This is a genomic window from Paenibacillus taichungensis (assembly GCF_013359905.1).
Classification (GTDB): Bacteria; Bacillota; Bacilli; order Paenibacillales; family Paenibacillaceae; genus Paenibacillus; species Paenibacillus taichungensis.
This window is the reverse complement of the sequence record NZ_JABMCC010000098.1, coordinates 115,343-173,013: the sequence shown is the minus strand read 5'-3', so window position 1 is coordinate 173,013 and position 57,671 is coordinate 115,343. Positions and strand designations below refer to the sequence as shown.

Genomic DNA, 57,671 nt, shown 5'->3' with positions numbered 1-57,671 from the left:
ATACTGGTAGTCGGCAGCATCGCCTTCAAAATCCTCCTCATATAGCTGGATTTCCGGCTCTGGTTCGGGTTCGGAAATATCCGGGTCGATGACCAGCGAAGAAATGCTCAGCTCCATGTCTTTGACCGCACCAGCAACGAGTCCGGCAATTTTCTTCGCACCATAGCTGCTGAAATGGGTATTATCGTTGATCCCATTCGGATATTTTGGATATTCACCCGGATTAGCATAAAGGAACACTTTCTCCGTAGCTGTATTACCAATTTTGTCATAGTACGCAATACTTAACTTGCTCAGATCAATAAGTGGCACGTCAAGCTCCTCCGCCACTTCTTTGGCAGCCTGCACGTATGCCGGGAAGCTGACGTTGAATTCCTGAGTCACCGTATTGAAATCTCTGCGTCCAACCGGAGTGAGTAATACCGGTGTAGCGCCGCGCTGTTTGGCACCGTTTACATAACGAGCCAAGTAAATCTTATAGTCCTCCGGTGATGCATACCGATCCGGTATCCCTACACTCGCGTCGTTATGACCAAAGGAAATGAAGAAGAAGTCCCCCGGTTTGATTCGCTGCAGGATCGTGTCCAGACGGCCGTCTACCATAAACGATTTGCTGCTTCGGCCACCGATTGCATCATTCACGATGACTGCCCCATTCGAGAAATAACGTCCGAACTGCTGGCCCCACCCTTCTTGAGGAGCCTGCATTTCACTGTAAGATTGCATGGTTGAATCACCGGCCATATAGATCGTTGTTGCCGCACCGGCCACTTTCTCTGGATATTTCTCAATGAGGATATCCTGGATGTCTATGGCTGTACCGGTGAAGAGGAAATCGAGCTGCCCATCCACCAATGCAACATCATAGGAATACTCCAGCGGTGCTCCGGCTGCCACATTCGTTACGGCGAGCTTTTGCACAAATTCGGATTTGACCCCGACGTTTGAGTCATGCGTATCGTTGCCCAAACGTAGTGTAACCTTATAGTTGGCATTTGGCAGGTCAACAGCAAATGTCGTACCTGTCGCAACCGAAACCTCATTTGCTCCTACGGTAACACCGGTTGTATCCACGAACCCGTATCCTGGATTTTGCGCGTAGAGCGTATCCTGTATGTTCGTACTTCCCGATGCAGTCTCTGTTCCGAAATTAAAGCGATAGACCGGCTCTGGCATTTCTGCATCGCGAGTCAGCGTCAGATCGGCTTTAGGGAATGAGGTAGCTTCCGCTCCAAGATAAAAGCCGGTATGAGGCGGCTGGTTGTAGGCTACATTTTGCCAGGCTACGCCAAGTCGATACACAGGGTCCTGCATCAGCGTAGGAATGCGATAGTCTGTAGGAATGGTCGTTGTATAGAGACGATACTCCGAACTATCTTCGCTTCGCAGCAGAATTTCCTCACGCCAGTCGCCCAGAATGTCCGCCTGAAGCGCCGGATTTCCTTTGGTATGGTTGTTCGTTAACGTACCGGTCGCTCGGAAGATTTCATTTAGCTTTTTGTTTTCGTAATCCCATTTATAAATGAGCGGGATACCTTTGGCTGTACTGTTATCCCACTCATGGTCAAACAGCTCACGCTGAAGATCTCCGTCCCACCAGATGGCGAAATTGGCGGTTTCGGGCCCTTCGTCCACCGTGTAGATAGCCTCTCCGGCAGCCGAATAGGTATTGGTTACGGGAACGCTCTGCCCGTTGGTAATGGTTGTGGCCCATGATTCGTATCCCGGATAGTTCGGATCAATATCCGCCGACATCCCGCGACCGGTGTCAAAACCTGTTTTCTCCCCCCAGAGGATTTCACCTGTTGCCGCATCGCGCATCTCCAGTCCGTATGCAGCATCTGAATGCTCATGCACGCTTACCATCTGATAGCCCTCTCGGTTTGGATCGAGCTGACCGGCGTGCATGGCATCGCCGTGGCCGAGTCCGGTGCTGTACAGCAAGCTGCCGTCATCGTCTATGGCTAGAGCGCCAAACATGATTTCGTCCTTGCCGTCATTGTCGACATCCAGCACACTTAGATTATGATTGCCCTGTCCTTCATATTGTTTTCCTGCTTCGTTTGTGTCGAACGTCCAGCGCTTGACGAGTTCCCCACCAACATAATCATAAGCAACAAGCACAGTGCGGGTATAATAACCCCGGCTCATCACAACACTTGGCTTCGTGCCATCCAGATAAGCGATGGCACCAAGGAACCGATCTACACGGTTGCCATAGCCGTCACCCCAATCACTGACGTTGCCTCTTGGCGGATCATAATTGACGGTGGATACGGCCGCGCCGGTCTCACCGTCAAACAGTGTGAGATACTCAGGCCCTGACAGTATGTATCCACTCTCGTTACGGTAATCTTTCGTGCCGTCACCAATGACCGTGCCTTGGCCGTCCTTCGTGCCGTCCGCCGTCTTGACCACAACTTCGGCCTTTCCGTTGCCATCAAGGTCATACACCATTAATTGCGTGTAGTGCGCTCCGGCACGGATGTTAACTCCCAGGTCAATCCTCCACAGCTTTGTACCGTCCATTTTGATGGCATCGATATACACATTGCCGGTATAACCTGCCTGCGAATTGTCCTTGGAATTGCTCGGACTCCACAGAAAGACGATTTCATATTCGCCGTCGCCGTCCAAGTCAGCTACAGATGCGTCACCTGCATAATACGTATAGGTTCCACCGTCTTTGGTCCGACCGTCAGCCGGTTTATCCAGCGGAATAGGCAAATAATCATTATGCCAGACCGATACAACCTCCGGTAGCATTTGCTCCTTTCCCGCAACGATAGTGGATATTTGGTACTGCGAGCTGTCGAAACCAGTGGTGTCCACATAGTTCGTCACGTCGCTTATGGGCGATGCGTTCACTTTGGTTCCGTTTTTATATATATTGAAAGAGATATCATCAGGATCATTATTTAAATACCTCCAGCTTAAAAAAACACCATTGTCTACAAGAACCGCAACCAGACCCCGGTTAAGATATTCTCCTTGGCGACCCGGTAGGCTACTGCTACTTGGTGACTCTGCACGCACCGGCGCCGGGGGTATGACCAGTGAGATAACCATAAGGAGCGCTAATAAAGATACAAATATCGATTTCTGGATGAAAACAGTTCTTCGGTTCATCGGATTAAGTCCTCCTTATCGAAAAAATCATTTTAGAATCACAAGTTCGATCTGCTCTTCTGGTTGTCAAATGAACACAAACTACAGTCACCCCCTTTTATATGTTACCGCTTACATTTATCTTACAGCTCTAAAAAAAGACAGACAATCTAAAAAATGTGACGTATTATATAATATAATTGACTTTTTTAGGCAGGGGATGAAAGTATGGTTCATACGGTCTCTTATGCTTTTCGTAATGACGATACATCAATCATGACACTTGACTCTATTGGATGGCAGATCGTCTCAAGCGAGGAATATCGTTGTCCAAGTGACAATAGACCGGACCCGGGGCATGTTGTTTTTCAATACACGCTTAATGGTCAGGGTTATCTGGATATTGAAAATCAAACGATTCCTTTACCGAAGGGACATGCACTACTTGTTAAAATCTCCGGAGAACATTGCTATTACTATAAACAAGAGAACAACGAACCATGGGAGTTTATATGGATAAACATTCGAGGGGATGAAGCCAACCGAATTTGGGATATGATCCACGAAAATGAGGGACATGTCATTCGACGAAACGCGGACTCCCCTTTGATTCAAGAGTTATGGCAAATTATCCATTTGATTCATCAAGAGAAAGTTACGGACAAGTATCGCTTGTCCGAGCAAATCTATCGGTTGTTGCTTATCCTAGTGCAGACAAGTCGGGATGCGGAGAAGGATATCGGGGCCCTTTCAATAACAACGATCGAGAAATGTAAAAAATTCATCCGAGAGAATTATGCAGCTCCATTGACGCTGGATCTGCTGGCCAGCCACTGCGATATCAATAAACACTATTTGTGCAGATTATTCCAGAAATCTGAGAAAACATCACCGCTAGCCTATCTCAAGGACAGACGCATTGAGGTTGCAATCCGACTACTCCGTACAACGGAACTCCCGATTTCCCAAATTGGCCAACAATGCGGTTTTGAGAGTCCCAGCTATTTCGGCAAAGTTTTTCGGCAATATATGTCCATGTCGCCTAAAGAGTATCGCATGAATAAGTTAGAGTTTCCTTACGAGGCCATTTATTATGAATAGCCAAATCCGCTATTTGCGAGGAAGCTTTCAAGCTCTTCACGTTTAATCTTCGGCCTCAAATTGCCAACATGTTCTTATCATTGGATTTAGACATGCGGTTTTCAGTTGTACCGATAATGTAAAAAAAAGCCGCTAAAATAGCGACTTTCAATGTAATAATGTTTTTGTACCTCGACATTAAAGATTCAATTTTAAACAAGTTTATCAACCGACTTTTGCAGCTTTATTTTCTCTTCATCTGGGTTGATCATAACGAACATTTCGATTTTCTGAGATTAAGAGAAATCACGGATTAAATTGCTTCTTTATTACGTTCATCATGAAGCGCAATTCCATTGAGATACCGACTGGTTCTCCACTCTGCCTGTAACGGCAAGTTTAAGGCCGTGTTCGTATCACACGAATTCAATTAACTTCCTATCTATTTCTGCGATATCACCAATCTCTGATATACCATCCCAAAGGATAATTGAAGAAGCTTCATCGTTTTCAACAAAATCATCAAGTTGGTACAGTTCACCCACAAACAGAGCTCCATACTCTGTCCGTTCAGGTCCATGAAAACTGGGCTGAAGTCTAAATTTCATTAAACCTTTGAATTCAACCGTATCAATATTTTGATTGGTTTCCTCAAATAATTCTCTAATTGCACATTGTTGAGCATTCTCTCCAGCTTCAATAATACCTCCCGGCAGCTCCCAATTCTTTCTCCACTTATTATGCATGAAGAGATACTTTCCTTGGAACTTCGCCACGATTAGAGCATGTGTTAGTGAAGCATCCAGTGTAATTGTTGTGACCTTATCATACTCAATATTAATAAATTCCAAAAAAATATTACCTCTTGAATCTGTCATGATTGCCATTTTTACTCCTCCATTTCTTTTGTACCAAAAATAAAAAACGCGCTAGACCTAAGTCCTGCGCGTTACATATCGCAGGATGGTAAGCGCGAATAGCGTTAACCCATCCCCAATTTTTAAAAGGATGGATTAACGCTTTCCATGATGGTGTGATTGTTTTAATTCTAAAGTTAACATCGTCTATTCTCCTAATCATCAATGTATGGAAATAATACCCACTATAATGCACTAGAGTCAAGTATATATTTTGCTTCATTCACTATAACGTACCCGCCTGATAGCTTATTGAGGATTATCTCCCGTTAGCGTAACAGGCATTAACTTTTAATATCTTTATTAGGCTTTATGTTTTGTCTGTATCGAATTATGGCTAGAGGTAGATTAACTATTCCACAGATAAAAGAAGAGACAATAGATATCCATTGAGGTATTGTAGGATAATTCGGTTTCCCGTCTCCGACAGGTCCTATTTTGGGTTGGTGGCTATCCCACAAACCATATAAGAGACCAACAGCAGGTGTCAATATACAAATTACACTTGCAACGATATGTAACACATACTTGTTCAATCTAGCCCCTCCATTGAATGTATTCATGTCTAGAATCCTGTTTAAATTATACGTTATCTAAAAGTTGAAAGTTACACTAACCTGCCTTTAATTAAATGAAAGCAGCCAATCATCGTTAGCTCGGGACACGAACTTGTACCGATAAAATAAAAAAAAGCCGCTAAAATAGCGACTTTCAATGGGACAATGTTCTTGTAATCATTTCAATCAGAGAGCTGTAATTAAAGCAACTTAATCAGCCCTTCAAGCTCATCAACCAAAACTTTGGCAAGTTCAAAATTAGTATCTTTTAAAGCCAATTCGATTTTCATCTCAACAGACTTTTTCTTTTGTTCATTTTCTAGATAGTCTTCATCAAAATGACTCGCATAAATCATCTCTCTAAATTCTTGTATACTCATTTTGCTAATCGTCTTGTCCTCAATAATTAAAACATAATCCATACCATTTACAACAGAATAGAAATCATGAGAAATCATGAGAATCGCACCTTTGTAGTCTTCAATGGCTTTCTCCAATGCGATTTGTGTATATATGTCCAAATGGCTTGTCGGTTCATCTAGGAGCAATACGCTGGCTTGACTGGCAGAAACTTTAGCCAATTGAAGCATGTTTTTTTCTCCGCCAGATAACGATTCAATCTTTTGATCAAGGATTTCTCCTTCAAAGCCATAGTTTGGAAGATACGATCTAATCTCATCATACGTTTGAAACCCAGCATCTATGAATTCATTTAGTATGGTATTCGAATCTTTTAGCATTTCGCCTTGAACCTGAGATAAATAAGCCACGTTAACATCAGCATTGATTTCAATGGAATCCTGATTGTTTTTAAAGATTTCTCGGAGTAAAGTCGTTTTCCCGGTTCCATTTGAACCAATCAGGGCTACTTTATCTGTCGATTTGATCTCAAAGTTCACATTTTCCAAAAGCAGCTCATCAAAGGAAACGCTATAATTATTGACTTTAACCACAACAGCTTCTTCCATTTCCTTATCGATACCAAAACTGATATTCGGCTGTTTGATATCGACAAAGGGCTCTTTTATTCGACGTGCTTCCAATCTCTCTTGAAACTTGACTCTGGCTTTTAACGCTCTGCCTCTGGAGGCTTCCGAATTATACGTGGCGATCTCTCTAAGATTGTCGATGATGTGATCGTATCTCTCAATTTCTTCAGCTTCAGCAACCGCGATTTCTTGCAGCTCGATCTTAGTCTGAAGCAGCGAGAAGTTATAATCGATAAATCGCCCGTCAAACTCCTGAATCTCTGTGTTTTCAAGGTGTATGATTTTGTTGAAACAATGATTCAACAGATACCGGTTGTGCGTAACGACCAGCAGCATTCCCTTGTGGGAGTTAATCAATTTTTTAAGTGCGTTCAGATTTTCAAAGTCTAAAAATACATCGGGTTCGTCCATAATCATTAAGTCTGGACGATTCAGCATTTCCTTCATCACTTGAATAAGTTTGAATTCCCCGCCGCTTATGGCGGATATACTAAGATCTTTGAGCTTCATGAGGTTGGCAAGGTTTAACTGTTTATTGATGTTTTTTTCGAAATTATCCCCATCCATCGCCTCGAAGGCATCCAAAGCCAATTGAACCTTTTCCATCAGGGAATCCATATCCGATGTGGTGGCCATCTCCGCATAAATCGCTGTAATTTCATCTTGTATCTTGATGAATTCTTCTGCGATATATTCAAAAACGGTCATTTCTTTCGTTTTGTCTACTTGTAAAAACTGACTCACATACCCGATTCTGCAATCGGGGTCTATCTCTAACTTGCCCTCGAACAAATATCGTTCCGGATCCATCAGGATATCGATCAGTGTACTTTTCCCACTGCCGCTTGTTCCGATAAAAGCACAATGTTGTGCCTCTTCAAACGTAAATGAAATGTTTTTATATAGTTCCTTTTGTGGAAATGAGAAGGATAAGTTTTCAACTTTTATCATAGTGTTACCTTTCTTTATAACTAAATTGGTGGCTAGTATTGAATATATTGTCGAACACAGACTTTTAGAGTAACACTGTTTACCACCAAGTACAATCGATTTTTAGCCCTTACCCTCACTTCGAAGTTCTAATACTTTCTATAGAATGATGACTTGTTGGACGATTTTCAGAATCAATCAGTACAAGTTCTTATCCCTCGCCACTAATTCCCAAGTAAAAAAGCCCTAATTTAGGGCTTTTCATTGAGTCACACTTTTCAACATATACTCCTACATTTCTATAATACAGGGGATGTACCACCATCTATGTTCACGGCAGTTCCTGTTACATAGGAGGCTGCACCCGATACAAGAAAAGCAATCACTTTTGCCGCCTCTTCTGTTTGACCTATTCTCTTGAGTGGGATGCCATGAATGGGGTTGGAAGCGAACTCCTCCCAACTCTGCTCAGGTGCTACAGCCTTCCACTTCCGCTCAATCTGATCGCTACGAATTAGACCAATGCACACGGCGTTAACACGAATATTGTCCTTGGCAAGGTCTTTGCTCATGGCCTTCGTTAGTGCAAGTCCTGCCGCCCGACTGACTGATGTTGGCAAAGAAGATGCAGATGGTGCCTTCCCTACAATCGCCGTCACATTAAGGATGGAACCGCCACCTCTTTGACGCATATGAGGAACTGCTGCCTTAGAACTATGGACTGCTCCTAACACTTTCAAATCCAGATCTGAATACCAGCTTTCGCTGCCAACCTCTTCAAACGGATTAGCCGCAGACGTTCCAGCATTGTTAATCAAAATATCCAATCCACCGAAATGCTGTACAGTCTGCTCCACCACACCTCGTACCTCTGCCTCTACTGAAATATCTGCAGAAATGACTAGTGCATCTGTTCCTGTAGTTTGCTTAATACGTTTCGCCGCAGCTTGAAGAGCCTCTTCGTTGCGTGCGACGATTGCCACCTTTGCACCTTCCGATGCTAGAACAATTGCTGTCTCCAGCCCGATCCCTTTGCTGCCACCTGTAATTAGTGCTATTTTATCCTTTAATCCTAAATCCATTTGTGTTTCCTCCCTTTTTGTGTCCACTAATTGAATTAGACGGTTTATATTCAGCTAACGTTCCAGTTAGTTAAATGCCTCAATAGAATTAAATGCAAACATAATTTCTGCTTCACAAACTAATTCATTGTTTACCCTTGCAATACCTATTCCTTTAACAATCTGTCCCTTGGTTCGGGTTACTTCGAATTCAAGATGGAGTTGATCCCCTGGTTTTACTTGCTTTTTGAAGCGACAATTATTAATCCCGGTCAGTAAACCTATCTTATGGTTATTGCTCACTACGTTGGACATAACGGTACCACCTACCTGTGCCAGTGCTTCTACAATCAAGACTCCAGGCATGACAGGATAATCGGGAAAGTGACCAAGGAAATAGGGTTCATTGAAAGTCACATTTTTGATTCCAACGGCTTTCTTCCCCTCAATAATTTCTAAGATTTTATCAACCAAAAGAAAGGGGAATCTATGGGGAACAAGCTCTTTAATTTGATTAATATCAAGCATGGATTTCCTCCTCTAATATTGGCTTATAACGATTCTAACTCCATTTGGATAATTAATCCATTATTATACTATATCCTGCCCGTTAGCTTAATGGAACAGATATCGTATTACAATTAGATGGACTTATCTTGCCTAACGAAGGGATATTTCCAAAATTGCCACTTTCAAAGTTGAACTGTTTCTTCAACTGCATAATACCTTTCATATTCTGTAGTCAGCGTGTAGCGCTCGACACCTTTGGAGGCATTCATCGCTTCAGAGGCGTGCTGGATAGCCAATTCGCGACGGCCAGCTTTGCTTTCTATTTCAGCAAGAAGCGCAGATCGCATCCACTGTCTTCTAATCAATTTCAGATGCTCCCTTGCTTGCTCACTCTTCTCTTCCTCCAAAAGCAAAAACGTCTCATAATATGTACGGAAATCTGATCTGCGCATCTGGAGTACCGCTTGCCGAACGACAGTCAAGTCCTTGCGATAAGCACCGTAAGCAGCCTGATATATCGCTTGCCTCGATTTTTTCGTCGTCTGATTTCTAAGTTTCTCCATCGTGATATCGACTTCATCATCAAGTCTGTTGGCAATCACATAATAAATATAAATATAGGGCGTATGATGATTTTTGCGTAAAAAAACTTCCACACGGTCCATCCGGGTTTCCCAAGCCATTGGGTACAAAATGTGAATCGTAAACGCAATAAGTGTGGCGACCATCACCGTTCCCACTATAAGGAAAACAGATTGTTCTTTCCACAACATCACCAGCACAAATACAAATACAACGGAATAAAACGCAACATTCCATCTACTCATTCTCATCTACCATTCCCTTCAGCATCTAAATCATGAAGTATCTATTATATCAGAATTATAACTATCCATTGTATAAATTTAGGAAATAGATATTGATATCACCAATAAAATATAATTTCAACATATATGGTTAAAACGATACTTCTCTAATAGAAAGTGAAAGAATAGCTTAAACATTCATAGTAGCTCGTAATTTCTACTTCACTATATTCATCTGGGCAGATGTAGTCGATTGCCTGAATGATGTGATCATAATTATAATCCTCGGCTTTTAATTCAAATATGACCCTATCTTCATGTGAAAACTCACGAAACATGGTTATCTCCTACCCCAATCATCATTTTTTGGTGAACGTTGCTACCTTGATGTAACTAAATAATTATCGTAAACGACTGTCTCAAACACCTCGCAGTCCAGACCACCGCCTCCATAGAAATCGCCGAATTCATAACAATGAATATATCTTACATATTTTATCATCGTATGATAAAATTTCATTGTTTTTTCATTCCACATAATTAGAGGCTTGTTATAACATGTAGCAAAACAATTCAGTAAGGGTACAACATTTAGGGAAAGAGGAATGCCGACCAGCCTATATGTATATACAAATTTAGGATTGGTCTTCATTTCCCTCTTCCATTTTACGATAAATAGTATGGGGTTATACGAATAATCCTATTGCTTTACTACTTCCAAGGGGGAACAGAACGTGAGACAGACTCGCAAGAAAAAGATGGATTTAAGGTTCAAACTGTATTTGATCATTCTAGTTCCGCTACTGGCCATGGGCGGTCTAATTATGTGGACCACCATCGACTCTAGTGAAAATGCATCATTAATGACCATGCAGCACAACAATCAGCAGCTGGCAGTGAATACCGCCTCTCAACTAGGCCAGGAATCGGAATTAATCAAGACATTATCCTCTACTGCTTCGGAGGAGAGCAACGAATACAAAAGTCTTAGAGACGAACTCATTAAAGTTAGGCTTCAATCGGGAGCCGTATACGTTTATATGTATAACAAGACTTCAAACGGGTGGATCTACACCGTGGATGGAGCGGATTGGGATGATAAGGAATACAGTCCTTACGGGACTGCAATGGAATTCAACCCCCAGATTCAGGAACGCTTGTTAAGTGGTGAAGTCGTCACAACGGGCATTGTAGATGATCCAACCTGGGGGCAGCTATTGTCCTCCTTTACACCAATTAAGGATTCGCAAGGTACTGTTATTGGCTATCTGGGCATTGATATTTCTGCTGAAGCAGTGAATCAAGTCTCCGCGACATCCTTGAATAATGCTTATCGGACCATTATCCCGATTTTTGTGGTTGTACTGATTCTATCTTTGGTTATGATGCTATTCGTAGTAAGAGGCATTCTCGGACAAGTACGCGATATTAAGTCAAGCCTCGAACAGGTTGCTGATGGGAATCTCAAAGTCGTATCCAAACATATGACAAACGATCAACTCGGTGACATCAGTGATTTGATTAATGTCATGGTTGCCCAATTGACGAACATTCTGATGGGAATACAGCAAGGATCCAATACCTTGCAGCAGTCCTCGAAAAATATTGCGGAAACGGCTCAAACGAACCTGCGTCAGACCGAAGAACTTTCCAGAGCGATCGAAGAAATTGCCATAGGATCTACGAAACAGGCCGAAGAGACAGAACAATCTGTCCAGCACTCAGAGAGTCTAGGCAAAATAATGGATGAAGTAGGTTCATATGTGCAACAGTTTACCCATACTTCAGAGCAGTTATCTGCCGTGCAAATACAAGTTACACGTGAACATGAGGTTCTGCTTGAAAAGAGCCGAGAGAATGCGAAGCGCGTCGAGCATCAGCAGGAAATTTCCAGTTCACTGACGACTCAATCGGAACTCGCTTCCTCCATTAGCGGACAAATACACAACATTTTAAAACAAACTCAAATTCTATCGCTGAATGCTTCAATCGAGGCAGCCCGCGCTGGCGAAGCGGGAAGAGGCTTTGCGGTCGTTGCTGGTGAAATGGGACAGCTCGCTCAGCAATCCGAACGTTCGATCCAGGAGATTGATGAGATCCTGAGTTCATTTGTTCAAGAGATACATCGTATGGGCAGTCATTTTGATGCGAATATGGTGGCGGTCAAGGAACAGGAAGAACAGATCGCTGATTGCCTCCAGACGTTCAGACAGGTTAGCCGCTTATCGAACGAAGTGCATGAGCTGGCTCAACGTTTGGAAATCCGTACATTGGATATGCACTCTATTCGTCAGGAAGTAGAACAGCACTTGAGCTATATTGCTTCCGCAACCGAGGAAACTTCAGCCATGGCCGAAGAAGTCACGGCAAGTGCTGAGGAGCAGCAACGGTCGGCGAACGAATTGTCGAACATCTCTGGACAGCTCTCCAGCCTTGCAGGGAACCTCAAATCATATTCTGATCAATTTCAGATCGAACTCTGTAAATCAGATTCATAATAATGAACTCCCCGTTCCTGTCGACTCAGACAGCGGGGTTTTTGCTTTATCAAATTACTTTTAGACATCCCCAAACGATCATATCATTGTGATTAATTCCAAAATTCTGGTGGCTCCGGAATGAGTACCGTTTTATTAAGAAGTTCTCTTCAAAAAGCCAAATAGTCGCGTTATGGGAATAGGTATCGCAAAACATTTGGTCTTAGAAGAAGAGCTAGTTGTACGTAATAGCATATATTAAAATCGATAGTCTGTTCCGTTATTTATAATAGCGAGGTTGCGAACTTCACCTCCGGAAAGCGGCTATCCGGTCCTTTTATTAAGTCTCCGCCTTGATTTTTCAGATACATATCGAAGAAATCCAGCATATAAGCATTGATAACGGAGTTCGCTCTTTCTGGCGCAATCTTTCCTGTAATGCCCAGCATATTGAAAACCGGAGAAATGAACTGTACGTCGGTAAAATTCAAATGCTCTGTATTTTCGATATACAGGATTTGTCCTCCTGCGTCGGCCGTTTCGCGCATCCGTTCAAGCTCCAACTTTTTATCTTCCGTTACTTGATCCATCCACTCTCTTGTTGATCCCATCCGGTCAAGCTCTGCATCTGTGTAGACCCGATTATTGATCACCCTGTTTAATTCTTCGAAATAGCTTTCAGAGTTGATGAACAAAAACGGCTTTCTCAGATCCTCCCTTTCACGCAGTCGATACAGTCCTCCATCCAAGTCTATTCCGACCGTGATTCGTGGATCGTAAGAAGCGTCGTAGGCCGTCGCTCCGCCGATAGAATGACCGAACACCCCGACATGACCGAGATCAATCCTCCCTTTTAAAGGACTTGAAATCTGTCCCGATTGGATGAGCTCGAATTGGTCCAGCGTAAACGCCACATCACTGGTTAACACTTTTCCCAACTTGTCGCGATTTTCTCTTGCCGTTCGGTAATCATCGTCGGGAGAGAATAAGTCGTTGGTTCTGCTGGTCGTGATTCGACCGCCCGGAAACTCGGTTGCAAATGTATTGTAGGTATGATCGATCACTGCCACGATATATCCGTGACTCGCGAGATTTTCAGCTTGCGACGTATGGAGGAACCTGGACGAGCCGAAGCCGGGATTCGCAAGGATCAGCGGATATGAAGTCTGTGCCGAGGAGACTTCGGCTCCCGAATAAGCATGACTGGACACGTACTTCAAGTGCTGAAGAGTAAACTCAGGAAGGCCATAGTTCGCGGCCATGTAACGTAAAATTGGAGTATCGGGAATAAAGGGTGCGTACTTGCCGGTGCCAACTTTAACCGGATACCATACCTGAACCATCAACTCTCTCTTACCTTCTCTGGCTTTGTCGAAAATCTCTTCCCTATTTGTATCCACGAGATGAAAAGTTTGCGTTCCTACCTTAAATTCGCCTGTCGGTTCAGGTAGATTAAATACTGGAAAAGCATACATAAGACCCGCTGTTACGACCAACATTATCGCTATAGCGGTATAAGCTGAACCCAACAAGAATCGCGGGATTTTTTTGGGGCCATTTTTTCTAAAATAGCTATAAGCTGAAATGGCTAAAAAAATGATTGTTATGCAATATGGGAAAAATAGCTGAACTCTGTATCCTTCCACCGTCCATTGAATGACCAGTAAAAGTGTGGTGATTCCGCTTGCAATGAACACCGTACGCCGTCCTTTTTTTAATAAGAATGTTAATGCAAACAAACCGATGTTTGACAAAAAAAGCAACAGTTCAAACAGCCTCATCTCGATTCTCCTTTTAAAAAATTTCTATTTTTATTTGTTCCAATATTATCCTGGCAGGTTGGCCTGAGCTATCGATTCAACTTACATCTACCTTACAAATTTGTAATTCTACCTTGTAACTGTGCTCATCTTTGGATAGGAACTTAGTTTCTTAAATCAAAAAAGCCGCTATAATTAGCGACTTTGAATATAATAATGTTCTTGTCCTCCGACAAGCAGACACAGGAAAGTGCATGCCTTTTTCTCTTCAGTGTACTTATACACAATTCGGAAATTTCCAACAAACAATCCATCCCATTAAAATGTATGAATTATTGCTACAAAATCGCTTTTACGAGCTTTAATAGTGGAGGAGAACTATCAAAATCTATCCGAAGTATTGAAGAATTAACTGGTATATTGCTACGGAAAGCCCTAAAATACTGGCTTTCATTTTAGATGGATGATATCTTGTGCTGCGAAACAAGTACAGAAAGATCACTATAAATCCTAAGGGAATCCACAGCTGAAAGACACCTTCTGTTGTATAACGAGAAAAAATTGGAATAATGGAAGTACTGATCAAAAAGTAAAAGAAAACTGTAAAACGTCTTGTTTCTAATTGCTTGCTCCACCTTACTAATAAGAAAAAAATAATGATTCCGATAATTGTAATGTATAAAGGGGGGAGAAGAATAGAAACGTCCCCAAATTTGAATTCCATTTTACATTGCCCTCCTCTTTTTAATCATCACCACTGGAACCTTCAATGTCCTAGAAGATAAAAAAACTCTTTTGTAATCGATGATGCACTTTTTCACCAAGCCGATGTTCGTTTTCACGATGCAAATACATTCTTTATCCAAGAACGCAACTTATCAGCATAGAAAGCGCGTTCATCTGGATCGGATGGAGAACCCTTTGACAGATAAAGTTGATCATTCACATATCTAGGGTAAACATGGAGATGATAATGCCACACGTCTTGATTGCCGGCGGGCTCATTATGTTGTCGCGTAGAAATCCCTTCACATCCATATGTACTTTTCATTGCAAATGCAGTAAGCTGAGCCGCGCGGTGAATTTCACCAGCGTAATCCGCTGGGAGATCAAAGATGTTCTCGAAATGTTGATTCGGAACAACAAGAACATGTCCTTTATTGTTTGGCCACCATTTGCTCGCTATAAATGCCGTTACCTTTTCATTCTGATAGATGATATCCCTTTCTTTTGTTCCCTGATTAGGTCGCTCGATACCCCAAACACAACAAAATGGACATACGTATCCTTCGGGCTTATGTGAAATTGATGCTGTCATCTTTCTCATTCCACTCCTTTCATATTTTTCCAACTAGCTATTAGACGCAGGCAACTTTTGTTCGTTGCGTTATCCTCAACATTGATAATCAATCTGAGCTCGTTTTTATTCCGGTATGCACGGCTCTCTTGATCACTACTTCGGAATATATCCACCTTATCAAGTCTTGCCAGTAAGTTGGCAAGGCTTTTTGTCTTGAACATACCGTAGTAACGCTTTGCTTATGTAATCTTTAGATTTTCTTCAGAATTATGCTTATTAATTCCTTAGTTTTTTTCATTATGATTTCTATATCGACAAGAGAGGAGGCAAAACAATGATCAGTAATACGATCTTAGAGCTACTTCATCAGTATGGATATCTGATTTTTTATTTTGCCTTTTCGTTAGGCCCTTTCGGGATTCCAATTCCAAATGAGATCACGATTATCAGTGGTGCCATTTTAAGTCACACAGGTGTTATCAATTCATGTATCACATACTTCTGCATTCTAACAGGACTATTAACCGCCATTACCTTTGCTTATTTTGCAGGGAAGTTATTTGGACCCAAGATAAAACACAAATTTCAACATAATAAACACTTCGTTAAGGCTGAACTGATTCTGAATAAGAGTGGCAATTGGGCGATGTGCATCGGTTTATTCATTCCAATCGTGCGATATGTTCTCCCTCTGGTCATTGGACTGAGCGGCGTTCAGTATCAAAAATTTGCTCTCATTTCATATTCCAGTGCTTTGCTTTGGACCATAACGTATTTTACAGCGGGAATCTACTTCGGCACTCCCATTCTATCAATACTTCATTTATTACAATTCTAATCGATTTTGATAACATACCATCACATATACGGAGGAACCACAAACATGAATTCCAATGAACCTATTTTATTTCTGAAAAGCTTTCTTCAAAGCCCCAAACATGTTGGCAGCATCATACCCAGTTCCCGGTTTCTCGCTAACAAAATGGTGACCCAAGCGCTTTGGCTAGACGTAAAAGCAGTCGCCGAACTCGGATCGGGCACAGGTGCCATCACTCGTTATATTCATCAACAGGCACAAGATTCAACCCAAGTGTTATTGTTTGAGATGAACGAGACGATGAGGAATAATCTGAAGACTGAATACCCTGCTTTCCCCTGTTATCCAGACGCCTCTCGATTAGTGGAATCCATGAAGCAAGAGGGCGTTGAGCAACTGGACTGTGTATTTAGCGGGTTGCCTTTCTTCAACTTTGAGTCTGAATTAAGGAATACGTTGGTAGACCAGATCCATAAGGCACTCAAACCAGAGGGGTTATTCATCGCTTTTCAATATTCACTTCAAATGAAAAAGACACTATCCGAAAAGTTTATCATCGAAAAGATAGAATTAGTGCCCTTGAATGTCCCTCCTGCCTTCGTTTATGTCTGCCGCAAAAAGGAAACAATTTAAACAACTCAAGCTATGGTTTACACTGATATTATCCTCTTTATAAGGATTTAAAATCTTATTTAAAACAGTCATAAAAGGAGTGTTGGATTGTGAGTACCGTTCTCATTGTAGATGATGAACCCGACATCCGTGATGTCATTCATGTCTATTTACGTAACGAAGGATATCAGGTCATTGAAGCAGCCAATGGTGAAGAAGCACTAAATATTATCAAAACTACATCGGTCCAGCTCGTTATACTGGATGTCATGATGCCCATTATGGACGGGATCAAAGCCTGCTTCAAAATAAGAGAAGTATCAACCTCCCCCATTATTATGCTATCCGCCAAGGAAGAGGACATTGATAAAATTACAGGCCTGGCTACCGGTGCTGACGATTACATGGTCAAACCGTTTAATCCGTTAGAATTACTAGCTCGCGTTAAGGCTCAGCTACGACGTCAAACACTGATTGGCAAAGCAGAATTCAATTCACTTATCCTGATCAAGGACCTTGTCATTGACACAAGTAAACATTCCGTGAAGTTAAAGGAGAATGACATTCCACTAACTCCACTGGAGTTTTCCATTCTGGTGCTGCTTGCCAGCCATCCTGGACAAGTATTTAGCTCCGAGAAGATCTACGAAACCGTATGGAAAGAACCTTACGGGTATTCGGATAATACGGTTATGGTCCATATTCGCAATCTGCGAGAGAAACTGGAAGTGAATCCACGAGAACCTCAGTATATTAAAACGGTATGGGGAGTGGGTTATAAACTTGATTAGACGATTGCCACAGTTTAAAAAAAAGATACAGATTAACATCCTATATCGAATGTTGATCAGTTTATTGATTTCGTTTGTTGGCTCTGTAGGTGTAAATAATATGTTGATCATAGGTGCCGCAAAAATTAGTGAAAGATTTGGATGGCCCTCGCTTCTCTACATTTTTCCTTATGTCCTAACACCAATCTTCATCGTAATTTTCACGTTAATTTTTTTGTTTTCTACACGAAAAATTGTGCGAGATCTCATTACCTTGGAGCAAGGATTGCAATTCATTTCAGAAGGAAATCTGGACTACCGGGTGCCCGTTAATCGACAAGATGAACTTGGGAGAGTCGCTTCCAACATTAATCACATGACTGAACAGTTGCAGCTGCAGATCGTTAAGGAGCGTGAGCTGGAGAAATCCAAGATGGACATGATCACAGGCATTTCACATGACCTGCGCACACCGCTTACCAGCATCATCGGCTATATTGAGCTTCTAAGAACAGAATCATTTCAAGACAAAGCAGAGTATGACCGCTTCATTCAGAACACCCATAACAAAGCAACACATTTAAAGAAGCTGCTCGATGACTTATTTGAATACACACGTCTAACCTCAGTGGATACCCAATTGGATTTGAAAAAGGTTGACCTATACCAGCTATTGGATCAGTTGCTGTTTGAATTTGAACCTTTAGCTCAGGAGAATGGTATTCATATCGAGAAAGAGATTGGCGATGCCCCATTTATGGCCTGTGTGGATAGTGATAAGATTGCTCGAGCCATCGATAATCTTCTTATGAACGCCCTGAAGTATTCTGTGAAACCTAGTACGATTTACATTCGAATGAGTATACGCCATGAGCTCATTACCATTAAAGTCGAAAATAAAGGTGCGCCGCTCACAATAGAGCAAAAAGATAAGCTGTTTGACCGCTTTTATAAGGTAGATTATTCAAGAAGCAGCGAAGGTATTCAAACAGGGTCTGGTTTGGGTCTTTCGATTGCAAGAAATATTGCGGAGTTACATCAGGGTACCTTAACGCTTCAACATACGCATAACGTATTTACATTCGAGTTAAACTTGCCTTTCAACATCAAGTGATACATCAATGAATTCAACTATGGAGGATACCGCGATGAAAACATCCGAACCACTTCTTTTCCTGCAAGGATTTCTGAGGAACCCCAAACGAGTAGGCAGTCTCCTGCCCAGTTCCAAATTTCTAGCCCATAAAATCGTCCAGTCTGTACAATGGGATGAAGTTAAAACGATTGCAGAGCTGGGGCCAGGAACAGGTGTCATCACACGTCTTATGAGAGCAGAATTACCGAAATCTGCAACTGTGTTTTTATTTGAGAGAGACCCAAAAATGAGAAGTAATCTGAAGAAAATATACCCTGAATTCATGTTCCATTCGAATGCATCCTATCTTTTGAAAAAGATCAATCAAGAACATGTACATCAGTTGGATAGTATCATTTGCGGACTTCCATTTTTTAATTTTTCCAGAGAAATGAAACAAAACATCCTTTCACAGATGCATACAGCGCTTCGACCTGGAGGAATGTTAGTGTTATACCAGTACTCACTTCATATGAAGAAACGATTGGCTGACTTATTCTATATTGAGAAAATTAAATTTGTGCCCCTCAGCTTCCCTCCTGTTTTTGTGTATACTTGTCGCAAAAAGAAAGATGAAGGACACAGTGAAACGAGAGAAGCAGTATACTAATCGTACGAAGTGTTAAAGAAAAAAACCATCTATAAAAGATGGTTTTTAAAGGAAGTAAGATTACCGTGCCTTCTCAACACGTTCAATAAGTTCTTGAATCACCTCGTCAGGCGACCGATCAATCATCCAATTTTGCCCAAACATCTGGAACAATTTCACTACAGGAAAGTCCTCCCAGAATCCAACAAATTCTTCGTTTAGATACACCTTGTCCGTGACGTGCTCGTTCATTTCATCCAGGCACTCTTCTAACACTTTTTTTGCCGTGGAATCGCTCAACCATTCGCTGAGCAGGCTGAACTTATGGAACGTGACTTCTTCCTTTCCGAAGTTGCAATGCAAACGTTCGGTGATCCGAATGTCTCTGGATGAGCTACCGAGTGCGATTTGGAAAAATCCACTCTCTGCAACCCAACGGTTGTACTTGGTGTTATAGTATGAGAAGTCTCTCTCTTCAAGCTCGAAGACGATTCTGCGTTTTTCGCCCGGCTCAAGCTTGATTTTGGCAAAAGCTTTTAATTCCTTCTCCGGACGGGTCCAATTGCATTCCTCATCATGCACGTATAATTGAACAACTTCCTTCCCTTTTCGCTTGCCCGTATTTTTCAGTTGAAAGGACACCGTAACCCCTTTCTCCACTTGAGCTACTTCGAGGTCCGTATAGGAAAACGAAGTGTAGGACAAACCATGACCGAACGGGAATTGTGGTGCAAGTTCTTTACGGTCGTAATATCGATAGCCTACAAACAGACCTTCGCGATAATACAGTTTGCCGTTTTCTCCCCGAATCCGCATATGGGACGGGTTATCCGACAACTTCACTGGGAAGGTCTCGGATAATTTGCCTGACGGGTTCTCCTGTCCAAACAATACTTCTGCGATCGCTCTACCCATCCCTTGGCCAGACAACCAAGAATGAACAACACCAGGCACAAGCTGCACCCATGGGCGCATGACAAGAGCAGAGCCACTGCTTGTCACCACGATGCACTTAGGCTGAACTGCTGCAACCGCCTGAATCAACTTCACTTGATGCTCCGGAAGATCGATGCTCTTCAGATCGCGCATCTCCGATTCGGCATATTCCGGTTGACCAACGAACAGGACTGCCACATCGGAGTTCATGGCCAAAGATACACTTTCCTTAATCAAGTCTTCCTGAATGGCGTCATCTTCCGGGTAACCTTCAGCGTAACCCAATGTTACCGTAGCCCCGGCCAGCTCTTTTATTTCATCCCAAGGAATGTCGACTCTAGTAGGGGTTACCTTTGCACTGCCCGCCCCCTGAATTCTGGGTTTCTTAGCAAACCGTCCAATCACGGCAATCGACGAGATCGAATCCGGCTGCAGCGGAAGAATCGCGTTTTCGTTTTTCAGAAGGACAATACTTTCGGCTGCCGCTTTACGTGCAAGGGCATGATAGTTTTGATCTCCGTAAGAGTCTGTGGCTTGGTTGCTCGTCACCCGCTCGACCAGCTTCAAAACGCGGGCAACACTCCGATTCAGCTGTTCTTCGGAAAGAGCCCCGTTCTGAATGGCTTCCACGATCGCTTTCGTATTGTAATGAGCAGGACCCGGCATTTCAAGATCAAGTCCAGCCTTCAGGCCGCGAATCCGGTCATTAACGGCAGTCCAGTCGGACAGGACAACACCTTCGTAACCCCATTCTTCTCTCAAAATGTCATTCAGCAGATGTTCATTCTCGCTTGTATACGTTCCATTCAGCAAGTTATAGGAGCACATAACCGTCCATGGATCAGATTTTTTGATGATACGTTCAAAAGCACTAAGGTAAATTTCGCGCAGTGTCCGCTCGTCTATTTCCGAACTGGTTACCATTTTCTCAAACTCCTGATTGTTACCAGCAAAGTGTTTGAGTGAAGCTCCCACCCCCTCGCTTTGGATACCGTTGATGAATGATGCACCAAGTTCACCTGTCAAACATGGATCTTCCGAATAGTACTCAAAATTTCTTCCGCCAAGCGGTGTTCTTTTCATGTTGACTCCCGGTCCGAGCAGTAACTCGACATCCATGGCCTTCGATTCACGACCTAGCGCGACTCCAACCTCATACAACAAATCCGTATTCCAAGAGGAGCCTATCGCAGAACCCGTAGGGTAACAGGTCGCGGGAACGTTCTCTGTTGTGATGCCCATTTCTTCGTCACTGTTCGTTTTACGGATCCCGTTAGTTCCGTCATACATATGAACGGGCGGGATATTTAACCGCTCAATTCCTTTGGTCATCCACATATTTAATCCCGCGCAGATTGAGGCTTTTTCGCTAAGAGTCATTTCCGTCAGCAATTCATTAATCGATTTGTTCATGTCAATCCATCCTTTTTAATCAGTTTTGTTCCTGTTCCTTTTTCAGTTCTTGTGCATCATATAGTTTGAAAAACGGGAACCAGACAACGAATACAATCAGCAGGATTATCGCCAGCAAAATGAGTCCGTTGACGCCGGACATAATGTAGGTAGACAGTCCGATTGGCGTATACCACAATTGAAAAATTTGGCTCGGAATTCTTGCAAAACCCATATCTAACGCCAAATACACAATAATCGGCGTGATCAGTCCGTTGATCCACATCGGTACCATAAGAAGCGGATTGAAAGCAATAGGTGCTCCGTACACGACTGGCTCGTTAATATTGAACAAGGAAGGGATAATCGTCGCCTTACCGACAGACTTTAATTTTTTCGATCTTGCCAGCAGGAACCAGACGACGAGTGGCAAGGTCGCACCCATTCCCCCAATACCAAGCCAGCCGGAGAAGAAGGTTTCGAAGGTGTTGATATTGACTGGATCTTGTCCTGCTGCGACGAGAGCGGCATTCTCTTCGATTGCAGGTATCCATATGGCGTACCAGATTGGTGTCATGACCCATGGACTTACGCCGAAGGAATACAGAACTACCCCGATGAAGTTAAACAATACAAACCCAGTCAGGCTTTGCCCCATGGCATTGATGGGTTCAAACACGCTTACGATCAGTGCAAAGATATCGAAATGAAGCTGGTATACGAGCAACCATCCAGAAGTTAACACCAAAGCAATCGGGACGAGAAAGTCGAACCAATCCATGATGAACTCGGGAAGAGATGATCCTTTTTTGAAAAACGAGAATTTATTGCATACATTCATGACAAGCGCAACAAAAACCCCCACCAAAAGCGCCGTAATCATACCGGAAGGACCAAATCGTTCAAGGATGAACTGAATGGTTCCATCTTCATTCACGCTCGGATTAAGAAGCATAACGAACAGGGAGACCCCAGACATCCCCGCAAGCAGCTTAATTTTGTGGCGATCCTTTTTTTCCATGACTACATACGGCGTCAAAAAAGCAATAAACAGACCCAACAAACCAAAACTGAACGTCGTTATGGGTGTCAGGTCCGGCATTCCCGGAATGAAATCCTGCAAAATCGAAATTAATGTAATGATCGAACCGATAAAAATCATCGGGATAGCGACCATGATCGCTTCTTGAATCGACGAAACCCAAATATTGTTCGTAAACGCCTCCAATCTGGGCGCAAACGATTCTGTCATCCATTTCATAAAACGTTTCATTCAAACTCCCCTACTTTCCTCTTAGCTGCTATAACCATAGTATAAAGTTTTATGTTAACGCTTTCTTGTTGTAACTTGCCGCATCTTGGTTCGTTTTTTGTCCTCTTCATGCCTTTAGTTCTATCTTGTCTGCTTCTGTTGGAATTAAACAACAAAAAACACCCCTTCCTTGCGGAAAGGATGCTTTCAGTTGTGGATTGCGCAATCATTTAGTACTGCCGATCGAGCGTAAGTAGCGTTATACCATGCGGCGGGAGCAAAATATCTCTACGCCAATGTTCACCCTGCACGATTTCTGACCGGATTACCGGACCGCTTCTGCCGTTTAAATAGGAGATCTCTTCTGCTGTTAACGAATCTGGTGAACCCATACGGATCCACTCGTCAAATACCGATCCGTGCTCCCGATCCAGTCGATAACTGGTGCATTTATACGTTCCTGAGAGCATATGTAGCGAAAGTTCGAATGCCTTGATTCCTTTTTCCTCAAACACGTCATAACGCGATGAATCAGATAATTCCGACCAATCTCCACTCGCAAATAGCTGATCAACATGTACGTAGTGATAAAACAGGAACTGCATGCTTCCATCACTTTTTCGAGTTCCGACATAACCGTTTCCCTTTACTAGCAGCTCGTCCCCCAGCTTCTGCATTAGCTCAAACGCATAATACGCCGGCTTTTTCAGCCCGTCGCGATTGATCAGACCAAATCCTCCGTAGAACGGAGAAGCAGGAACGATGCTTTCTTCGAATACGTCAGTAAAGGACCAGAAAGCCATCGCCTTTACGTCGCCTAGCGTATTCATAGTGTGGTAGATAACAAAAGGAGCCATAAACATCGTATCGTGCAGCAAGTTTCGGTCATACAGTGAAAAATTCCACTCCGTCACATGTAGCTCAACATGGCCATACGATGATGCATTCATTTTTTCCCGTAAACGTTCAATGCTTTCCTTATAAAAAGAAGGCGGCATAATCTTCGTTAGACGATCTTCATCAATTTTAAGTTTCGGATACTCCGAATAAATATGAAACGAAAAGAAGTCTAAAGGCACCTCACGCTTTTGGCAATATGACAAAAACTCTTCAGTCCAAGTATCGTTCCAGAGGGAGCCATAACCCATGGCAGGGCCTCCCGTTTTCAGTTCAATCAACACCGATTTGATGGCACAAACGGTGGATTCATAAAAAGCAAAGTATTCTTCCTTGCTCCCTGCCCAACAAACTCCTGCCAGATCAGGCTCGTTCCACACTTCGAAATACCATTTCTTCACTTCTTGCGCTCCGTATCGATTCAAACAATGGCGAATGAATTCACTGACAAGTGCTTCCCACCGGGCGGGATCGGATGGTGGACTGATATTCCCTTTCCACTGAAATATCGTTTCATTGGACCTCGCAAGTAGGCTCGGCATGAAACTTAACTCCACAAATGGCCGGATCCCCTGATCCAAAAGGAAATCATAAAGCTTGTCCACGTAAGACCAGTTGTAGACTGGTGTTCCATCCTCATTCTCGCTGTACACCATCATCTCATCATTGAATATGCCATGAAACCGGATATAGCGAAACGGAATTCGTGCCCTCAATTCGACCAGCTGCCTCCGCCAATCTTCGCGCAAGCCTTCTGCAGCTCTGCCTGCAGTCATGGTAATATTCCAGTGTTTCTCATACATAACTGTCGTGTGGTCTTTCCGTATCTCGATCAGATGTTGCTCTTCCATCAGGGATTTTGTTGGTGGGAGCAACACCTGCTGCGTTTCCGTTTTCTCGTCCAGGTACCGATACAATGATCCCATCGCGTTTAACGTGTCCATCTCATAATAATCTCCGCTTGAAGATTCCTCGTACGTTTTGGGCTTTCGGTTCTGGTTCGGATTAGGGAATTCTGGCGCGAGCGAAGCTTCGCGGTAGGAGCCAGGCGTGCAGCCGTACTTTTCTTTGAAGTATTTATTGAACAGCTTTACATTGGCGAATCCACAATCCAGCGCGATTTCCGAGATTTTTTTCTCACTCCCCGCCAGTTGAGCCTGGGCTTTCTCCAAGCGAATGAGCGTCAAGTATTTTTGGAAGGGGATTCCGATTTTATCGGTAAAAAAATGGGAGAAATAATGTAAGCTCAAATGCTCGGAAGCAGCCATGTCTTGCAGCGTAATCTTCTCACTGTAATGGCTGTCAATGTACGCAAGGACCCTGTTCAGTCTTTTATAATCGTACTCCTTGCTGCTCTCTTCTACATCCAGATTCGTCCCATCGGAAAAATATCGCAAAAGGCATCCACATAACGTCTGCAGTCTGCCTATCGTGTAGCTTCGATAACCCTTCGTTTTTTTGTTGATTTCCCATACCATTTGAGCGAGGTTTTGTTTGATGCTAGTTAAACGTAATTTATCCTCATCATTATTCAGAGCAGAATTGCAGGAAATAAACGCATTAGTGTTCAGCAATTCCGGACCGAACTGCAATGTCAGAAGTACATTGTCTTGATTGGTCCGTTCAATCTTATGGACAGACATACTATTTACCACGATTACATCATCTTCATAAAGCGTATATTGCTTTTGATCCAGATACATGATGATTGAGCCTTGAAGGACATACACAATTTCAACTTCCTTATGCCAATGAAAATCAACATGTTTCACGCTGTTTACAAAGAGCTTCATGGGTAGGTCGTCCTGGTGCTGTATAAACTCGTATAAATAACGAATCGACTTCTCCTCCCCTCGTATTAAATTATTATAGACATAGCGTTTACAATAAAACAAAAGACTACACCTCATCGTAAGCATCTTTGCTATAAAATCAATATAAAGGCATGCTCACCATCTTCGGAAAATCATTCCCAGATTTCACGGATACTTGGGGCTTCTTGTATAGCTTGCTCGTAACCAGCTTTCACCGATGATGGTGCAAAAGTTGGATCATAACGATTTTTTCCCATGGCTACAATGCTGTTTCCATCCGGTATAATAAGTGAGGCCATTGCACTTTTTTGCAATTTCGCTACATCATTCTTAACACCTGGAATAAATCCATGTGTATTAGGCATAGGTGATAACACGATAACTTTATTAAAACCGCTTGCTAGATGAGCGTTTGTGCTTGATACCATTCCACCGTCAATCCAGTCTTGCCCGCCAAAGCTTATAAACGGCCAGATTCCTGGAACAGCACCACTTGCAGATACGGCATCCAACAGAGAAACGCCCGAATCCTTATTCAGTATATGAAGGTCACCTGTCGTCGCATTGATTGCAGTCTCATTTAAATTGGACGGCCATTCGGTTGTTACAAGCCTGGATTTCACAACGGATCGCCGCATTTCTTGTGTAACTTTAGAGGGGTGCCTTTTAGCAATATCTCCAAACATTTTTCCTGTTTTTTTAGGTTTGCTTCCACCCAATAGAACAGCCCTAAACCATAAAAACGTAGTTAAAATGTCAGTTGAAGCATTGACTTCAGCGGTATTTGGCACTAATTGAGATGCATAGAGTTTATTTAAATCATAATGAGATGCTAGTGCAGCTCCAACAAATGAACCAGCAGATGTTCCATAAATTGCGTCTGCATCTGCTAAATTGATCCCTTCATGGAGTAAGCCTGTTAGCATTCCGATTTCCCAGGCTATACCGGTGACTCCCCCCCACCCAATACAACTGCCCGATCATAAACTATGAAGTAATCTTTAGGGTCAAGACAAAATTTTGAGGTGCCCTCATGAAAATCAGTGAAGTTTCCAAAGCAACTGGAGTAGCTGTTTCAACAATCAGGTTTTATGAGAAACAAGATCTGCTTCCTGAGAAATATATAGACAGAGACGATAACACTTATAGAAATTATTCATCCGATGTAATTGAGCATCTGTTAATGATCAAAACAGTTCATTCTGTAGGCTTCTCCCTGAAGGAAATCACCGAGATTCAATCCAGTAATGGTGATGATATTTCGATCGATAAGAAAATTAAGCTGCTATATAGTAAACTAGCCGAAATCGAAAAACAAAAAGAAGATTTATATCAGTCAGAGATGATATTAAGAAAAATGCTAACCAACAAAATAAACTTAAACATCAGCCATGAAGAAATTCATGATTAATTTCCACTAAACTGATTTCCATTCTTTTTTAACAGATTTGAATGACTCGATAGCCGTTAAATTCTCAGTACCTTTCTTTATATGATTAAGAAAGGCTTACTTGCCAAGTTTAAAATCCAAAAAAGCTGCCGAATTGGCAGCTTTTTTGGAGAAGTAAAAAGGTGACTGAAGCTTCATCTTGATGAGAGTGCCGTAGCTTCCCCGCTTGTTGGGACGCAAACGTACTACTAAATAGCAATCTCATTATGAAACAATTTAATTGAGCTTATGAAGTGTACCGTTCTTATGTTCATTGAGCAGCTCTGAGAAAAGCTTGCTAGAGTAATCAATCCTACGCTCTGGAAACTCGCCTGTAAGTATAATCTTCAACATATGAAGCAGACGTTTACCCGTTAGTTCGGTAGGCCCGAGAGACCATTGTCTAATACTGGGATATAAGTATATCAACCCAGAGTAACGAAATGCTGCCCTCAATCTTTCATAAAAATCATCATAGCTGAGTGATATACCGTTCGCAATTAATTCCTTGTAATAAATTTTGGCATCCTCAAGGTTAAAATAACTAGCCAGATCAATATAAAAGGGCGCATAATAACACCATCCGAAATCAATAAAATAGGGTTTTCCTTTGTAATAATGGATGTGGGAACCGTCTACGGATTGCAAATCTCCATGCGTAAGAGTCAGGCTTTCCTTCTCATCATACAAAGCCACCATATCACGTGCAAAAGCATTGGCTTTTTCACGTAGTAATGGCAGATACGCGCCAAATTCCTTGTAAAATTCGGGGTTCTGCTCTATAAGCGTTTGAAAATGGTCCACAGACACTTGTGTAACTAAATAATTCTCCCAATAATGACGGTCAGCATGGGGGAGCCACAGCATCTCCGATCCTCTATGCATATTAAGGGCATGGATTCTAGCTAATGCCTCCGCAACTCTTGGCGACCAGTCTACGCCAGGCGGAGGAAATTTAACACTACCCAGATCTTCTATCGCCATCCATCTAGGCTCATCTGTTTCTAGATCTAGTGAAAAAGTGGCGGGCGTGTTCTGATGGCCCTGGTCAGTTAACGTTTTCATTGCCATGCGTTCTTTTAGGGCAGCTTCTTTAAATATTACGCTCTCCTTTTGACCATTTTCATAAGTAACCTCTATACGACGTACATCCGCACCAGACCACCCACGTTCAGCATCCGTCATATACCCTTGCTCTAGATGACGTATTTTTCCACGTTGTAGTTCTTCAGCTAAACCTTGAGCAATTATGATCATATTATGTTCCAAATTAATCTACCTACCAATCTAGTTAATATAAGTTACTCAATAGAGCAATTTTTTGAACTCCTAAGAAATCTCAAGCAAATAGGTGTCCGACGTGCCTTCGAGTTCACTTCCTTCCTCATTATTTTTCAAAACAAAAAAAGGGCAGAAAATGAACAAATTGTTCATCTTCTGCCCCTGTAGAGAATTGACTAACGGATAACATAATGTCCAATTCAACCGAATGTCAAACAAATGACACTTGTCAAAATAGGCTTAATGTAAAAAAAACCATGCATGAGAGCACGGTTCCGCAGTCAACTAGAAGTAGTTGATGTCCCATGTTCTTAACTAATGCAAGGGTTATTCCATTTTATTACACGAAAAAATAAACCACTTAAATAAGCGGATTTCTGCAATTTAAATGAAATAAACCTAATGCAATTAACTAGCTAAGAACAACAGCAGACACTTGATACTTCCCCCTTATATTGAAACTAGCTATAGTATAGATTGAAAACAGGAACTAGTCAAAATTCTAAATGCTTTATGAGGAGCAGCGTTAAACAAAAGGATTACCTCCGAGCCGTTGATACATGCCCTAGGTAAATCCTTTTCTATTTATTTAGTGTATGGAATCATGGGAGACATGCTGCTCCTTCAGCTGATTCCCGTCGCGAGCACGACACTCTTGCTCCTCATTCGTCCTGCGGTCCATGAAAGGCCACCAGTTCGCTGGCCCGAACGAACGGACCATAACGGGAATGAATAGCGACAGCATGAGCAAAGCGTATATTTAACAGTCCACAAAGCACAATTGTTGCAATCTGCAGGAGTGACATTACGCCAGAAGGGAGCATTACCGCAAACGTACCGCCCAGAATAACCGCTGCAGACATAATGACTGTTCCCAAGTTTTTCATCGCTTCAAGAATAGCTTGCGGCGAGATGTAAACGAATTGCTTCGGAATTCCAGAGTCATGTTGCTAATTTGGAGATAAAAGTTGATATACATAAAAAGGAGAAGCAAAAGAATGCATAGGAATATCACGGAAAACCTTATTTATATGATCGAACATTGAGGAAAAAGCCGCTTACAAAGAAACACAATGTAGCTGAATCAACTGCTGCTATGTAAAGGGAATTAAAGAGACGGAGGAATCAAAATACTGAGACACTTTATTCGTGGTGTTGTGTTGAATTCATGTTGAGTACGATAATGAAGATACATAGTTTTGTTGAATTCGAAGAATACTTTGCATCATGCATAATACCTTATCGCCAGAAGCTCAACTCAAGCAAAGTCTTTTAGGATTTAGTGCGGGCGGATTTTAGGCTATCTCTATTGCAACAGGTCTCGTTTGGTGTTTAAACACAAAATGGCGCAGGCAGTAGCTATATCCACAGGACGCATTTCGATAGCTACGATTATAAGTGTACCTGCAGGATCCTTGATCGATTCAATGTTTTATTGTCTCAGCCGTTCTTGGTTTACTGGTTATCAGGCAAATCGCGGCTGCGAGTGACAGAGCAGGGATCATGATTGCATTCACTCGGGCAATTTCCAGATACCCGGTCGTGGTTATGATCCATTCTTTTCCGGTAATATCCTCGTCAGTTGCTATGACCTTGATCATCTAACCCTGTTTGCTGTCGTAAATTTTTTTGAGCAGGTCCGCAAACTGCTGTTTATCGCTTTCGGACAAACAATTCGTCATCTGAAGGCTGAACTCATCCAAAATCCGTTTCAGCACAGGTTCGAAATCTTTCGCTTTTTGCGTTGGATAAAGCAGGTAAGAACGACGATCGCGAGAGTCCACCGAACGGTAAACGTATCCCGCCTCCTCTAGCTGCTTGACGCAACGGGTCGTAGTCGCTTTATCGAACTTCACTTCATTTGTGAGCTGGTCCTGGTTGAGCCCGGGATTCGACAAGATGGCTTTAAGATAATTGTGGTGCCCGCCACCGCCGATATCAAATGGTTTTAATATGCTAGCCAATTCTTTTTGGTTAATACGATGAATGTAGGACAACATTTTGCCAATCGAAGGTTTCTTCAATCCAGTACCTCCTTAAGATCTTTTGTATCCAAAAATTTTACCTCATGCAAGTTGCGTACGCAACTAACTTCAAGTATAATCAAAACCAAATTAGTTGCTAATGCAACTAATTGATTTTGACGATAGTAAGGAGTGATTATTTAGTGAAACTGGAAGACGAGAATCGTTTCATTACTTATCAAGATGACCCAGTAATCCAGAAAAGACGTTGGATCATCCTGATAGTCCTGAATTTATTTACATTTATGTCGACGCTCGACGGCAGTATCGTCAATATTGCTCTGCCTGTTATCGCGAAGCAGATGGATCTGACAGTAGCTGAAGCGGAGTGGATAGTCACCGCTTACCTGATGACCATTTGTGCAGCGATCCTCTTTTTCGGCAAGCTCGGAGACATCGTTGGTAAAATAAAAGTGTTCAAATGGGGTATGATTATTTTCACGGTTGGTTCCCTTCTATGTGGGCTCAGCTTCAGCCTGCCGTTTCTCCTGGGTTCACGACTACTCCAAGCCTTGGGCGCAGCGATGACGATGGCCAACAGCCAGGGCATCATTACAGACATCTTCCCAACAACGGAACGGGGAAAAGCGTTGGGGCTGATCGGTACATTTGTCTCGCTTGGCAGCATTGCTGGACCGAGCCTCGGCGGTATTATCGTATCCGGACTGGGTTGGGAGTACATATTTTTGGTAAATATCCCGGTTGGGCTGATCGCGATTGTGATTGGGTGGAAGGTACTTCCTGCTGATCGTACCAAACTGAAGGTGCGTATCGATAAGGCCGGGGGGTTACTATTCCCTTTATTTATCATAGCTTTATTTTCAGGTCTACTGCTCGGGCAGCAGGTCGGTTATGGGGATATGCGGATCGTCGCTGCGTTAATCATCTCCGCCATTGTTTTTGTTATTTTCCTTTTCGTTGAGATTCGTAATCCAGAACCCATGCTAAAGCTCGACCTGTTTAAAAATCCGCTGTTCAGCTTAAGCATTTTATGCGGCTTTCTGGTATTTGTGGCCAACTTTTGTTTTAACATCATCGCACCGTTCTATACGCAAAGTATTTTGAATCTTACACCCTCCCACGCTGGGCTCTTGCTTATGCTGTTTCCGATTGTCATGGTAATCGTAGCTCCACTCAGTGGCGCATTATCGGACAAAATTGGTTCCGAACTGCTCACTTTCGCAGGACTCGTTGTGATGGTCATCGCTCAAGTCGGACTTGCTCGACTCCATAGCGGCAGTTCTATTATTCTGGTTGGGAGTTGGATCGGTATGCTCGGTCTCGGCAGCGGTTTGTTTCAATCTCCGAACAACTCGTTGGTAATGTCAAAAGTCCCCAAAACCCAACTCGGAATTGCAGGCAGTATTAACTCGCTCGTCCGCAATATGGGCATGGTCGTGGGAATTACGGTTGCTACTACCACTCTGTTTGGTGTTATGAGCAACTTGGCTGGTCGTAGGGTTACAGGACTTGTGCCGGACCGCCCCGATCTTTTTCTATCAGGCATGCACGTGGTCTTCATGACCTCCGCTTCAATATGCTTAGTAGCCGCAGTACTTACGGGTTGGAGGCTATGGTCGGCAAAACGGACTTTACGCAGTGAACATTTACGGTCTCGATAATAATATACATCGAAAAGTAATGGTATGATTTTCAAATGTTAGGTTTTTGACCTCGTAGCAATCCGGATAAAAGTAAACATTTCAGAAAAAAGGAAGCCCTCAATTACTTGGGCTTCCTTTTTTCATTCATTTCAAATATATCAATGTTAGTTTTCCACAGTGTTAATTGTTACGGTATTTGTAGTGCTATCAATCACCAAATCCAAGTTCAATAGGTTAGCTGCTTCACTTAGCTTCACATAGTTATTACCCTGAACCATGTATGCTGTCAATTGAACTTGTTGGCCATCCAAGTAAATCGTGGATGCTTTTGACGTGACTTGTTCAGAAGCCAAAGAGGTTGTTCCGGCAAGTTCCCCGCCATTTGGCGTATAAGATTTGCCTGAAACCAGGTTTACCGTTTTTTTGGTCGGCTCCCAAGTGATTTCAAACTGCTTGTCTGACCCAGTAACAGCCATCGCCAAGTCTCTTAGCTTCAGATAAACACTTCCATCATGCTCATAAGTTGAAGCAGCTACATCCTCATTGTTGACTTTAACGGTGATATTGTCAGATGTCTTTGATTGATCATCATCAGACTCACTCGAGGACTTTGCAACAATCTGGTCAGCCCATGCAAACAGCTCCTCCAAGTCATAATCACCGCTATGCGTGACATCCCAAGGCATCGCGAAGTCCACATTGTATCCTTTGTTTTGCAGTGTCGTTGCGAGAATTGTCGAAACCGCAAGAGAAGTATCGCTATCTTTGGTACCGAAACGAATCCGCCAGTATGTTGAAGTATCCGCTCCTTCGGTATCGATATAATTAAGGGGATTCATTATTTTGATAAGTTCTGAATCCGCCATTGTACCCCCTGCTGTATCATTCTCCATGCCGTATTCTGTGAAGTGCTGATTATCAATGGTATCCGTTTCAAATAACTGATTTTCTCCATTACCCAAATCTAATCCATCAAAGGCAGATGGTGACTTCATTCTTGTTAGATAGGTAATATACTGGTCGAAATCGATATCCGATACTGTGCCATTTTCAATGGTAATCCAAGTTTTGTCGGACAGATCAATACCCTCATCCAATGCTTTTTGAGCCGATGCAATGACATAGGATTTAACATATTCCTTAAAAGTACCATTGCCATCGGATCCTAGCGTCAATGCCGTTCCATCCGGTGCTGTCAGACCCAGGCTGTTTAAATATGACGGGAACATGGCGCTCAGATCGTCAGAAACTTTAATCTCATCTTCGGTCAATTTAGTGGGGGTGTTGTTTCCTCCCATTCCTCCAGGCATCCCACCTTCAGGTAATCCACCCTCTGGGAGTTCAGGCGAGTCACCTTCCGAAAGTTCAGGCAGTCCGTCTTCTGATGTTTGGGGTCCACCCTGTCCTGCAGCAAGTCCAAATGTTCTTGGTGTAACTGTATTAATTCCGTTAAACTGCCACTCATAAGCCATATCTGCGTGCTCCAAGTCAGTAATTGGCGTGTATACGGCTGATGCATAAATATCATCACGCTCATCGGCCGCACCTAATTCTTCTAGATAAGGCTCATAATCCGCGTCATTGCCTGTTGCACCGAGCAATGCAGACATTGCACCTCCAGCACTGGTACCATCGGAAATAATCTTCTCGGCGTCTCCAGGCATAACTTCGTCGTTATAACGCAGATAGCGAACCGCAGCTTTTAGATCGACAATAGCGGCAGGCGCTTTTCCTGTATATGTGCCATCTTCATCTTGTGTTGTACGACCTCGTGCTCCGGGTTCGGCCACGACATAACCTTTGGAGAGTGCAACGATTGCATTTTCTCCCCCTCCCATTCCTTGTCCCGGGCTTCCAGGTGTACCAGGAAGGTAACCCGCAACAGTATTAGGGAAGTAAATAGGGGCCGTGTCCGCTGTGTAGTTGTTAATCGTTCCTCCTTCAAAGTATTCTTCTGGGACATAAATATTCATAATTTCATATTGGGTGTCAACCGGACGCTGCACGTATACGATCTTCTCATATGCACGGTATTTAATCGTTTGACCGTTATAAGTTAGGCTCTTCTCCGTGTAATTCGTTGTGTCAAAATCCAAGCTGTACAATTTGTTCTCTGTACTTGTTGCCGCACTGGCTACGCTAACTAGCGGCATACTCATCAGAGCAAGAGCAAGCAATGAAGCAACCCATTTTTTAGTTTTCATATACATTCTCCTTTTGAATTTGAGATGGTAGGTAACTTTCCTTTTCCTAATTTAGCAAAACAATGTGGCGAAAAAGTGGCGTGAGGGTGGCAAAATATCGAAGCTAGGAGTCAACTGAAATTTCATTGCAAAAAAATAGGGCGACTTTCCCCAGTCCATTTCTGGGGAAGGCCGACCTAAACAAGCATTTACTTCATGTATTTGTTCAAAAGCTCAAACACCTATTCAACTTTTGATACTCCGATGCAAAGTGAAAATAAAGCGAGTACCTGTCCCTGTAGCCTCGACCGAAATGGATTCATTCAATTGGGTTAGAATTTCCTTAGCCAGAGATAATCCTAATCCTGTTCCTGGTCCTGCATGGGATTTATCTGACTTATAGAAACGTTCGAAGACGTAAGGAAGATCCTCCATATCGATTCCCATCCCTGTATCTGTCACAGAGAGATAGATACAAGTATCATTCCAGTTTGCATCGATAGTGACCTTGCCTTCAGGCTCAGTGAACTTAAAAGCATTATCCAAAAGAATCGTGAATACCTGCTCGATTCGATCTTCATGTCCGAAAAAATCTGGCATATGATAAGCGTTTTCCGTTATCGTGAAGCGAATATCCATGTCTTCAGCCAAAACGGTAAATCGGGTACTTAATCGTTCCATAAGTTGGGCTGGACTAGTGTTCACTTTTTGGATGGCCGAAGATCCTGACTGCAACCTGGACAGTTCGAGCATATCATTGATAAGACGTTGAAGACTTAATGATTCATGAAGGATAGAGTGATAGAATCGCTGCTTGCCCTCTTCGTCAACCAACATATTATCGCATAACGTTTCACTCATCGCCCGAATAGAAGCGAGCGGCGTTCGTAACTCATGCGTCACATTCGCCACATAATCACGGCGTACCTGTTCCAGTTTAAGGGAAGCCTGGTGATTCTGCTCTAATTGGGAGGTAAGGATATTCAAAGATCGGGCGAGGTCTCCCAGTTCACCATAACCTGTTTCCTGAACCCGGACGCCATACTCTCCTCTAGCCATAGCTTCGGAGGATGAGGTCATATCTAGAATCGGATTAATCATGGAACGGATAACTCGATAAATAATATAGAGCGTCAGGATTAGTGCCAAACTAGCTGTGAGTATAATCGTAAAATAAAATCCGGTTTGTGCACTCGAATAGTCCGAGACCAATTTGATTAGAAAGAGTCCGCCAATTAAATGGCCTTCACTACGGATGGGTTGACCGATGAGAATCGAGTCACCTCCAAAGACTTCAAGGTTTGTGATGATTGCGACTTGACCACCTGAAAGAATTTTACTGACATACGGTTTGATTGCCTGCTGTATATCCTCCTCAGTGAAAGGGAGATTTAGTTTCCTTTCTTTTCTGGACAAGGAGGACTGATCAGTAAAAGCATCCATTTCTTTTGAATGCAAATCATAAGCCTTAATAATAAAACCTAATTCAGACAAACGAGTAGATGAATAGCCGTTAGTTCCGATATCATCTGCAATTATTTCCATCTGTGGCTGAAGTTCCGATAGCTTGTTTTCGATAAAATAGGATTCCAAGAATGCCCTTCCAATGAGTAATGCAATCAAGAATACGGATATAAGAATGAAAGCGATTGAAACAAACATTCTTTTTAGTAAAGAAGGCTTCATGAGTGTACCTCAAATTTATATCCAATTCCATAAATTGATTTCAGAGTCCACCCGTTATTGTTTTCAGGAAGCTTTTTTCTAAGGCGTTTGACATGCGTATCGACAGCGCGAGTATCTCCAAGATAGTCGTATCCCCACACTTTGGATAAGATATGTTCCCTACTTAGTACCTTTCCAGCATTTGTAGCAAGTAAATACAAAATTTCAATTTCTTTTGGTGTTGCTGGTATTAGCTGACCATCGACAGACAATTCGTATCCGTTCAGATCAATTCGGAGCTGTTCATATTCAAAAATGTTGTTTTGTTTAGAGAGTACGGTTAACTCAGGTAATACTCTCCGTAAAACCGTTTTTATTCGAACTACTACCTCTCTTGGTGAGAAAGGCTTCACAATATAATCATCTGCACCAATTTCGAGTCCAATAATCCGATCCAACTCATCTCCTCTTGCAGAAAGCATAATAATTGGCACAGAACTTTCCTTTCTAATTTCTTTACATACATCGGTTCCGAATATCTCAGGCATCATAATATCCAATAAGATTAGATCCGGCTGATTGTTCCGAGCGTATATCAGTGCCTCTTTTCCATTATAGGCTGAGGTGAATGACATTCCTTCTGAAGTCAAATAACTGCCAATCGTTTCGTGTACTGTTGAATTGTCATCACAAATAAGTATGTGAATAGGCTTTCTCATTCTGTTTCCTCCATTATGGGACTAACATCTCAAATGCATAACTCTACTTATCATGTTAGTTTGATATCTGCAAAGTCAAGTGATACATTTCGAATTAGAAAATGAACGGGAGAACTTGCATTATGTAATTATGTGTAAATCCAACTTTTTTAAAGACAATTCATTGATACGTGCAAAGTCTGGGTAATTCACCTCTTCTACTGGTGGATAATGTTCCTTCCAAAAGAAAAGGCATACTTCGTGATTAATGAACCATGCACCTCTGTTCCGATTCAGAACCATATCTTAGTAAAGGATATATATCCAATTTATACTACTGGATGCGGTATATAAAGTTCTTCTAAATTGTAATTTCTTCAGGCGTTAATTTAACCGATAACGTTGAAACCGCATCTTGGAAATGGCTAATTTTGTTCGAACCGATTATTGGTGCTGTGACCTCATCCTTTTGAACCAACCATGCAAGAGCAATTTGTGAACGCGTAATTTTTCTGTTAGCAGCAACTTATGCTACTCTTTCAGGAAGGTTTATTGAAGATTTTTCATCTGATATCCGGTAGCACAACCCATCTGTGATTTCATCCCGTGTGAACGCAACCCACCAACGGAAATCAGTAATTTTAGCAGAAGTGCTCGGAAATTTATCAAAGAGCACCTCTGCAGATCAAACCTATACATTAAAAACGTTCAATAATAAAAACCGACCTTTTCTCGTGAAAACAGATGCGAAGGGAGAATTGTGGATCATCCTTGGATTAGTCGGGAATATGCACGTATGTATGGACAACCACCAATGCTGGATGTTCAAAACTTAGCGTGTCAAGCTTGTCTTTCTGAAAAGAAAGTACCTCTTTAAGAAAGATTATGCTGTAGCTTATGACAGGTTAGTCTAACTACAAATTAAATCTGAATAGATACTGTTATTGGGAAACATAAGAGGGATAGAAATCATCTGATTTCTATTCCTCTTATGTTTATTAAACGAATTTAAAGGCAAATTCATGCTTTCTGTTGCAATATCAATACATTGATAATTAAGGAGATTTATGAACATCTTGACATCTTAATAAGTTAAAGCTGACCTAGGGTTAAGTCATATTCTTGTTCATTAATATTCTTTACATTACTTACTTCCCTTACCTCTCATGGAAGAACTGCGGCAAATATTTGCGGTTCTGCTCCAGCATTTCATTCAGCATCGCTTCTGCGATACACACCGAATCGGTCAACGGATGTGAACTAAGAGCGAGCAGCGCTTTCTCCCTACTTCCCGAAACCGCCGCTTCGATGGCCAGACTCTCATAGGTCTTCACCGCTTGAATCAGGCCGACTGCGGCATCCGGTATTCGTGTAATCGGTACCGGAACAGCGCCTTTCTTCGTCACAACGCAGTTCACTTCGATACTGGAATCCTCCGGCAAAAAGTCCAGAGTGTCGCCGTTCATGACGTTTAGCGTTAGAACCTCTCCGCTATCCGTATGAATCGCCTTCATCAGATTAACAGCCGCCTCGGAATAATAGGCACCTCCACGTTGCTCCAGCTGCTTCGGTTTCTCCACTAGCTCTGGACGCTTGTAAATCTCAAATAGTTCATCCTCAAGGCGCTTGACCATCTCAGCCCTCGTCTCCCCTATGGCTGCGGCAGCCTGCTGCTCCGCCAACATCTCACGGTGAAGGTAATAATATTTCAGATAATAGGACGGAATAGCGCCAATCGCCCGAATCAGCGTAGCGTTCCAAGCAAGCTGCGGCACGTTACTGGCCGAGTAGCTCCCCCCTGCGTCCAACAACTCCTCCATCTTGGACTTTCCATCAATCTCGATCCGACTGATCCAGTGCAGATGATTTAACCCGACAAACTCGCAAAAGATGCGTTCCTCAGGCACCTGATAAAGTGCAGACAGCCACTTGTAGGCGGCGATTGGGGAATTGCATAAACCGATGGAACGTATGCTGGAATGCTTCATGATGGCTTCCGTTACCATTCCGGACGGATTCGTGAAATTAAGTAGCCAGGCGTCAGGACATAACATCTCCATATCCTTGCATATTTCCAAGAGTACAGGTATGGTACGCAGAGCCTTCATCATTCCCCCGGCTCCGGTCGTCTCCTGCCCGAGCATTCCATATTTCAATGGGATCGTTTCGTCCCATGCTCTAGCCTCCAGCAACCCTACCCGCATCTGTGTAGATACATAATGGGCATCCCTAAGTCCTTCCTTGCGGTCCAAAGTTAAAGTAATACTAATCGGCAGTCCGCTTCGTTCAACCATTCGCTTCGCCAGCCCGCCAACAACGGTGAGTTTGTGAAGACCTTCCGGAATATCCACCAGTACGATATCCTTAACCGGAAAACTATCATAATGACGGATGAAACCTTCAATCAGCTCAGGGGTATAGGAAGAGCCTCCCCCAATAACAGCGACCTTTAATCCAGTGCCCATTTCACATTTCTCTCCTTTACGGCAAGTGCTTGGTGCAATTGGTCATACACAGTGGAATCTGGTTTCACCCCGTTCTCATTCATTGCGAGCAGGATGGCACCCGCTACTGGCTCAAGGGCCAAGATTCGCAATCGGCACTTCGGTGCTGCTGTAGTAACCTGAGACTCGATATACCGAACCACATAATCTCCTTCTCCACGAGTTAGCACGCTGCCAGCCAATACAACATCAAAAGAATCATTGCCCATACCAAGTTTATGAATAACCGCACTGGCGACTTTCCCCAGCTCCAAACCTTGCTTCTCCAATATTTTTCTTGCGACTTCATCCCCAGGCGCAGCCTGAAACAGCAGTTTCGACAAAGTATGTGGCGCCCTTCTTCCATCGTCCAAAAAACGGTGGTACATCTCTTCCACGGTTTCGAAGGTAAGCGCCTTCAATGTAAGCGATGTCAATGTAGTTGGCTGCTCCCTACCTTCCCATGAACGAATGACTGTCCGAAACACCTCGACGGCCAGTTCACCGCCTCCGCCAAAATCGCCGAATTCATAACCGAAGCCTCCGATCTGAACCTCCTCGCCTGCAACGTTAACACCATATCCATTCGTCCCGCTTCCGCATATAAGGACGACCCCATCCGTCTGCCTTGTACCGGCTCTCATGGCAATGACAGTATCGCATACGATACGATATTTCTTTAAACCCATTGCGCCTATTATTGGCCGTAATATGCGGAAATCCGCCTCACGATCGGCTCCCGCAAGCCCGAATGTAGCGTAAGTGATATTCTCTTTGCCAAGCCCCGCCTGTGCATAAGCCTCATCAACGGCCTGAGTTATACTTTTCTCTGCAAAGGCAGCACCAAGCTGATGATTGCCGCAGCCGCTGATTCCCCTGCCTAATATTCGTCCAGTTTCGTCCGCCACGACGGCCAATGTCTTGCTTCCTCCACCGTCTACTCCCAAGTAATAATTCAAGTGTGATCTCTCCTATATCGCCCGGCTAATGAAGCCGCCAGCCAAGACTTTCGGGCGAAAGCTTCGCGCAAAAATCTTAACGAAAGGACTTCTCCCAGCCATGACTTTTATTTCGCTGCTGCCATTTTCGCCTTATTCTCCTGCCATCTCGCTGTTTTGTACTTCAACAACTTGTCATAACCGGATTTTTGCGCATCCGCCTCAGCCTTATCCAGAAGCGAAAGCACTTCCTGATCCGAAGTTGTGGAGCTTATCGCTTTAGCTCTAACTTGCTCATAGATCTCAAACACGCGCTGTGCAATAATGCCTTCTTCCGAATCGCTTGCAGGATCCAGATTGGCGAACTCCGTTGTGTTCATCTGCGTCTTCCACGTAATCTCCGATTGCCAGTACGTTTCAAAATTCCGCTTCTCTGGCGGAAGGGTAGACTCGAATTTCATCTTAGAATTATCCACATAGACCGTGTTTCCGTTCCATTGAAAGTTGACCGTTGCGTTCATCAACTCATCACGACCTTTAGCATCGCTTGTGAATTTGTCGGTGAACAGCGGCATATCCTCCTCGTCCGTTCCATCCCAATATAATCCTTCTGGCCCCCACATAATCGTACGTTGGCCATCAGGACCTGTGAACCAATCCAGGAAGGCGAAGATGGCCTCTGGATCTTTGGCCGATTTCGTAATGACGCTGACATTCCAGCCTAGTTGTTTATAATCACCCGGGAAAATCTTGTTGCGATCCAACTCCGCTTTGTGTACAGGCCATACCATGATGTAACCAGCATCCGGGTCTTGCGCTTTAAGCAGATTGTTGCCCTTGGAGCCAAACTCGGTGGGACTGGACGCCACATAAATGGCTACTTTGCCGTTTATAACCTTCTGCTCGACCTGCTCCAGCTTCTGTGTGAAGGCATCCTGAGTGACAAGTTTTTCACGGTACAGACGGCTCATATACTGCAGCAGCTCACGATAGACAGGATCCGTGAACAGCGATACGAGTTGATCCCCTTGTGGAACGGCGATCATACTGTTGAATGTATGTGGGCGATTTTCTGCAAACGCAGATACCATGATGTCCACTCCTGCAGCAGTTTGACCAACCTCCAGCGGAACGACATCTGGATACTTTGACTTCACTTGCTTCAAATAGACGTACAGATCCTCTGGTGTTTCCAGGCTCGGCGAGCCAAGTTCCTCGTAAATCTTCTTATTGACGAGATATCCTGCGTTGCCGTTTGGCTGCGTCGTATACCAGTTAGGGAACTGATAGAGCTTACCGTCAGGTGAGCGAAGCAATTCGAGCGTAGACTCCCCAGCCCACTTTTTCAGATTGGGGTATTTATTCAGATAATCATCGAACGGGACCAACATCCCCTCAGAACGGAGCTTTTCGACATCCGCTCCACGATCCATCCATATAACATCCGGCAGTTCACCGGCGACGATCATGGTACTGAGCTTGTTCTTGGCGACGCCACCGGAGCTGATCGGCACGACGTCGATCTTTTTATTCTCTTTAATCCACTTCGTCGCAGCATCTTTACCCCAATCCGGCATTGTGTACCAGTCATAATGGCCGTAGAATGAGAACTCCAGCGGTTTCTCTCCCAGTACAAAGGTATCCCCCGAGACTGGGGAATTCTTCTCTTGGCTTGCAGTATTACCTCCTGAACCCGAACATCCCATTAAAGCCATGACAATGATAAGTGTGACTGACAAGCCAGTGAGTAGGTTCTTTTCCCCTTTTTTCATTATGAGTGCTCCCTTCGCGATTCATCTATGGTCAAAGCGGACGCTTAAAGCCTTGTCCGGCATTTGCTTGAATTACTCCTTCAAAGAACCGATTAATACGCCCTTCACAAAATATTTCTGTACGAATGGATAGACGCAGAGGATCGGAATGGTTGCCACCATCATCGTCGACATAGACAACGATTTGGTAGTTACGGTTTTCATCGCGCTCATCCGGCCCTGTGCAGCAGCATCCATGTTCTGCATCTGTTCCATCATGATATTGGCATTAAGTATCTGCTGAAGCTTAGTTTGAATGGGTAAAAGATCCGTGTTGGATATGTAGATACTTGGCGCAAACCAATCATTCCAGTGATACACTGCCGTAAACAGCGACAGCGTAGCAATGACCGGTCCCGATAAAGGAAGTACGATTCGGATGAATACCCCCCAGTTGGAGGAACCGTCGATACGGGCGGACTCCTCAAGCCCGGGCGGGATGCCCTTAAAGAACGTCCGGAATATAATCATATTCCACACGCTGATAATGCCTGGTATGACCATAACCCAAAAAGAGTTCATCAGACCTAGCTCCCGAATGAGCAAGTAGTTGGGTATAAGTCCGCCGCTGAAGTACATCGTTATGATGCAAGTTACCATATAAAAGTTGCGACCCATCAATTCACGTTTAGAAATGCCATAAGCTAATATGGCTGTTGCCACAATGGAGAGCAGTGTACCCAGCAACGTTCGGAGCACCGAGATGATGAAACCGTCAATCAGTCGCTCATCCTTAAACACCACATGATAATTTTCAAGCGTGAATTCACGCGGCCAGAATGTAATGCCGCCCTGCATCGTATCTGTCCCGGAGTTAAATGAAATGGCGGCAGCGTTCCAGAACGGATATAACGCAATAAATGTAAACAAAGCCAATGACACGTAAATTATGCCAACAAACCATCGATCCCCATTCGACAGCCTCATGTGTATCTCTCTCCCTTCTCTCCTACCAAAGGCTGTTCCCCGATCGACGAGCCCAATAGTTGGCTCCGGACAATAACACGACGCTGATGATGGCCTTAAACAGCCCTGCCGCCGTTGCGTAGGAGTATCGGCTGTTCTGAATGCCAATTCGATATACATAGGTGTCTAGAACGTCGCTGACATCTCGCAAAACCGGATTGCCTCCCAGCAGCAATATGTCCTCAAATCCTGCATTTAGGAAATTACCGATAGCCAGAATAGAGAACACAACGATAATTGGCATAATGGACGGAATAGTGATGGAAAAAATCTGCTTCAGACGGCTCGCACCATCAATCGAAGCCGCTTCATACAGCTGGGGATTGATGCCCGCAATTGCCGCCAGATACACAATGGAGGAGAAACCAATCTCCTTCCACACATTCGTTACGGTCAAAATACTCCAAAAGTACTTTGGCTCCGACAGAAAGTTAATCGGCTCATCGATAAGACTCAGCTTCTGCAGCAGTATGTTTAGGCTTCCGTTGTCCGTAGACAAGATGGAGATCACAAAGCCCGATACGATGACCCACGACAAAAAGTGAGGCAAATAGCTGATCGTTTGAACAATTCTTTTGAAAGAATGTTTCCCTACTTCATTGAGCATCACCGCGAGCAGGATGGGGGCCGGAAAACCGATGCACAGTTTAAGCATGCCAATGACGAGAGTATTCCGCATAATGGTCCAAAACTCCGGCGTCCCGAAAAACGCGTCAAAATGTTTGAAGCCTACCCATGGACTGTTCAGAAACCCTTTGAATAAACTGTAGTCCTGAAACGCCATCAGCACTCCGTACATGGGAATGTAGCTGAAGATCAGGATAAACATCATGGCCGGAAGCACCATAAGTTGAATATCCCATTGCTTCAGAAAGCGGTGCAGGTGACTTTTCTTAGCAAGCGGCTTCGTTTTGCTGCTGATTTCCACTTGCGGCATTGGCATCCCCCTTTTTTTTAATTTAGTGTTAGATTTATTGACATAATCATGAGATACTTGCCACTTCATTGTATCTCCTGACCCAGTTCATTTCTCTGCTAATACCAGTAAAATATAGCACTATATTACTGTCTTCTAAGGATTTTGCTTTTGTGAAGTCTTCGGCGTCATGCCGATGTGCTTTTTAAACAGTCGATTAAAGTTGGTCAACGTGCGGAATCCACATTCCAGGGCAATATCCATTATTTTCATATGACCTCCCTCCAGCATCATGACCGCTTGCTCCAGTCGAATATGGATCAAGTACAGCATCGGAGGCATGCCGACCGCACGTTTGAATATTTCGCTGAACCTTGAAGGACTGAGATAGACAAGAGAGGCCAGCTCCTCCAGCGTCCATGGATGGGCGAAGTTTTGTTCCATAACCATAATCACCTGACGTATTTTCTCATACTGCCTCTCACTGATAAGGTGTTGACTACCGCAAATCCCCTCTATTCGACACTCCCGATTTACTATAGTCAGAAACTGGAGTATAAGCGAATATACAACGGTAGTGTAGGAACGCTGCTCCCTCTCATGCTCCAATTGGAGTTCAAGAAGAAGTGACCGCAGCCTGTCCATGGCCGGATGATCACGGTGGATCAGATTCGTGTAATGTTTGTCTATGTCGCGGAACGGGCTGAATAGCTCCGGATCGAATCGGAGATTATGAATAAACCAGGTCGAATCGAACGTAATGACAGTCATGACAAGATCCTTCGTTTCGTAAGCGCAGTGAAGATCATTCGAATTGATAAGCAGCACATCTCCTTGCTGGAAATCAAATTTTTGACCGTTGATGATGTAGTAGCCCGTGCCGGATTTGATATAATTAATCTCAAGAACATTATGCCAATGAAGCTTTTGATAATGGACAGTCACACCAATCGTGTCGCCGATATAAACTGGATATTTCTTATTCATTTTTACCTTTTCCTTCGGAACCACTTCTTCCCTCAAAATAGATGGCATTCATAACTCCCCCACAACGTATTTTATTGTAAGCGCTAACAAATACATATATTGTAAAAAACTCTACCATCTATATTCCATTTTTGTAAATAAAAAAGCTATCCCAAGAGCCACTACTCCCGGGACAGCGTTTTAAAAGTTCACTACAGAGTAAACTCTTTAATGTCCTTCTGATAAACCTTATCACTTCTAACTCTCTGGACTTCAACTTCTGCTTGTATCGTAAAGAGTTACATTAGGATTATTTCATCTTATTTGTAAATTCAGTTAAAAAATCCATCTGTCAAACGTCAGTTAGCCGGTTTAAATTTGATCCAATCAAAATAGGCACGAACCGGCATACCTGGGTAATTGAATTTTCCTGTCCATATTTCAGCCGGTCCCGAGCCCGACCATAGATTAACCATAATATAGCCAGGACTGGTCGGAAGTGTTCCACGTGATCCATTCTCCGTGTGGACCAGTTTACCGTCTACATACCACTTAATGAATGATGGCGACCATTCGAACGCATAATTATGAAAATCGAGCGAGGCATCAAACCCCAGATTGATGATCGTGCTATGCTGGCCTACACCATTCGTAAAATAATTAGTTTCCATCTTCGTCGTGTCTTTGCCCAAAATTTCAATGTCGATTTCGTCATTGGATGTACCTGTTCCTTGCCCGGAATACGTGAAGAGGCTTGTGACGAGACCGACTCCTGAAGCCGCTTTTAAACGCGCTTCAACCCGGCCATAGCCATACTTTACATGGGTCGAATATTCAGCGGAAGCATAATTTTTCCCCGAGCAACTGGCGGGACACCCTGCATTGTCAAGTCGCAAAGCCATAATTCCATTCACGAATTCCTGGTTAACCGCCTTCCAGCCCACTCCGAAATCAGGACCATTAGCCCATCCATCTGAGGTATAGAACAAATTAGGATTCACTCCGTTTAAAGGTTCGTTAAAAGCAATGTCTGCCGCCGACGCTTGAATGGGTAACAGCATCGCGAATATCAGGCCACTTGCCATTAACACGGCCGACATTTTCTTTCTAAAATCCATTAACTTTTTCATGAACAACACCTCTTCCTTGGAATGTAATTAAGAAAACATAAGCACGACAAGTTAAGCATTTCTGTGATTCCGGAATGAATAATTCCACTCTGAATCATCTTCATACTACATGTAAAAATGTAGTAAATCTCAATCATTTCAATGATTAAACTGCACTATTTAACGGTTTTTCGCTATAGTGACGCTATTGCCAATGAACTCTCCTGTCGGTTAGTTAAACAAGAAGACAGCCGATCGTGATCGACTGTCTTCTTGTTTTTTTGCGCTATCGTTTCCCTTTAGCTTAATGATGTGTGTTGCTTTATTTCTTGAATCATGACTTCAACGAATGCTTAAAAAATTTGTCATTAAATATTACTATTATCTATCTGTTTCTCTTTTATCTCATTAAAATTCATATTTCGCATCATGAGCACTTGCTCAACATTTGTTGTAAAACCTAATTTTATCAATAGATCGTTCAGAGGTTGATTGGATTTACGCAGGTTAGATGTCCCTCGTCTGCAAACATAGTCTAACGGGGCAAACAGTTCACTGAGAGCAAGCTTATAAATCTCCTCTGCATCTTCCCGCCCAGGAAGGACCTCACATTGATAGAGCGAGATGGTTACCAACTTACCCTCTTGATCAAATGTTCGCTTATACAATGCATAGCATAAAGGCTCGCCATCTTGTCTAATGATTATAGATTCACCCTCCTTCATGCTAGGCCATTGTGTCTGCCAAGCAGATAAACCTCGATAGAAGTCTAGCGCATATACATCACGGGGCAATCCTTTGGTGATAGAAAAGGAATGCGCAAAAGATCGCTTCAGTAATTGGGGATCTATTGTACCCGTATGTTGTAAAATCATTAATCGATCCGTAATTTCATACCCCACATACTGATATAGCTTGATCGCACTCTCATTCTGGGTCAGCGCTTCAAGTATAGCAAGTTCCACGCCTTGTTCTCGGTACAACTCTAGATTTCTTAACATGAGCGTTCTGCCAATGCCCTGTCCTCTAAACGCAGTTGCAATACCTGTCCCACCGTTCCATGCCACTTTCTTTCCAGCTACGTCACGAAATCCATTCATGACAAACCCTGCAGGTTCACCATCCACATAAATAGCAAGTGAATTCTCCAAGGAAAGTCCTTCGTTAACGATCCTGGTCATCAAAGCATCAATCGTCATGACCATCTGTATAAAATAGCCCTCGAATCCTAGATTCCAAATACGTACATTTTCCTCCATCGATAGCTCACTTAGTTTTCTAAACGTCACTGTCATAAGTACGAACCTCTCTTTACTTCGTTTAATATGATCATTTTCGTATTTTCGCCCAACCTATATGCATTCCAATTTAATAGCTCGACAATGAAAAGTAAGGGAGCCATGGTCGAATCGAACAACTACCTTTCCAATCCAAGAGTATCTTAATTGATTCTGCTTTTCAATCTGACTGACAAAGGTGGACATTAAACACCATAATAATAGCTGCGTTCAATTTCGTTCCAATTCCAAGATGCCCTTCATGAGTTCAACTTCGTGTAGGATCGCGGTCATTCACAGCGTGGGATTACCTACACATGACCAATATCGATTATCGATTTCAGAAAAAAACTAAACGACCCTTCCCCGGTGGATTACCGGGAAACGGCCGCACTTAAAGATATCTTTTTTCTATCTACTCGCATTATAGTGCCGGTCCGTATACCTCGAATTCCCAAATTGAATACCCATAATTTGTTGCCCGAGCGGTTCCATACATACGGACATAACGTGCTTCCACTTCGTTAAAAGTAATCTTCTCTAGACCACCTTTGCCGTTTGTGGTGCTATAAACGTCTCTCCAATTTGCCTCTTGGGTTGGAGCGTCAGCTACCTGTATGCGATAACTTTTACCGTAAGCAGCCTCCCAGTATAACCTGACTTCATTGATCTTTTTGGTTTCCCCGAGATCCACATAAATCCATCCTGGGTCCACTCCGCGCTTTGAACCAAAGCGGGTTGTTAAGTTACCGTCAGTCACATAGGGTGCTGTGTTCTCAATCCCGTCATTGGATGAAGCTACCGCTGGTCGATGAAGTGCCAAATTAGTTAAGGGAAGCGGCTCATTATTCTGAACCGGCTTAATCTTTACTCCGCTGTAATACTCTTTATTTAGAAAATTCATTTCATGAAGCGTACGCGCAGGGGTACTGCTACCAGGCATATAGACATTCTCAAACAGCAGATCTGTGATCATGGCTCCTTCCACTCCTTTAATCTTGGCAAAGCTTTCCCCTGCGTCACGCACCGTAATATTTTTCACTGTGACTCCTTGAATGGGTCCCACTCCATGGTTGCCACCATTAACCGTGAAAAGGGTCATCCAGGCACTATTGTCTTCGTTACTTCCACTGATGTCCTCGACATCCATCGATTCAAACCTCACATCACTGACGACTCCGGTACCGTATTTATGATGGATAGCGAAGCCCACTGCGGCTTTATAAACGACTCCGTTTCTGAATACAATATTAGATTGATCCTGCATGACGCCTTGACCAATCTTGTAACCATAGCATATTGTCCACGCTATCGTATCCTCAAATAACACGTTTTGAACCGGTTCTGGATTTCCCGGCCAAGGTACTTTACCTGAAGCAATGTCAGTGTCTTCTTTCCAGGCTTTCGTAGAAAATGGATCATCCAAGGAAATACCGATCGCATTTTGTACAACTACATCCTGGGATTCGCAAATATCAATACCGTCATTCTCTCCCATTCCCAGACTGTTGAACAATTTTAAATTTGTGAAAGTTAGATCGTTAGAGCGAACCGTGACAACGGCCCAGCCGGAGGATTCCCTGATAAGGATACCATCCATAACAAAATTGGAAGTGGCGATAGGGACAATGAGATTATTGATCATTCCTTTACCATTGGTAGTCTTATCATCGTGCAAGGCTTGCCCGTTGCCATCGAGTGTCCCTCTTCCATATATCCGGATATTTTCGGATTGGAAAGCAGTTGAGATCCACCAGGTAGCTGGCCTACCCATGGAATCCTTAAACCAGTGCTCCTTATAATCAACTGTTTTACCTGTACCAATGAATGTTGCTCCAGGCTCCATATAGACTGCTGTATTACTTTTTAATACCAGATTGCCAATATAATAGCTTCCGGCAGGTATATAGACTATACCTTGTCTACCATCTCCTTGAAGAGTACCGTACTGGCTTGCATCGTCAATCGCTTGCTGAATTGCAGCCGTTCTTGTGGATACTCCGGATCCTGGTGTGCCTGAGGACACCACATGATAAGGTGCCGCTGTAACATTAAAAATGCCGTTCCCACTTGAAGCGGGAACATCAGTCTCCATCGGATCCGCAGCGATGACCATGCGTGTTTGACGATTATTCATCGTCACGATCAGGTATTCGTCAGATTGGGTTGTGAAAGTAATCGTTTTTCCCTCTACCTTTTCAGCTTGTATACCGAGCTTTTTTGGACTTATGGAGTATTCATGTACTTTATCGGTATTTAAAATCGTTAATTCATACGTAACAGGCCCTTCCGACATGGAAAAGTGTGCATAGTCATAGTCACTGAATCCCTTGACAACTGGTACAACAACCCCGTTCGCTTTCAGCGTATAGTTAGCCGAGTTGGTATAGCGCACTGATGGTTGATAAGTGTGTATTGTTGCTGGTGCTAATTGAGTTCCTTCAGGAGTAATGAGTCCAGATTGTGCATTCGAAGTAAGTGTAAAAATGGTAGCAGCTAGCATCAACCCCAAAGTAGAGTATAGGAATTTTCTAATCATTGTCATCACATTTGCCTCCTTCATTTTTTTGAAAACCCTTTCAAATTATGAGGAATCATTGATTAACAAGATATGTTCTTTTATAAATCTCAAACCCACCACTATCTTCTTGCCTTCATGTCATCCTAACTATTCGTGGTAAAGTACTTAGTCCAAGACGAACAAAAGCGTAATGAGATTGATACAAATTGATATTTGGGTCTAGGTCTCTATCCGTCCAACCGACTTTATTTTTAAAACTGTCTGGGCCAACCTTCATAGGTTCCCCTTTCACATGATGGTGAGGCCCAAGCAAGTTTCTACAACTGCTGGTCAACTCCAGCTCAATCAGATTTTCTCCTTGTTGGAGATATTCTGAAATTTCTGCTTCATAGGGTTCCCATAGAAAATTGCGAACTTCTTGTCCGTTAATTGATAACCTTGTGACAATCGCTTCTGGAGGTGTGCCGAACTGCCAAAACCATAAAGCGCTGTCTTCCTGTTTTATTGCAACCGTCTGCATCAGGCGAATACTGCCTGCAAAAAACGGTAAGCCCTGGCAGCCAAGATCAGTTGTCAGTACAAATTGATGAGGAAGTTCTTCAAGTACAAATGGACCATCTGTATACATGACGCCATGCTCGCCATTTTTATAAGGAGATTCCGATTTCACTGCAAAATGTCCAACTAGATACACGCTTTCAAGCTCCGTATCGAATGTCAGCTTATTCCCTTCAGACTCAAAACGTTGAGCACGTTCCATAGCTGCATATGTTTCGGGGGAGTTCCAGAAATCCAATGTTAACCTGATGGTATTTCGACCATGCTGAAGGAAACCACTTAGATCAATCTTCTTGAAGGATACATCTCTCCACCAATCACAGCTATGAGATGATATCTTTCTTTCATTAATTAAAATTTGTGCTTTCTCCGGATTTTCCATCACCAGATGCATTTCCCGCACAATCGTAGGATCAAAGGCGATCTGAAATTCGAATTCCAATTCGACTTTAACTGGATATCCTATTTGAAGCAGTTCTTCCTGAATAAAAATAATAGGCTTAGGCTCCGACCAGTCACCATTCTCCAGCCTGTACCTGCAAGTATCCATCGTCAAGCTATTGTGATCGATATGATCAATTTCCCATAACTCATTTAGTTCCTGAATGGTATTAGTTGTATTGTCTGTTTGGAGTAGAGTTACCACATCCGGTTCCAGTTGATCTTTCTTCGGAACTAGTCTGATAACATAGGATTGTGTAGGGCACAGAGTCATTTTCAATTTGACGCCGTTACCTGCCCCAGTATAGTTAAGTGGCCTAATATCACCATTCTCCAAATCAATTAGGGACAGTCTGCCCTTTCGAGGGAGAGTCACCTCTATATCTGGATAACACTTATCTCCGGAATTCACTAGATAATAGAGATACGAATCTTCTAACTTAAGTGTCTGGATATTGACCATGTCCGAAGCGATGGGGAGTCCTTCCTTGTCAATGATAGAGATTGATGGAGAAACAGTTCTTGAAACAGATTCTACCAAGGCACTGCGATTCCAATCGGGACTCACTGCAGTGTTCACTAAACGACTGATTTCTTCACTAGGTTGACCATTGATGAGGAACGGAGCAGGTTCGAATACGACTAAGCTCCCTCCTTGCAAAACAAACTGGTTGAGCAATTTCACCGTCATCTCACTTAAGGTCACACTCGGCGGAACGACAACAACTCGATACCCGGACTCTCCTACAACAAAAAGATTCCCCTCTACTTTGCCATGACGTTCAATAATTCCCTCGCTTCCATAATCATGCTCAATAAACGATTGGCACAACCAGCGAGACAGCTGAGCAAACGATTCATGATATTGCTCAACCCCTGATGAGTTAGAACCCTCCAGTTCCACCCAAGCAGTTCGGATTGGATGAAGCAGTAATACCTCAGCCTGCCGTGTACCTTCCACAAGGAGCATGGATAAACGGGCAAAGTAATCATTAAAGTGAGAATAGTACCTCCACCAAGGCTGCTGGTAAAACAAGGATGGTGGATAATCCCGTTTACGAAGTCCCCTTAGAGAGTAAGCTTGCAAGTGTTGGCACATTAGATTCAATCCATGAACAAATTGCCATTCCCCAATTCGCTTTAAATCCTGAAAGCTGACATTCCACCCGGAACAGCCGTAACTCTCCGTGATGGCTTGCTTTTTGCCCAACTGGCGAACAACAGAGCTAACTTGTTTAGGAACAATCGGATCTTCGCTCACAGAACGTCCAAGCCAATCACAACCGGGGATTTGCAGATATTCGTAGAAGAGCAATGGATCTCCCACTGAAGTTGCTTGCCCCATCAAGGTTTGCTCGTCCACAACATGGCCAGTTGCTGACCACCCCCTTTGCTCACACCACTCTCCAATTTGCTTCGCGTAAGACTCAGTAAACAATGTGGTAACACATGACCAATAATCGTATCTGACCCTGCGACAGTCCTTGGTTTCCAAGAATAGAGCTGGGAGTACCTTACGTAGCGTATACCCGTGCTGGTCCTGAAAAGCATCTTCGAGTTCTAGCGACCATGGAAGATCTCCGCGTCCAAATTGCGGTTCGTCCGTGAATATTCCTTTTACCACAGAGCCGAATTGATCACCGAACTCCGACCAGTAGGCCTTATAGGTTGAATCAATGAACGCAGCTACAGCCTTTTTGCTTAACGTGTCGATATAATAAGGGTTCAACTCATAATAAACTCGGAAGTCAGGATTACGTGTATCTGCAGCGGTAAGTAGGTGCAGTTCTTCCTCCGACTGGACATAGGAGGCAATCGTAACTTTATTGCCTCGGCTAAATGGAGCCCATTCATAAGCCAATCGCTTCTGTTGATAAGCCACCCCAAGTGCAGGCACCTTTCCATCAGCGAAACCGCTAGGCCAACCATTCTCATCATACAGCCATGTTTCCATCCCGAGCTCCTGACTTTTCTTGATACAGATCCGTATGAGCTCCATCCACTCTTTTCCCATATAAGGTACAGTAAGCCCGCCGCGAGCATGTATGAAAAAGCCGCCGATTCCAGCTTTATGCATCTCTTCGATCTGCCGTTCAAGTTCATTTTTATCCAGATCGTCATTCCAGGACCAGAACGGCACTGTACGATAATCAGCAGGAGGATGTTGAAAGAGATTCCATATGGTCATTGTCTCATCACTCTCCTGTTAACCTTTCAGACATAACCGGATCAAATCATCGATATGCGCTGTTGCGAGACATTCAATCGTGTCTGCCGCACCATAATAAATCTTAACCTCACCATCATCTTCGAGTACCATTCCGCCTGGAAAGATGACGTTGTTACGGAACCCTCCTTCGATCTCATAGCTAGCTTCTGGTGTCAGTAGCGGCTCCTGATACATGCCGATGATTTTTTTTGGATTATCCAAATCAAGCAATATTAATCCCGCCGTGTACCGTTTCTGCCATGAAGGTTCCCATCCATTTTTCCCTCTCTCCGGATCAATATCAACGGCATGAAATGTTGTTAACCACCCCTGCTCTGTCTTGATGGGGGGAGCTGCAGGACCGATCTTATCATTGGCAAATGGTACATCTTCAACAGCAAGCAGCAAGTCAGAATTTCCCCAGTATCTCAAATCCGGAGATTCCGATATCCACATGTCGAATCGGTCGATTCCCCCGCGACTGTAGACTGTAAACGGTCGTTCAAGCCGCATAAATTTCCCACCAATCTTCTCCGGGAATAGCACCATGTTCCGCAAATCCGGTGTCGACAAACTCAATATTTCAAACTCTTCAAAATCGTCAGTAACAGCCACACCACCACGGATGCCATGCTGTGTGTCTACGGCAAAACACATATAACAACGACCATCAATTACGGTAAGCCTTGGGTCATAGGCACGGATAATCTCTTGGTCATGTAGCTTAAAACACGGTTTCGGTTGCACCTCCCAATGAATTCCGTCATCACTAAAGGCAAAACCAAGATCTGTTGTATGATGTGCCTCAATTGTCTGCTGCTCCAAAGACCCGTAGTCGTTTCGAAACACCATCACATATTTTCCATTGAATTTCGTTACGCCTGCATTGAACACAAGTGCAGTGGGATATGGGACACGAGAAGCATCTAGAATCGGGTTGTTCTGATAGCGTTTAATTATAGAACTTGATGCGAGTTTTCCGATATAAGTTGAATTCATTTCCATTCCTCCTAATGATGTTAAGAATACCACTAGCCTTTTAAGGAGCCCGCAGTCATTTGCATAAAGGATTTGTTAGCAAAAATATAAGCAATAAGGATTGGGAGAATGGATAGGCACGCCCCCGCCATCATAAAGTGTGTCTGTGAAGCAGCGGCAATACCGTACTTTAGATTGGCTAGTCCGACGGTCAAAGTCTGCAGATCGGGTTTACTGAGCGTAAACACAAACGGAATCAGGTATTCGTTCCACGCTCCCCGGAAAGCGAACAGTGCACACACACCGAGGCCGGGCGTAAGCAGCGGAATAATGATTCTCCAGAATGTTCTGCCCGGAGAACACCCATCGATGCGTGCAGCCTCATCAAGTTCTTTAGGAATCCCGTTCATGAAGCTAAGCAGGATAAAGAATGCCGAAGCATGGGTGCTGATCAAAATCAGAACCACGCCCCACAGCGTATTATGCAGATGAAGTTTAATCATCAGATCAAATTGTGGTCGAAGAACGACAGCTCCGATCGCTACAAACATAGTAAATGCCTGAATACTGACGTATAGTTTCTTGCCGATAAAGTCCATTCTGTTCACGACATAGGCTGCCATGGACGAAACAATTAATGTTCCTATGGTTGACGCGACGGCAACAAAGACACTATTTAGTGTGTATGTTGAAAAATTCGCCTGTTTCCAAGCTTCAATATAGTTGGAGAAGTGCCAAATTTCAGGAAGTAATGTCGCTCCGGCAGTAAGCTCTGCATTCGTTTTAAATGAACCGAGCAGAGTGATCATTATAGGAAAGAGTGTTAGAAATGCGACAATTAGCAGAAACGCCCACAGTACGGTGTTCCATGCGACTTTCATGAACGTTCCTCCTTATTCGTTATGACTCATCCGTTTAGATCCATAAAAGTAAAGTATCGTGATGATGCCGACAATAACAGCCGTGACAAAAGCTACTGCGCTACCATAGCCAAATTCTTGAATTTGTGTAGATGCCGTGGAACCTGCAGGTGGGAAAAACAATTTATATACATATAAGAACATGACATTGGTTTTTCCAATTGGTCCGCCATCGGTCATCACCATAATACTCTCATAACCCTTTAGTGCATTAATAATAGCTAGCATAATTATCATCTGCATGACAGGGCCCAGCATTGGAATGGTAATGTAGCGAAATTGTTGGAATTTGTTAGCACCATCTAGTGAAGAACTCTCGTACACATCTTCCGGTATATTTTGAAGGCCTGCTAAAAACAAAAGCATATAGTTACCTACCGCCCCCCATACAGCAACGAGGATGATTGTCAGCATGGCATAATCAACGCCCAACCAATCGATGGCACTGCCGATCAATTTATATTTCATAAGGAACTGATTGAGGATGCCATTATACGAGTTAAAAATGGTGAAAAACACGACCGCCATAACCGCTGTACTTATGATCGTAGGCATAAATATAACGGCTCTTAGCAGATTTCTTCCTTTGATTTTCCAATTCAGGATGACGGCCAATATGAGAGCGAGCGGTATCGATAGCAGGAGCTTGCCTCCAGCATAAATAAACGTGTTGGCAACTGAATCCCAGAACTGATAATCCGTCATAACACGTTCTAGATTTGCCAGTCCTACAAATCGTGCACTTCCAAACCCTTTGTAATCGTAAAACATATATCTCATAGCCCACATAATCGGGTAGATCCCCAGAACAATGGTTAGAATATAGCTGGGCAAAAGAAAGCTGTATGAAAAAGCTAGATTCTTTGCTTTATTCATATCCTCTCAACTCCTTGAAATCTGTGTATGATTTAATGAAAGGATGGAGCATGCTTCACCCTATGAGACACCTTATTTTACGTATTTTCCTGCAAGTTCCGCTGGATCGAAATCCGAAATAGGTTCTGCTTTCGCTTCCCCGCTCTCGATTGCTGTATCCAAAGCGGCATTATAACGTGTATTCAAATCGTTGATAATAGAATCTAAATTGCCTCCACTTAGGAGGTACTTGACAAAGGCGTCATCGGACTTCATACCATGTACTGGAACGGTTGGATAGACTGGCCAGACACCGTCGTACTTGTTGGGTAGGAAACCCTCTATACCTTTGACCTCTGGCTTTGCTGCAACAGCGCTTACTGAAGGAACCATGGAAATTCCAAAGCCATTCTCTTGATATTGTTGAAGAACAGATTCATCATACATATACTCAAGGAACTTCCAAGCTGCTTCCTTATTTTCGGACTCTGAACTTATTGCCAGCCATTGCCCCCCTAGAAATCCAGACGCACCATTGAAATTGCCTTCAATGGAAGGTACAGGTGCTGCGGCCCATTCGATTTTGGCTGGAAATTGAGATTGGTAGACCCCCGCTTCAGCAGAAAAGGACAAGTACATCCCGATTTTCCCTTCAGCGAATTGAGCGCGTAACGGATCAATATCAAGCGACTCGACACCCGGCAACATACTTCCGTCATCCTTGATTTGCTTAAATGCTTCCATGATGGGTTTATAGCCGCTAAAGTCATAACGAGCTGTCTTAAAATCATAACCATACCCACCATAACCACTTACTTCTGCAATAACACGGGCAGATCGGCCCAAGGCACTGGAAGGACTCTTGAAATTCTGTGCGAAACCATAGGCACCGTTTGACTTACCCACTTCCGTAATTTTTTTAGCTGCCTCGACCAACTCATTCAATGTAGTGGGCGGTTTTTCAATACCTGCTTTGGCAAAAAGCTCTTTATTGTAAATCAGTCGCATCGTTGTACCATAGTTCGGCAGGCTGTAGCGTTTTCCATCGAAACTATTCAGATCCTCCATGACAGGAAATGTGTTCTTCATTTCTTCCGTGAGGAACTCGTCAATTGGAGCAAGGAACCCTTTCTTATAGAAAGTCTGTATGGTGTTTTCTTTAACACGAATGATATCCGGTGGCTCTGAAGTCTGAAAAGACATATCCAGCGCTTGATCGAAGTCATCCCCCTTGATGACCAGTTCCACTTCAACGTTATCCTTATTAGTTTCATTGAATCTATCAATTGTCTCTTTCACAAACTCGGAATCATGGCGGTCTCCAGTCCAGTAGGTGATCTTGGTCTTAGCTGATGATCCCTTTCCTTTATCTGTGGATTCAGAACTACTGCAAGCGGCAAGGCTCCCCGATAGGACGATACACAATGCAGATATAAGGAATTTCTTGTTTAATTTCATTCATATTACCTCCCTTTTTTATATACTGATTCTCTTTCTTCATCATTATAGTTTCTTGTAATCGTTTACATAATGCGGTAAACCACACAACAAGGGCAGGATTTTTTATGTAACTACATCAAAAAACTAGCCCTGCATCCGAAACTTACGGAAACAAGGCTAAACATACGAATTATGATTGCTTATGAGCAAGATCTATAGGTTGGCTGATCTTTCCCGTACTGTATAGCTTGAATTCGGATGGAGTCATATTGGTATGTTTCTTGAAAATCTCGCTAAAATAACGACGATGCTCATATCCTAATTCCCTTGCGATCTCCTGTACCTGATAATCATCGATCAGCATCTCTTTAGCCTTTTCCATTCTCTGATGGATTACGAATCGTTGAAATGAAATATTGAGCACTTTTTTGAATAAATTCGAAAAATATCCGGGACTGAGATTGAATTGCTTTGCACAATAATCAAGTGATAAATTTAAATGCAAATTGGCGCATATATAATCCTTCGCCTGATAGATCAACTTCGTTGATTCATCCGATCGTTCTTGCTCAATCCAAGAACATGCTTCAAGACAGATGTCTTTAACCGTGTCCCTTATAATCTGAAATGAAATTACACCTGTACGCTTCAAATGGTTCCATCGCTCTTCAAGTCTCTTCACCCGATCGG

Annotated in this window: 43 protein-coding genes and 1 pseudogene (2 of these 44 running past the window's edge); 9 read left to right on the top strand and 35 right to left on the bottom strand. The window is 43.2% G+C overall.

What is annotated here, in order from left to right:
- A protein-coding gene (locus HP548_RS05040; protein WP_175381093.1) for a rhamnogalacturonan lyase family protein crosses the window boundary here: on the bottom strand, window positions 1–3,129 show its 5' portion. Its footprint begins 3,261 nt before the window's first position; the window shows 3,129 of its 6,390 coding nt (coding positions 1–3,129); the start codon lies at window positions 3,127–3,129; its stop codon lies beyond the left edge, outside the window.
- A gap of 207 nt (window positions 3,130–3,336) precedes the next feature.
- On the opposite strand from HP548_RS05040, the gene HP548_RS05035 reads away from it, so the two are divergent.
- The gene (locus HP548_RS05035) at window positions 3,337–4,209 is read left to right on the top strand and encodes a helix-turn-helix transcriptional regulator (RefSeq protein WP_175381092.1); all 873 of its coding nucleotides are present in this window, start codon (window positions 3,337–3,339) and stop codon (window positions 4,207–4,209) included.
- Window positions 4,210–4,604: 395 nt separating this feature from the next.
- Here the strand turns inward: HP548_RS05035 and HP548_RS05030 are convergent, their stop codons facing one another.
- From HP548_RS05030 to HP548_RS05010, 5 genes are all read right to left on the bottom strand, one after another.
- Window positions 4,605–5,075 carry an NUDIX domain-containing protein gene (locus HP548_RS05030; RefSeq protein ID WP_175381091.1) on the bottom strand — a complete coding sequence of 157 codons (471 nt, stop codon included), beginning with the start codon at window positions 5,073–5,075 and terminating at the stop codon, window positions 4,605–4,607.
- A gap of 787 nt (window positions 5,076–5,862) precedes the next feature.
- Window positions 5,863–7,602, bottom strand: a complete 1,740-nt coding sequence (locus HP548_RS05025; RefSeq protein WP_175381090.1) for an ABC-F family ATP-binding cassette domain-containing protein — start codon at window positions 7,600–7,602, stop codon at window positions 5,863–5,865.
- A 278-nt stretch (window positions 7,603–7,880) separates the two neighbouring features.
- Window positions 7,881–8,663 (bottom strand): SDR family NAD(P)-dependent oxidoreductase, encoded by a 783-nt coding sequence (locus HP548_RS05020; RefSeq protein WP_099858832.1) that lies wholly within the window; start codon window positions 8,661–8,663, stop codon window positions 7,881–7,883.
- Between the two features lie 66 nt (window positions 8,664–8,729).
- Complete coding sequence (gene fabZ / locus HP548_RS05015; protein ID WP_175381089.1) at window positions 8,730–9,170, bottom strand: 3-hydroxyacyl-ACP dehydratase FabZ; 441 nt, start codon at window positions 9,168–9,170, stop codon at window positions 8,730–8,732.
- Window positions 9,171–9,334: 164 nt separating this feature from the next.
- On the bottom strand, window positions 9,335–9,979 hold the full coding sequence (locus HP548_RS05010) for a hypothetical protein (protein ID WP_175381088.1): 645 nt from the start codon (window positions 9,977–9,979) through the stop codon (window positions 9,335–9,337).
- 713 nt (window positions 9,980–10,692) lie between these two features.
- Between HP548_RS05010 and HP548_RS05005 the strand changes: the two genes are divergently transcribed.
- Window positions 10,693–12,456 (top strand): methyl-accepting chemotaxis protein, encoded by a 1,764-nt coding sequence (locus HP548_RS05005; protein ID WP_175381087.1) that lies wholly within the window; start codon window positions 10,693–10,695, stop codon window positions 12,454–12,456.
- A 263-nt stretch (window positions 12,457–12,719) separates the two neighbouring features.
- On the opposite strand, the gene HP548_RS05000 is transcribed toward HP548_RS05005, so the two are convergent.
- Both HP548_RS05000 and HP548_RS04995 read right to left on the bottom strand, forming a co-directional pair.
- Window positions 12,720–14,216: an alpha/beta hydrolase family protein gene (locus HP548_RS05000; RefSeq protein ID WP_175381086.1), complete on the bottom strand. Its 1,497-nt coding sequence runs from the start codon at window positions 14,214–14,216 to the stop codon at window positions 12,720–12,722.
- Between the two features lie 817 nt (window positions 14,217–15,033).
- A complete protein-coding gene (locus tag HP548_RS04995) occupies window positions 15,034–15,513 on the bottom strand; it encodes an HIT family protein (RefSeq protein ID WP_175381085.1) in 480 nt (159 codons plus the stop codon).
- 316 nt (window positions 15,514–15,829) lie between these two features.
- On the opposite strand from HP548_RS04995, the gene HP548_RS04990 reads away from it, so the two are divergent.
- The 5 genes from HP548_RS04990 to HP548_RS04970 all read left to right on the top strand — a co-directional run bounded on the left by HP548_RS04990 (window position 15,830) and on the right by HP548_RS04970 (window position 19,439).
- Window positions 15,830–16,333, top strand: a complete 504-nt coding sequence (locus HP548_RS04990; RefSeq protein WP_076291328.1) for a DedA family protein — start codon at window positions 15,830–15,832, stop codon at window positions 16,331–16,333.
- Window positions 16,334–16,378: 45 nt separating this feature from the next.
- Window positions 16,379–16,945, top strand: a complete 567-nt coding sequence (locus HP548_RS04985; protein WP_175381084.1) for a class I SAM-dependent methyltransferase — start codon at window positions 16,379–16,381, stop codon at window positions 16,943–16,945.
- A gap of 89 nt (window positions 16,946–17,034) precedes the next feature.
- On the top strand, window positions 17,035–17,715 hold the full coding sequence (locus HP548_RS04980) for a response regulator (protein WP_175381083.1): 681 nt from the start codon (window positions 17,035–17,037) through the stop codon (window positions 17,713–17,715).
- A complete protein-coding gene (locus HP548_RS04975) occupies window positions 17,702–18,808 on the top strand; it encodes an ATP-binding protein (protein WP_175381106.1) in 1,107 nt (368 codons plus the stop codon). Before HP548_RS04980 ends, HP548_RS04975 begins: the two co-directional genes overlap by 14 nt.
- Window positions 18,809–18,842: 34 nt before the next feature.
- Window positions 18,843–19,439: a class I SAM-dependent methyltransferase gene (locus HP548_RS04970; RefSeq protein WP_175381082.1), complete on the top strand. Its 597-nt coding sequence runs from the start codon at window positions 18,843–18,845 to the stop codon at window positions 19,437–19,439.
- A 60-nt stretch (window positions 19,440–19,499) separates the two neighbouring features.
- On the opposite strand, the gene HP548_RS04965 is transcribed toward HP548_RS04970, so the two are convergent.
- The 4 genes from HP548_RS04965 to HP548_RS04950 all read right to left on the bottom strand — a co-directional run bounded on the left by HP548_RS04965 (window position 19,500) and on the right by HP548_RS04950 (window position 26,677).
- Window positions 19,500–21,767: a beta-glucosidase family protein gene (locus HP548_RS04965; RefSeq protein WP_175381081.1), complete on the bottom strand. Its 2,268-nt coding sequence runs from the start codon at window positions 21,765–21,767 to the stop codon at window positions 19,500–19,502.
- 19 nt (window positions 21,768–21,786) lie between these two features.
- Window positions 21,787–23,019 (bottom strand): PTS sugar transporter subunit IIC, encoded by a 1,233-nt coding sequence (locus tag HP548_RS04960; protein ID WP_076291333.1) that lies wholly within the window; start codon window positions 23,017–23,019, stop codon window positions 21,787–21,789.
- Between the two features lie 209 nt (window positions 23,020–23,228).
- Complete coding sequence (locus HP548_RS04955) at window positions 23,229–25,688, bottom strand: GH39 family glycosyl hydrolase (RefSeq protein WP_246317939.1); 2,460 nt, start codon at window positions 25,686–25,688, stop codon at window positions 23,229–23,231.
- Between the two features lie 173 nt (window positions 25,689–25,861).
- Entirely contained in the window at window positions 25,862–26,677 is an 816-nt protein-coding gene (locus HP548_RS04950; protein ID WP_343054768.1) for a patatin-like phospholipase family protein, read from the bottom strand.
- 65 nt (window positions 26,678–26,742) lie between these two features.
- Here HP548_RS04950 and HP548_RS04945 point away from each other — a divergent pair, with 65 nt between their 5' ends.
- Window positions 26,743–27,120, top strand: coding sequence for a MerR family transcriptional regulator (locus HP548_RS04945; RefSeq protein WP_175381079.1), 378 nt, complete (start codon window positions 26,743–26,745; stop codon window positions 27,118–27,120).
- A 255-nt stretch (window positions 27,121–27,375) separates the two neighbouring features.
- Here HP548_RS04945 and HP548_RS04940 read toward each other — a convergent pair whose 3' ends face one another.
- The 4 genes and pseudogenes from HP548_RS04940 to HP548_RS04925 all read right to left on the bottom strand — a co-directional run bounded on the left by HP548_RS04940 (window position 27,376) and on the right by HP548_RS04925 (window position 30,443).
- The gene (locus tag HP548_RS04940; protein WP_217504622.1) at window positions 27,376–28,395 is read right to left on the bottom strand and encodes an aminoglycoside phosphotransferase family protein; all 1,020 of its coding nucleotides are present in this window, start codon (window positions 28,393–28,395) and stop codon (window positions 27,376–27,378) included.
- Between the two features lie 613 nt (window positions 28,396–29,008).
- A pseudogene (locus HP548_RS04935) lies at window positions 29,009–29,321 on the bottom strand (MMPL family transporter); the annotation flags it as partial.
- Between the two features lie 522 nt (window positions 29,322–29,843).
- Window positions 29,844–30,020 (bottom strand): hypothetical protein, encoded by a 177-nt coding sequence (locus tag HP548_RS04930; RefSeq protein ID WP_175381077.1) that lies wholly within the window; start codon window positions 30,018–30,020, stop codon window positions 29,844–29,846.
- The gene (locus tag HP548_RS04925; protein WP_099858845.1) at window positions 30,021–30,443 is read right to left on the bottom strand and encodes a MarR family winged helix-turn-helix transcriptional regulator; all 423 of its coding nucleotides are present in this window, start codon (window positions 30,441–30,443) and stop codon (window positions 30,021–30,023) included.
- Between the two features lie 149 nt (window positions 30,444–30,592).
- Between HP548_RS04925 and HP548_RS04920 the strand changes: the two genes are divergently transcribed.
- Window positions 30,593–32,065 (top strand): MFS transporter, encoded by a 1,473-nt coding sequence (locus tag HP548_RS04920; RefSeq protein ID WP_175381104.1) that lies wholly within the window; start codon window positions 30,593–30,595, stop codon window positions 32,063–32,065.
- A 146-nt stretch (window positions 32,066–32,211) separates the two neighbouring features.
- Here HP548_RS04920 and HP548_RS04915 read toward each other — a convergent pair whose 3' ends face one another.
- The 19 genes from HP548_RS04915 to HP548_RS04825 all read right to left on the bottom strand — a co-directional run.
- Window positions 32,212–34,251 (bottom strand): subtype B tannase, encoded by a 2,040-nt coding sequence (locus HP548_RS04915; protein ID WP_217504621.1) that lies wholly within the window; start codon window positions 34,249–34,251, stop codon window positions 32,212–32,214.
- A 225-nt stretch (window positions 34,252–34,476) separates the two neighbouring features.
- Complete coding sequence (locus HP548_RS04910) at window positions 34,477–35,823, bottom strand: sensor histidine kinase (RefSeq protein ID WP_175381076.1); 1,347 nt, start codon at window positions 35,821–35,823, stop codon at window positions 34,477–34,479.
- An 89-nt stretch (window positions 35,824–35,912) separates the two neighbouring features.
- On the bottom strand, window positions 35,913–36,614 hold the full coding sequence (locus tag HP548_RS04905; RefSeq protein ID WP_076291338.1) for a response regulator transcription factor: 702 nt from the start codon (window positions 36,612–36,614) through the stop codon (window positions 35,913–35,915).
- 340 nt (window positions 36,615–36,954) lie between these two features.
- Complete coding sequence (locus tag HP548_RS33250) at window positions 36,955–37,071, bottom strand: hypothetical protein (RefSeq protein WP_246317937.1); 117 nt, start codon at window positions 37,069–37,071, stop codon at window positions 36,955–36,957.
- Window positions 37,072–37,750: 679 nt separating this feature from the next.
- On the bottom strand, window positions 37,751–39,058 hold the full coding sequence (locus HP548_RS04895) for a 6-phospho-beta-glucosidase (protein WP_175381075.1): 1,308 nt from the start codon (window positions 39,056–39,058) through the stop codon (window positions 37,751–37,753).
- Window positions 39,043–40,035, bottom strand: coding sequence for an N-acetylglucosamine kinase (locus HP548_RS04890; protein WP_175381074.1), 993 nt, complete (start codon window positions 40,033–40,035; stop codon window positions 39,043–39,045). Before HP548_RS04890 ends, HP548_RS04895 begins: the two co-directional genes overlap by 16 nt.
- A gap of 107 nt (window positions 40,036–40,142) precedes the next feature.
- Window positions 40,143–41,786: an extracellular solute-binding protein gene (locus HP548_RS04885; protein ID WP_175381073.1), complete on the bottom strand. Its 1,644-nt coding sequence runs from the start codon at window positions 41,784–41,786 to the stop codon at window positions 40,143–40,145.
- A 72-nt stretch (window positions 41,787–41,858) separates the two neighbouring features.
- Window positions 41,859–42,752, bottom strand: coding sequence for a carbohydrate ABC transporter permease (locus tag HP548_RS04880; RefSeq protein ID WP_063563722.1), 894 nt, complete (start codon window positions 42,750–42,752; stop codon window positions 41,859–41,861).
- A 22-nt stretch (window positions 42,753–42,774) separates the two neighbouring features.
- A complete protein-coding gene (locus HP548_RS04875; RefSeq protein ID WP_076291342.1) occupies window positions 42,775–43,728 on the bottom strand; it encodes an ABC transporter permease in 954 nt (317 codons plus the stop codon).
- 135 nt (window positions 43,729–43,863) lie between these two features.
- Window positions 43,864–44,742 (bottom strand): AraC family transcriptional regulator, encoded by an 879-nt coding sequence (locus tag HP548_RS04870; protein WP_175381072.1) that lies wholly within the window; start codon window positions 44,740–44,742, stop codon window positions 43,864–43,866.
- Window positions 44,743–45,032: 290 nt separating this feature from the next.
- Complete coding sequence (bglS, locus tag HP548_RS04865; RefSeq protein ID WP_099858852.1) at window positions 45,033–45,803, bottom strand: beta-glucanase; 771 nt, start codon at window positions 45,801–45,803, stop codon at window positions 45,033–45,035.
- A gap of 347 nt (window positions 45,804–46,150) precedes the next feature.
- Complete coding sequence (locus HP548_RS04860) at window positions 46,151–47,077, bottom strand: GNAT family N-acetyltransferase (protein ID WP_076291345.1); 927 nt, start codon at window positions 47,075–47,077, stop codon at window positions 46,151–46,153.
- A 406-nt stretch (window positions 47,078–47,483) separates the two neighbouring features.
- Window positions 47,484–49,604, bottom strand: coding sequence for a galactose-binding domain-containing protein (locus HP548_RS04855; RefSeq protein ID WP_175381071.1), 2,121 nt, complete (start codon window positions 49,602–49,604; stop codon window positions 47,484–47,486).
- A 109-nt stretch (window positions 49,605–49,713) separates the two neighbouring features.
- Window positions 49,714–52,767, bottom strand: coding sequence for a glycosyl hydrolase (locus HP548_RS04850; RefSeq protein WP_175381070.1), 3,054 nt, complete (start codon window positions 52,765–52,767; stop codon window positions 49,714–49,716).
- 18 nt (window positions 52,768–52,785) lie between these two features.
- Window positions 52,786–53,787, bottom strand: coding sequence for a glycoside hydrolase family 130 protein (locus HP548_RS04845; RefSeq protein WP_175381069.1), 1,002 nt, complete (start codon window positions 53,785–53,787; stop codon window positions 52,786–52,788).
- A 32-nt stretch (window positions 53,788–53,819) separates the two neighbouring features.
- Window positions 53,820–54,647 (bottom strand): carbohydrate ABC transporter permease, encoded by an 828-nt coding sequence (locus HP548_RS04840; RefSeq protein WP_076291349.1) that lies wholly within the window; start codon window positions 54,645–54,647, stop codon window positions 53,820–53,822.
- 12 nt (window positions 54,648–54,659) lie between these two features.
- Window positions 54,660–55,562 (bottom strand): carbohydrate ABC transporter permease, encoded by a 903-nt coding sequence (locus HP548_RS04835; protein ID WP_175381068.1) that lies wholly within the window; start codon window positions 55,560–55,562, stop codon window positions 54,660–54,662.
- Window positions 55,563–55,634: 72 nt separating this feature from the next.
- A complete protein-coding gene (locus HP548_RS04830) occupies window positions 55,635–56,999 on the bottom strand; it encodes an ABC transporter substrate-binding protein (RefSeq protein WP_175381067.1) in 1,365 nt (454 codons plus the stop codon).
- Window positions 57,000–57,171: 172 nt separating this feature from the next.
- Window positions 57,172–57,671: the 3' end of a response regulator gene (locus tag HP548_RS04825; protein WP_175381066.1), read on the bottom strand. Its footprint extends 1,162 nt past the window's final position; 500 of the gene's 1,662 nt are visible here — the last part of the coding sequence; its start codon lies off the right edge, out of view; the stop codon is at window positions 57,172–57,174.

Coding starts and splice junctions, on each gene's coding strand:
- HP548_RS05035 (WP_175381092.1), top strand. CDS start 3,337: ATGGTTCATACGGTCTCTTATGCTTTTCGTAATGACGATACATCAATC.
- HP548_RS05030 (WP_175381091.1), bottom strand. CDS start 5,075: ATGGCAATCATGACAGATTCAAGAGGTAATATTTTTTTGGAATTTATT.
- HP548_RS05025 (WP_175381090.1), bottom strand. CDS start 7,602: ATGATAAAAGTTGAAAACTTATCCTTCTCATTTCCACAAAAGGAACTA.
- HP548_RS05020 (WP_099858832.1), bottom strand. CDS start 8,663: ATGGATTTAGGATTAAAGGATAAAATAGCACTAATTACAGGTGGCAGC.
- fabZ (WP_175381089.1), bottom strand. CDS start 9,170: ATGCTTGATATTAATCAAATTAAAGAGCTTGTTCCCCATAGATTCCCC.
- HP548_RS05010 (WP_175381088.1), bottom strand. CDS start 9,979: ATGAGTAGATGGAATGTTGCGTTTTATTCCGTTGTATTTGTATTTGTG.
- HP548_RS05000 (WP_175381086.1), bottom strand. CDS start 14,216: ATGAGGCTGTTTGAACTGTTGCTTTTTTTGTCAAACATCGGTTTGTTT.
- HP548_RS04995 (WP_175381085.1), bottom strand. CDS start 15,513: ATGACAGCATCAATTTCACATAAGCCCGAAGGATACGTATGTCCATTT.
- HP548_RS04990 (WP_076291328.1), top strand. CDS start 15,830: ATGATCAGTAATACGATCTTAGAGCTACTTCATCAGTATGGATATCTG.
- HP548_RS04985 (WP_175381084.1), top strand. CDS start 16,379: ATGAATTCCAATGAACCTATTTTATTTCTGAAAAGCTTTCTTCAAAGC.
- HP548_RS04970 (WP_175381082.1), top strand. CDS start 18,843: ATGAAAACATCCGAACCACTTCTTTTCCTGCAAGGATTTCTGAGGAAC.
- HP548_RS04965 (WP_175381081.1), bottom strand. CDS start 21,767: ATGAACAAATCGATTAATGAATTGCTGACGGAAATGACTCTTAGCGAA.
- HP548_RS04960 (WP_076291333.1), bottom strand. CDS start 23,019: ATGAAACGTTTTATGAAATGGATGACAGAATCGTTTGCGCCCAGATTG.
- HP548_RS04955 (WP_246317939.1), bottom strand. CDS start 25,688: ATGAAGCTCTTTGTAAACAGCGTGAAACATGTTGATTTTCATTGGCAT.
- HP548_RS04945 (WP_175381079.1), top strand. CDS start 26,743: ATGAAAATCAGTGAAGTTTCCAAAGCAACTGGAGTAGCTGTTTCAACA.
- HP548_RS04940 (WP_217504622.1), bottom strand. CDS start 28,395: ATGATCATAATTGCTCAAGGTTTAGCTGAAGAACTACAACGTGGAAAA.
- HP548_RS04930 (WP_175381077.1), bottom strand. CDS start 30,020: ATGATCAAGGTCATAGCAACTGACGAGGATATTACCGGAAAAGAATGG.
- HP548_RS04915 (WP_217504621.1), bottom strand. CDS start 34,251: ATGAAAACTAAAAAATGGGTTGCTTCATTGCTTGCTCTTGCTCTGATG.
- HP548_RS04905 (WP_076291338.1), bottom strand. CDS start 36,614: ATGAGAAAGCCTATTCACATACTTATTTGTGATGACAATTCAACAGTA.
- HP548_RS04895 (WP_175381075.1), bottom strand. CDS start 39,058: ATGGGCACTGGATTAAAGGTCGCTGTTATTGGGGGAGGCTCTTCCTAT.
- HP548_RS04885 (WP_175381073.1), bottom strand. CDS start 41,786: ATGAAAAAAGGGGAAAAGAACCTACTCACTGGCTTGTCAGTCACACTT.
- HP548_RS04880 (WP_063563722.1), bottom strand. CDS start 42,752: ATGAGGCTGTCGAATGGGGATCGATGGTTTGTTGGCATAATTTACGTG.
- HP548_RS04875 (WP_076291342.1), bottom strand. CDS start 43,728: ATGCCGCAAGTGGAAATCAGCAGCAAAACGAAGCCGCTTGCTAAGAAA.
- HP548_RS04870 (WP_175381072.1), bottom strand. CDS start 44,742: ATGCCATCTATTTTGAGGGAAGAAGTGGTTCCGAAGGAAAAGGTAAAA.
- bglS (WP_099858852.1), bottom strand. CDS start 45,803: ATGAAAAAGTTAATGGATTTTAGAAAGAAAATGTCGGCCGTGTTAATG.
- HP548_RS04860 (WP_076291345.1), bottom strand. CDS start 47,077: ATGACAGTGACGTTTAGAAAACTAAGTGAGCTATCGATGGAGGAAAAT.
- HP548_RS04855 (WP_175381071.1), bottom strand. CDS start 49,604: ATGACAATGATTAGAAAATTCCTATACTCTACTTTGGGGTTGATGCTA.
- HP548_RS04850 (WP_175381070.1), bottom strand. CDS start 52,767: ATGACCATATGGAATCTCTTTCAACATCCTCCTGCTGATTATCGTACA.
- HP548_RS04845 (WP_175381069.1), bottom strand. CDS start 53,787: ATGAATTCAACTTATATCGGAAAACTCGCATCAAGTTCTATAATTAAA.
- HP548_RS04840 (WP_076291349.1), bottom strand. CDS start 54,647: ATGAAAGTCGCATGGAACACCGTACTGTGGGCGTTTCTGCTAATTGTC.
- HP548_RS04835 (WP_175381068.1), bottom strand. CDS start 55,562: ATGAATAAAGCAAAGAATCTAGCTTTTTCATACAGCTTTCTTTTGCCC.
- HP548_RS04830 (WP_175381067.1), bottom strand. CDS start 56,999: ATGAAATTAAACAAGAAATTCCTTATATCTGCATTGTGTATCGTCCTA.